General features: G+C 65.8%; 59 protein-coding genes, 2 tRNA genes and 1 pseudogene (1 of these 62 cut by a window edge). 33 read left to right on the top strand and 29 right to left on the bottom strand.

All coding sequences use genetic code 11. From position 1 onward, the window contains the following. Positions 1-588: the 3' portion of an alanine--tRNA ligase gene (alaS, locus tag AC58D2_RS17880; protein ID WP_497392438.1), read on the top strand. 2,058 nt of this gene lie to the left of the window's left edge; 588 of the gene's 2,646 nt are visible here — the last part of the coding sequence; the start codon falls outside the window, past its left edge; the stop codon is at positions 586-588. A 3-nt stretch (positions 589-591) separates the two neighbouring features. On the opposite strand, the gene bla is transcribed toward alaS, so the two are convergent. After that, positions 592-1,545, bottom strand: a complete 954-nt coding sequence (bla, locus tag AC58D2_RS17875; protein ID WP_497392437.1) for a class A beta-lactamase — start codon at positions 1,543-1,545, stop codon at positions 592-594. A gap of 108 nt (positions 1,546-1,653) precedes the next feature. On the opposite strand from bla, the gene AC58D2_RS17870 reads away from it, so the two are divergent. Next, positions 1,654-2,538 (top strand): LysR substrate-binding domain-containing protein, encoded by an 885-nt coding sequence (locus tag AC58D2_RS17870; RefSeq protein ID WP_497392436.1) that lies wholly within the window; start codon positions 1,654-1,656, stop codon positions 2,536-2,538. A 114-nt stretch (positions 2,539-2,652) separates the two neighbouring features. Here AC58D2_RS17870 and AC58D2_RS17865 read toward each other — a convergent pair whose 3' ends face one another. After that, positions 2,653-3,066 (bottom strand): holin family protein, encoded by a 414-nt coding sequence (locus AC58D2_RS17865; protein WP_497392435.1) that lies wholly within the window; start codon positions 3,064-3,066, stop codon positions 2,653-2,655. Between the two features lie 53 nt (positions 3,067-3,119). Next, a complete protein-coding gene (locus AC58D2_RS17860; protein WP_497392434.1) occupies positions 3,120-3,695 on the bottom strand; it encodes a glycoside hydrolase family 108 protein in 576 nt (191 codons plus the stop codon). Between the two features lie 70 nt (positions 3,696-3,765). Here AC58D2_RS17860 and AC58D2_RS17855 point away from each other — a divergent pair, with 70 nt between their 5' ends. After that, on the top strand, positions 3,766-4,743 hold the full coding sequence (locus AC58D2_RS17855; RefSeq protein ID WP_497392433.1) for an NADPH:quinone oxidoreductase family protein: 978 nt from the start codon (positions 3,766-3,768) through the stop codon (positions 4,741-4,743). A 410-nt stretch (positions 4,744-5,153) separates the two neighbouring features. Continuing rightward, complete coding sequence (locus tag AC58D2_RS17850; RefSeq protein ID WP_497392432.1) at positions 5,154-6,470, top strand: sugar MFS transporter; 1,317 nt, start codon at positions 5,154-5,156, stop codon at positions 6,468-6,470. Here AC58D2_RS17850 and AC58D2_RS17845 read toward each other — a convergent pair. The 7 genes from AC58D2_RS17845 to ectA form a co-directional block, all read right to left on the bottom strand. Beyond that, on the bottom strand, positions 6,453-7,799 hold the full coding sequence (locus AC58D2_RS17845) for an MFS transporter (protein WP_497392431.1): 1,347 nt from the start codon (positions 7,797-7,799) through the stop codon (positions 6,453-6,455). The two genes, AC58D2_RS17850 and AC58D2_RS17845, sit on opposite strands and share 18 nt — an antisense overlap. Next, positions 7,800-9,065, bottom strand: a complete 1,266-nt coding sequence (locus AC58D2_RS17840) for an MFS transporter (protein ID WP_497392430.1) — start codon at positions 9,063-9,065, stop codon at positions 7,800-7,802. Between the two features lie 20 nt (positions 9,066-9,085). Then, entirely contained in the window at positions 9,086-10,528 is a 1,443-nt protein-coding gene (locus AC58D2_RS17835; protein WP_497392429.1) for an aspartate kinase, read from the bottom strand. After that, complete coding sequence (gene thpD / locus AC58D2_RS17830) at positions 10,525-11,448, bottom strand: ectoine hydroxylase (RefSeq protein ID WP_497392428.1); 924 nt, start codon at positions 11,446-11,448, stop codon at positions 10,525-10,527. Before thpD ends, AC58D2_RS17835 begins: the two co-directional genes overlap by 4 nt. Positions 11,449-11,511: 63 nt before the next feature. After that, a complete protein-coding gene (locus AC58D2_RS17825; protein ID WP_497392427.1) occupies positions 11,512-11,913 on the bottom strand; it encodes an ectoine synthase in 402 nt (133 codons plus the stop codon). A 41-nt stretch (positions 11,914-11,954) separates the two neighbouring features. Beyond that, positions 11,955-13,262, bottom strand: a complete 1,308-nt coding sequence (gene ectB / locus AC58D2_RS17820; RefSeq protein WP_497392426.1) for a diaminobutyrate--2-oxoglutarate transaminase — start codon at positions 13,260-13,262, stop codon at positions 11,955-11,957. Positions 13,263-13,264: 2 nt separating this feature from the next. Next, positions 13,265-13,771 carry a diaminobutyrate acetyltransferase gene (gene ectA, locus AC58D2_RS17815; protein WP_497392514.1) on the bottom strand — a complete coding sequence of 169 codons (507 nt, stop codon included), beginning with the start codon at positions 13,769-13,771 and terminating at the stop codon, positions 13,265-13,267. A 267-nt stretch (positions 13,772-14,038) separates the two neighbouring features. On the opposite strand from ectA, the gene AC58D2_RS17810 reads away from it, so the two are divergent. Further along, positions 14,039-14,530: a MarR family winged helix-turn-helix transcriptional regulator gene (locus AC58D2_RS17810; RefSeq protein ID WP_497392425.1), complete on the top strand. Its 492-nt coding sequence runs from the start codon at positions 14,039-14,041 to the stop codon at positions 14,528-14,530. Here AC58D2_RS17810 and ybaK read toward each other — a convergent pair. Further along, the gene (ybaK, locus tag AC58D2_RS17805) at positions 14,527-15,000 is read right to left on the bottom strand and encodes a Cys-tRNA(Pro) deacylase (RefSeq protein WP_497392424.1); all 474 of its coding nucleotides are present in this window, start codon (positions 14,998-15,000) and stop codon (positions 14,527-14,529) included. The two genes, AC58D2_RS17810 and ybaK, sit on opposite strands and share 4 nt — an antisense overlap. 41 nt (positions 15,001-15,041) lie before the next feature. Beyond that, positions 15,042-15,118: transfer RNA gene (locus AC58D2_RS17800), tRNA-Pro, on the bottom strand. Positions 15,119-15,378: 260 nt separating this feature from the next. Here AC58D2_RS17800 and yajC point away from each other — a divergent pair. Genes yajC through secF form a run of 3 tightly spaced genes read left to right on the top strand, consistent with a single transcriptional unit; the run spans position 15,379 to position 18,373 of the window. Then, positions 15,379-15,708 (top strand): preprotein translocase subunit YajC, encoded by a 330-nt coding sequence (yajC, locus tag AC58D2_RS17795; RefSeq protein ID WP_497392423.1) that lies wholly within the window; start codon positions 15,379-15,381, stop codon positions 15,706-15,708. 50 nt (positions 15,709-15,758) lie between these two features. After that, positions 15,759-17,372 (top strand): protein translocase subunit SecD, encoded by a 1,614-nt coding sequence (gene secD, locus AC58D2_RS17790; protein WP_497392422.1) that lies wholly within the window; start codon positions 15,759-15,761, stop codon positions 17,370-17,372. Between the two features lie 17 nt (positions 17,373-17,389). Further along, on the top strand, positions 17,390-18,373 hold the full coding sequence (gene secF / locus AC58D2_RS17785; RefSeq protein ID WP_497392421.1) for a protein translocase subunit SecF: 984 nt from the start codon (positions 17,390-17,392) through the stop codon (positions 18,371-18,373). A gap of 543 nt (positions 18,374-18,916) precedes the next feature. On the opposite strand, the gene AC58D2_RS17780 is transcribed toward secF, so the two are convergent. Both AC58D2_RS17780 and AC58D2_RS17775 read right to left on the bottom strand, forming a co-directional pair. Beyond that, on the bottom strand, positions 18,917-20,083 hold the full coding sequence (locus AC58D2_RS17780) for a glycosyltransferase (protein WP_497392420.1): 1,167 nt from the start codon (positions 20,081-20,083) through the stop codon (positions 18,917-18,919). Positions 20,084-20,198: 115 nt separating this feature from the next. Beyond that, positions 20,199-20,759, bottom strand: coding sequence for a helix-turn-helix domain-containing protein (locus tag AC58D2_RS17775; protein WP_497392419.1), 561 nt, complete (start codon positions 20,757-20,759; stop codon positions 20,199-20,201). Between the two features lie 89 nt (positions 20,760-20,848). Between AC58D2_RS17775 and AC58D2_RS17770 the strand changes: the two genes are divergently transcribed. Continuing rightward, on the top strand, positions 20,849-21,331 hold the full coding sequence (locus tag AC58D2_RS17770) for a DUF6456 domain-containing protein (RefSeq protein WP_497392418.1): 483 nt from the start codon (positions 20,849-20,851) through the stop codon (positions 21,329-21,331). Here the strand turns inward: AC58D2_RS17770 and AC58D2_RS17765 are convergent, their stop codons facing one another. Together AC58D2_RS17765 and AC58D2_RS17760 are read right to left on the bottom strand one after the other, a co-directional pair. Next, entirely contained in the window at positions 21,332-21,829 is a 498-nt protein-coding gene (locus AC58D2_RS17765; RefSeq protein ID WP_497392417.1) for a DUF2569 family protein, read from the bottom strand. It abuts the gene before it with no gap. A gap of 53 nt (positions 21,830-21,882) precedes the next feature. Then, positions 21,883-23,664 carry an ABC-F family ATP-binding cassette domain-containing protein gene (locus tag AC58D2_RS17760; protein ID WP_497392416.1) on the bottom strand — a complete coding sequence of 594 codons (1,782 nt, stop codon included), beginning with the start codon at positions 23,662-23,664 and terminating at the stop codon, positions 21,883-21,885. Positions 23,665-23,798: 134 nt separating this feature from the next. Between AC58D2_RS17760 and AC58D2_RS17755 the strand changes: the two genes are divergently transcribed. Beyond that, complete coding sequence (locus tag AC58D2_RS17755; RefSeq protein ID WP_497392415.1) at positions 23,799-24,542, top strand: SIMPL domain-containing protein; 744 nt, start codon at positions 23,799-23,801, stop codon at positions 24,540-24,542. Positions 24,543-24,643: 101 nt separating this feature from the next. Here AC58D2_RS17755 and AC58D2_RS17750 read toward each other — a convergent pair whose 3' ends face one another. Continuing rightward, positions 24,644-25,300 (bottom strand): prolyl hydroxylase family protein, encoded by a 657-nt coding sequence (locus tag AC58D2_RS17750; protein ID WP_497392513.1) that lies wholly within the window; start codon positions 25,298-25,300, stop codon positions 24,644-24,646. A gap of 128 nt (positions 25,301-25,428) precedes the next feature. On the opposite strand from AC58D2_RS17750, the gene AC58D2_RS17745 reads away from it, so the two are divergent. The 3 genes from AC58D2_RS17745 (at position 25,429) to AC58D2_RS17735 (ending at position 27,262) form a co-directional block, all read left to right on the top strand. After that, positions 25,429-25,505, top strand: a tRNA-His gene (locus tag AC58D2_RS17745). 99 nt (positions 25,506-25,604) lie between these two features. Beyond that, the gene (locus AC58D2_RS17740) at positions 25,605-26,654 is read left to right on the top strand and encodes a Glu/Leu/Phe/Val family dehydrogenase (protein WP_497392414.1); all 1,050 of its coding nucleotides are present in this window, start codon (positions 25,605-25,607) and stop codon (positions 26,652-26,654) included. 254 nt (positions 26,655-26,908) lie between these two features. Beyond that, entirely contained in the window at positions 26,909-27,262 is a 354-nt protein-coding gene (locus AC58D2_RS17735) for a YbaN family protein (RefSeq protein WP_497392413.1), read from the top strand. A 37-nt stretch (positions 27,263-27,299) separates the two neighbouring features. Here AC58D2_RS17735 and AC58D2_RS17730 read toward each other — a convergent pair whose 3' ends face one another. Beyond that, a complete protein-coding gene (locus AC58D2_RS17730) occupies positions 27,300-29,867 on the bottom strand; it encodes a TonB-dependent receptor plug domain-containing protein (protein ID WP_497392412.1) in 2,568 nt (855 codons plus the stop codon). Positions 29,868-30,117: 250 nt separating this feature from the next. On the opposite strand from AC58D2_RS17730, the gene ccmC reads away from it, so the two are divergent. The 10 genes from ccmC (at position 30,118) to AC58D2_RS17680 (ending at position 38,524) form a co-directional block, all read left to right on the top strand. Next, positions 30,118-30,852, top strand: coding sequence for a heme ABC transporter permease CcmC (ccmC, locus tag AC58D2_RS17725; RefSeq protein WP_497392411.1), 735 nt, complete (start codon positions 30,118-30,120; stop codon positions 30,850-30,852). Between the two features lie 4 nt (positions 30,853-30,856). Then, positions 30,857-31,012: a hypothetical protein gene (locus AC58D2_RS17720; RefSeq protein WP_497392410.1), complete on the top strand. Its 156-nt coding sequence runs from the start codon at positions 30,857-30,859 to the stop codon at positions 31,010-31,012. Beyond that, positions 31,009-31,446, top strand: a complete 438-nt coding sequence (gene ccmE / locus AC58D2_RS17715; RefSeq protein ID WP_497392409.1) for a cytochrome c maturation protein CcmE — start codon at positions 31,009-31,011, stop codon at positions 31,444-31,446. Before AC58D2_RS17720 ends, ccmE begins: the two co-directional genes overlap by 4 nt. Before the next feature lie 40 nt (positions 31,447-31,486). Next, positions 31,487-33,451, top strand: coding sequence for a heme lyase CcmF/NrfE family subunit (locus tag AC58D2_RS17710; protein WP_497392408.1), 1,965 nt, complete (start codon positions 31,487-31,489; stop codon positions 33,449-33,451). Beyond that, positions 33,448-33,978: a DsbE family thiol:disulfide interchange protein gene (locus AC58D2_RS17705; protein ID WP_497392407.1), complete on the top strand. Its 531-nt coding sequence runs from the start codon at positions 33,448-33,450 to the stop codon at positions 33,976-33,978. Before AC58D2_RS17710 ends, AC58D2_RS17705 begins: the two co-directional genes overlap by 4 nt. Before the next feature lie 98 nt (positions 33,979-34,076). Then, on the top strand, positions 34,077-34,520 hold the full coding sequence (locus AC58D2_RS17700; RefSeq protein WP_497392406.1) for a cytochrome c-type biogenesis protein: 444 nt from the start codon (positions 34,077-34,079) through the stop codon (positions 34,518-34,520). Continuing rightward, on the top strand, positions 34,517-35,164 hold the full coding sequence (locus tag AC58D2_RS17695) for a tetratricopeptide repeat protein (protein ID WP_497392405.1): 648 nt from the start codon (positions 34,517-34,519) through the stop codon (positions 35,162-35,164). Before AC58D2_RS17700 ends, AC58D2_RS17695 begins: the two co-directional genes overlap by 4 nt. A 43-nt stretch (positions 35,165-35,207) precedes the next feature. Then, positions 35,208-37,166 (top strand): potassium transporter Kup, encoded by a 1,959-nt coding sequence (locus AC58D2_RS17690; RefSeq protein WP_497392404.1) that lies wholly within the window; start codon positions 35,208-35,210, stop codon positions 37,164-37,166. A gap of 102 nt (positions 37,167-37,268) precedes the next feature. Continuing rightward, complete coding sequence (locus tag AC58D2_RS17685) at positions 37,269-38,024, top strand: hypothetical protein (protein WP_497392403.1); 756 nt, start codon at positions 37,269-37,271, stop codon at positions 38,022-38,024. Further along, complete coding sequence (locus AC58D2_RS17680) at positions 38,024-38,524, top strand: AHH domain-containing protein (protein ID WP_497392402.1); 501 nt, start codon at positions 38,024-38,026, stop codon at positions 38,522-38,524. Before AC58D2_RS17685 ends, AC58D2_RS17680 begins: the two co-directional genes overlap by 1 nt. 17 nt (positions 38,525-38,541) lie before the next feature. On the opposite strand, the gene AC58D2_RS17675 is transcribed toward AC58D2_RS17680, so the two are convergent. The 4 genes from AC58D2_RS17675 to AC58D2_RS17660 form a co-directional block, all read right to left on the bottom strand. Continuing rightward, positions 38,542-39,513, bottom strand: coding sequence for an NAD(P)H-dependent flavin oxidoreductase (locus AC58D2_RS17675; protein ID WP_497392401.1), 972 nt, complete (start codon positions 39,511-39,513; stop codon positions 38,542-38,544). 718 nt (positions 39,514-40,231) lie between these two features. Further along, positions 40,232-40,651 (bottom strand): VOC family protein, encoded by a 420-nt coding sequence (locus AC58D2_RS17670; protein WP_497392400.1) that lies wholly within the window; start codon positions 40,649-40,651, stop codon positions 40,232-40,234. Between the two features lie 17 nt (positions 40,652-40,668). After that, complete coding sequence (locus AC58D2_RS17665) at positions 40,669-42,249, bottom strand: GNAT family N-acetyltransferase (RefSeq protein ID WP_497392399.1); 1,581 nt, start codon at positions 42,247-42,249, stop codon at positions 40,669-40,671. Positions 42,250-42,350: 101 nt separating this feature from the next. After that, positions 42,351-43,178: an alpha/beta fold hydrolase gene (locus AC58D2_RS17660; RefSeq protein WP_497392398.1), complete on the bottom strand. Its 828-nt coding sequence runs from the start codon at positions 43,176-43,178 to the stop codon at positions 42,351-42,353. Between the two features lie 125 nt (positions 43,179-43,303). Between AC58D2_RS17660 and AC58D2_RS17655 the strand changes: the two genes are divergently transcribed. Beyond that, positions 43,304-44,308: a GlxA family transcriptional regulator gene (locus tag AC58D2_RS17655; protein WP_497392397.1), complete on the top strand. Its 1,005-nt coding sequence runs from the start codon at positions 43,304-43,306 to the stop codon at positions 44,306-44,308. Between the two features lie 2 nt (positions 44,309-44,310). Here the strand turns inward: AC58D2_RS17655 and AC58D2_RS17650 are convergent, their stop codons facing one another. Next, complete coding sequence (locus AC58D2_RS17650; RefSeq protein ID WP_497392396.1) at positions 44,311-44,661, bottom strand: winged helix-turn-helix transcriptional regulator; 351 nt, start codon at positions 44,659-44,661, stop codon at positions 44,311-44,313. Positions 44,662-44,753: 92 nt separating this feature from the next. On the opposite strand from AC58D2_RS17650, the gene AC58D2_RS17645 reads away from it, so the two are divergent. The 7 genes and pseudogenes from AC58D2_RS17645 (at position 44,754) to AC58D2_RS17615 (ending at position 50,360) form a co-directional block, all read left to right on the top strand. Continuing rightward, positions 44,754-45,461: a glutathione S-transferase family protein gene (locus AC58D2_RS17645; RefSeq protein WP_497392395.1), complete on the top strand. Its 708-nt coding sequence runs from the start codon at positions 44,754-44,756 to the stop codon at positions 45,459-45,461. 99 nt (positions 45,462-45,560) lie between these two features. Continuing rightward, positions 45,561-45,923 (top strand): annotated as a pseudogene (locus AC58D2_RS17640) (YciI family protein); the annotation flags it as partial. Positions 45,924-46,031: 108 nt separating this feature from the next. Continuing rightward, positions 46,032-47,309: an RNA polymerase sigma factor gene (locus AC58D2_RS17635; RefSeq protein ID WP_497392394.1), complete on the top strand. Its 1,278-nt coding sequence runs from the start codon at positions 46,032-46,034 to the stop codon at positions 47,307-47,309. Continuing rightward, positions 47,300-47,956, top strand: a complete 657-nt coding sequence (locus AC58D2_RS17630; RefSeq protein WP_497392393.1) for a DUF6445 family protein — start codon at positions 47,300-47,302, stop codon at positions 47,954-47,956. The genes AC58D2_RS17635 and AC58D2_RS17630 overlap by 10 nt, the downstream gene beginning before the upstream one ends. Before the next feature lie 70 nt (positions 47,957-48,026). Beyond that, positions 48,027-49,289 (top strand): Ivy family c-type lysozyme inhibitor, encoded by a 1,263-nt coding sequence (locus AC58D2_RS17625; RefSeq protein WP_497392392.1) that lies wholly within the window; start codon positions 48,027-48,029, stop codon positions 49,287-49,289. A 118-nt stretch (positions 49,290-49,407) separates the two neighbouring features. Beyond that, the gene (locus tag AC58D2_RS17620) at positions 49,408-49,959 is read left to right on the top strand and encodes a hypothetical protein (protein WP_497392391.1); all 552 of its coding nucleotides are present in this window, start codon (positions 49,408-49,410) and stop codon (positions 49,957-49,959) included. Between the two features lie 83 nt (positions 49,960-50,042). After that, positions 50,043-50,360 carry a hypothetical protein gene (locus AC58D2_RS17615; protein WP_497392390.1) on the top strand — a complete coding sequence of 106 codons (318 nt, stop codon included), beginning with the start codon at positions 50,043-50,045 and terminating at the stop codon, positions 50,358-50,360. Here AC58D2_RS17615 and AC58D2_RS17610 read toward each other — a convergent pair. From AC58D2_RS17610 to AC58D2_RS17585, 6 genes are all read right to left on the bottom strand, one after another. Continuing rightward, positions 50,332-50,529, bottom strand: a complete 198-nt coding sequence (locus tag AC58D2_RS17610; protein WP_497392389.1) for a hypothetical protein — start codon at positions 50,527-50,529, stop codon at positions 50,332-50,334. The genes AC58D2_RS17615 and AC58D2_RS17610 overlap by 29 nt on opposite strands. 64 nt (positions 50,530-50,593) lie before the next feature. Further along, on the bottom strand, positions 50,594-50,770 hold the full coding sequence (locus AC58D2_RS17605) for a hypothetical protein (protein WP_497392388.1): 177 nt from the start codon (positions 50,768-50,770) through the stop codon (positions 50,594-50,596). Between the two features lie 19 nt (positions 50,771-50,789). Next, positions 50,790-50,942: a hypothetical protein gene (locus AC58D2_RS17600; RefSeq protein ID WP_497392387.1), complete on the bottom strand. Its 153-nt coding sequence runs from the start codon at positions 50,940-50,942 to the stop codon at positions 50,790-50,792. 47 nt (positions 50,943-50,989) lie between these two features. Beyond that, positions 50,990-51,244 (bottom strand): translation initiation factor IF-1, encoded by a 255-nt coding sequence (gene infA, locus AC58D2_RS17595; RefSeq protein WP_497392386.1) that lies wholly within the window; start codon positions 51,242-51,244, stop codon positions 50,990-50,992. Between the two features lie 3 nt (positions 51,245-51,247). Next, on the bottom strand, positions 51,248-51,454 hold the full coding sequence (locus tag AC58D2_RS17590) for a cold-shock protein (RefSeq protein WP_497392385.1): 207 nt from the start codon (positions 51,452-51,454) through the stop codon (positions 51,248-51,250). Positions 51,455-51,681: 227 nt separating this feature from the next. Continuing rightward, positions 51,682-51,864, bottom strand: a complete 183-nt coding sequence (locus AC58D2_RS17585; protein ID WP_497392384.1) for a hypothetical protein — start codon at positions 51,862-51,864, stop codon at positions 51,682-51,684. Positions 51,865-52,106: 242 nt separating this feature from the next. Between AC58D2_RS17585 and AC58D2_RS17580 the strand changes: the two genes are divergently transcribed. Continuing rightward, the gene (locus AC58D2_RS17580) at positions 52,107-53,414 is read left to right on the top strand and encodes a hypothetical protein (protein WP_497392383.1); all 1,308 of its coding nucleotides are present in this window, start codon (positions 52,107-52,109) and stop codon (positions 53,412-53,414) included. A gap of 46 nt (positions 53,415-53,460) precedes the next feature. After that, on the top strand, positions 53,461-53,796 hold the full coding sequence (locus AC58D2_RS17575; RefSeq protein ID WP_497392382.1) for a helix-turn-helix domain-containing protein: 336 nt from the start codon (positions 53,461-53,463) through the stop codon (positions 53,794-53,796). Positions 53,797-53,959: the final 163 nt, after the last annotated feature.

The following is a 53,959-nucleotide window of genomic DNA, read 5'->3' as shown; positions in this document are numbered from 1 at the left end:
AAGATCGTCAGCGAAAGCGCGGTCTCCTCGGGCGTGCGGCGTATCGAGGCGCTGACCGGCGAAGCGGCGCGCCAGTGGCTGCTCGGCCGCGACGAGGCATTGAAGGCGGCGGCGGCGGCACTCAAGACCTCGCCCGACGAGGTTCCGACGCGTGTCGCCGCGATGGCGGAGGCGCTGAAGAAGGCCGAGCGCGAACTTGCCGATGCGAAAAAGGCGCTGGCGATGGGCGGCGGCGCGGCGAGCGGCGGCCCTGCGGTCGAAGAGGTCGGGGGCACCAAGCTGCTCGCGCAAATCGTCGAGGGGCTCGATCCCAAGGGTCTGCGCGGTGCGGTCGACGATATGAAGAAGCAGATCGGCAGCGGCGTCGCGATGCTTGTGGCGGTCAACGACGGCCGCGCGTCGGTCGCGGTCGGTGTCGCGGGCGATGCGGCTGCCTCGCGGAGCGCAGTCGATCTGGTCAAGGTCGCGGTAGCGGCGCTTGGCGGACAGGGCGGCGGCGGCCGCCCCGACATGGCGCAGGGCGGCGGCCCCGACGGCGCGGCCGCCGATGCGGCGGTGGCAGCGGTCAAGGCGGCGCTTGCCGCCTGACCCTCAGCGCATCGCCGCCCATTCGACGGCGAGGCGCGCGACCGAGGCGAGGACGGCTTCGTCCTGCGGCCGCATCTCCCGCGTGGCGACCGGACCTTCATAATAGGCAGTGATGAGCAGCGGGGCACCCTGTGGCGGGACGGCGAGCGCGACGTCATTATATTTGTTCATCATCCCCTTTGGCGTCGCGGTCCCGGTCTTGTGGCCGAAACGCCAGCTTTCCGGAATGCCGGCGCGCAGGCGGCGGGTACCGGTGGTCGTGGCGACGCCCCAGTCGACGAGGCGGGTGCGCGATATCGGCGACAGCGCGTTTCCGAGCAGCACGGTGTCGAGCAGGCCTGCCATCGCCGCGGGGGTCGTCGTGTCGCGCTCTTCGTCCCGGCCGACATGGTTCAGTTCGGGTTCGGGACGGTCGAGGCGAGTGACGGGATCGCCCCAGGCGCGAAACTGCCGTGTCACCGCGTCGGGACCGCCGACGAGAGGCAGCAACAGATTGGCCGCGGCATTGTCGCTGGTGGTAATCGTCGCTTCGATCAGTTCCTCGACCGTCATCGCGCCTTCGCCGACCCTTTTGCTCGTGACGGGCGAATTGGGGATCAGGTCGTCTTTTCCATAAGCTACACGGCGGTCCAGCGTCAGCTTGCCGTCGTCGACGGCTTTCAGGACCACCGCCGACATTGGCCATTTGAAGGTCGAGCACATCGCGAAACGCTCGTCGACGCGATGGCCGGTCGTGCGCCCGCTTTCCGCATCGCGGAAACAGACGCCGAGGCGGCCACCGGCCTGCCGTTCGAGCGCGGCGAGTTTCGAGGCGATCGGGTCCGGCTTGTCCTCGGGCTTCCGTGCGGGCGTGCCGTCCGCTTCGGGCGTGCATCCCGACAGCAGGGTCCAGCCCGCCAGAGCGGCCGCGGGGGTGAGCGAAAGGATGCGGCGGCGCGAAAGAGCGGGAAGGGGCATATCGATATCCTCATGGAGCCAGAACGAGGCAGCGATATTTTCCGTATTTGGCACCGCAGCCAAGCGATGATAGTTCAGCAGCATCATTAGATTTTCTAAGGGGCTTGCATGGCGGTCACCGAAATCTCGCTGAACCTGCTTCGTGCATTCGATGCGGCGGCGCGCCAGGCGAGCTTTACCGAGGCGGCGAAGGAATTGTTCGTCACCCAGGCCGCGGTGAGCCACCAGATCAAGGCCCTCGAAGCGTGGCTCGGCAAGAGCCTGTTCCATCGCACCTCGCGCGGTCTGGTACTGACCGACGAAGGCTTGCTGCTTGCCCCCACCGTCGCCGACGCGCTCGCGCGGATCGAGGACGGCATCGACCGCGTCCGGCACGGCATCGCGCGCGAGGTGCTGACCGTGGGCGTCGTCGGCACCTTTGCGGTCGGCTTCCTGATGCGCCACCTGCCCGACTTCCGGCGGCGACACCCCCATGTCGAGCTGCGACTGCTGACCAACAACAACAAGCCCGATCCTTCGACCGACAGCCTCGACCTTTCGATCCGCTTCGGCGACGGCGCGTGGCGCAGCGTCGACGCGGTGCGCGTGATGGACGCGCCGATGACGCCGCTGTGCACCCCGCAAATCGCTGCGACGCTTCAGCATCCGGCCGATCTGGCGCGCTGGCCGCTGCTGCGGTCGTATCGCGCGCAGGACTGGCCGGCGTGGTTCGCGGCCGCGGATACGGCCCCCGTCGTCGCGCGCGGGGCGCAGTTCGACACGTCGACGATCATGGTGCAGGCGGCGCTGCTGGGCGAGGGGGTCGCGCTCGCGCCGTCCGCGATGTTCGAAACCGAGCTTGCGGGCGGGCGGCTGGCACAACCGTTCGACGCCGAGGTCGATGTCGGCGCCTATTGGCTGACACGCCCGCTGGCGCGCGCCGAGCGTGCGGCGGAGCGGGTGTTTGCCGAATGGCTGATCGAGCGGGTGAATGAGGTTACTCGCGCCACATGAGCGAGCGGTGTGTCCCCGCGGAGGCGGGGACCCATCTCCCGCCGGTTCAATCTCGCTCCAACCGGAGATGGGCTCCCGCCTTCGTGGGAGCACACATCATTTTGGGGTGACGACTCACCCCTCAACACCCTTGGCTTTCCCCCACGCCCGCGCGGCGGTATAGCCGAGATAGCCGGTGCCGAAGAGCGCATAGAGCGGCTCGGGTATGCCGGCGAGATAGGCGTTCATGCCGTCGGCGATGCCCTTTGCCATTTCGGGGCGCGCGGCGGCGATGAGGCCCATCGGGATCGCCCAGAGCAGCAGCACATACATGACGTAGAGAAAGCTCGGCCGCGCACGGCTCGTCCACGGATCGGCGCTGTTGGCTTCGGCGACGATCGCGGTCATGCGGGTGCGCATCGCCTCCATCTCCTGACTGCCTTCGAGCTTCAACAGCTCGAGCTTGGCGCGGTCGCGCGCTTCGGGGTCGGGGATGATCTTATCGATCAGCTTGGCGACGGGGCCGATCAGGCCTTCGATGATGCTCATTGATACGCTCCATGATGTCAAAGTTCAGGAAAGTTCAGCCCAATGGCGCGCCTTCACGCGTCGCTTTGTCCGATGCGGTTGGCGAGCCAGCCATAGAGAAAGGCCTCCTGGCTCGGGCGGCGTTCGGCGAGCGCGATGTAGCGTTCGCCCTGCAGTGCCTCCATCGCGCGCAGCAGCACCGTCTCGCCCGCCGCACCGCGCGCGCGCAGGAAGCCGTCGAGCGCCGACAGGGTGCGCGGGCCAATGGTCCGGTCGACCGCGATGTCGGGATAGTCGCGTGCGGCCCGGTTGAGCGCATTGAGCGCGCGCTGGAGGAAACCCGTCGCGGCGGCGGTGCCCATATTGACCCCCGTGTCGAACAGTTCGGCGGCGATCCGCGGTGCGCGCAACGCGACCTGATCGAACCGCGGATGCTGCCAATACAGGCGGCGGTAGATCGACGCGGCGGTTTCTCGCGGCAGCCTGGCCATCGCATCGGTATAGCCCTCGGCGCGCGCGACGGCTTCGGTAATGCCCCAGCAGGTCGCGCCGCCGCGGTCGGAGGGGTGGTTTACATATCGGCCCTCGCGGTCGATGACGGCATCGATAAGCGCGTCGGCATCGCAGGCCTGAAAATCGGGTTTTGGCATGATTCGCTCCTTTGGTGTTTGTGGAACATAAAAAGAACCATATAGGAACAATGTAGGAAAGGGGTTTTCGATGCGGGCTTTGCAGATATCCGAGCTGGCGCCCGATCACGGCGGCTGCGCGCTGGTCGAGCGGCCGGTTCCGGTCCCGGGTTCGGGAGAGGTGCGCGTTCGGGTGCGTGCGGCGGCGGTGAATTTCCCCGACCTGCTGATGACCAATGGCGGATATCAGCTCAAACCCGACTTGCCCTTTACCCCAGGGCTCGAGTTCGCGGGCGAGGTCGAGGCGCTGGGCGAGGGAGCCGAAGGCTGGGCGGTCGGCGATGCGGTGGTTGGTGGCAATCGCTTCGGGGCAATGGCCGAGGCGATCGTGGTGCCGGTGCGCGCGCTGCGCCGCAAGCCCGATCGGCTGACGTGGGAAGCCGCCGCGGCCTATGGCGTCGCCTATCTGACCGCCTATGTCGCCCTGGTGCGCTGCGGCCGGGTCGAAGCGGACGACTGGGTGCTGGTGCACGGCGCGGCGGGCGGCGTCGGGCTGGCGACGGTCGATCTGGCGAAGGCGCTCGGTGCGCGGGTCATTGCGGTGGCGAGCCGCGCGGCAAAGCGCCAGGCGCTCGCCGATCTCTACGCGCCCGACGCGGTGATCGCGGCCGAGCCGGGCTTTCGCGAGACGGTGAAGGCGTTGACGGGCGGCAAGGGCGCCGACGTCGTCTTCGATCCGGTCGGGGGCGATGTTTTCGACGAATCGACCCGCTGCATCGCATTCGGCGGGCGGCTGCTGGTCGTCGGCTTCGCGTCGGGGCGCATTCCGGAGGTGTCGGCCAACATCCCGCTGATCAAGGGCTTTTCGGTGGTCGGAGTCCGCGCTGGCGAATATGGCCGTCGCTTTCCCGAGCGCGGTGTCGAGAATCTGGCGGTCATCGACGCGCTGGCGGCCGCCGGGCGCATTCGGCCGCACGTCCACGCGGTGCTCGATCTGGCCGACTGGCGGACCGGGTTCGCGATGCTCGAACGGCGCGAGGCGGTGGGGAAGGTGGTTTTGCGGCCCTAGAATTTTTCCGACGTCGATTGAGGCAGGCTTGAGCCCGTCCTGAAGGGGAGGGGTTCGGAAGGACGCAACGGACCGGGGGCGTGTTTGCGACTTGGCCGGAACGGGAACGGCGGCCATCGACCGAAAGCGACCCTTCCTCTTCTCGTCACCCCGGACTTGATCCGGGGTCCATGACTTCGGCGCTGCTATGGATCCCGGATCAAGTCCGGGATGACGAAGGAGGTTGAGCGAATGGCAGCTCCCCACCCCCAAGCGGTCATTTCGCAAAAGGCCCTGATCTTCTCTTTGGGAACGTTCCCTTGCATAGCTATGCGGGCCGGGATAGCGGATGGTCAGCGGCGAGCGCTCTCGCTAGCGTCGGCGAGATAAGGGGAGGGCCACCCTCCCGTATAGGATGGGGAGACGATTTCATGGCCCTTGCGCCCAACGCCAGCAGCAGCAGCGACCCGAACCCCGTCGAAAGCGAAGGGTCGCATGTCGACGCCCCCGAGCTGCGGTTGTTCGTGCTGGGCCTGTTCTTCATCTTCGGCGGCATCACCTCGCTCAACGACGTGATCATCCCCAAGCTGAAGGAACTGTTCACGCTGAGCTTCTTCGAGGCGTCGCTGGTACAGGTGTGGTTTTTCGTCGCCTATGCGATCGTCGGCATTCCCGGCGCGCGCCTGGTCAAGCGGATCGGCTATATGCGCGGCGCGGTGGCGGGGCTGGCGACGATGATCGTCGGCTGTTTCCTGTTCATTCCGGCGAGCCAGACCGCGGTGTTCGGCCTGTTCCTCTTTGCCTATTTCGTTCTCGCGAGCGGCGTCGTGCTGGTGCAGGTGGTCGCCAATCCCCTGATCAGCCTGCTCGGTCCGGCAAAGACCGCGCACAGCCGGCTGACCTTTGCCCAGGCGTTCAATTCGCTGGGGACGACGATCTTTCCCTATTTCGGTGCGATCCTGATTCTCGGCGGGCTGGCGAAGGTCAGCGCCGACCAGCTTTCGGGGATCGAACTCGACGCCTATCGTACCGCCGAAAGCCAGGCGATCGTGCACGGCTATCTGGGCATCGCAGCCGCACTCGCGGTGGTTGCGGCGGCGGTATGGCTGTTCCGCAATCGCCTGAAGGGGGAAAAGCACGAGGCCTCGACGCTGGCCGACGGCCTAGCGCTGCTGAAGCGCCGGCGTTTCGGGTTCGGGGCGCTTTGCATCTTCCTCTATGTCGGCGCCGAGGTCGCGATCGGCAGCTTCCTCGTCAATTATCTGGCGCAACCGCACGTCCTGAACCTGACGGATGCAGAGGCGGGCAAGCTGCTGTCCTTTTACTGGGGCGGGGCGCTCGTCGGCCGATTTATCGGATCGGGCCTGCTGCGGGTGATCAATCCGGGGCTGCTGCTCGCGATGGTCGCATGCGGGGCGCTGGCGCTGATCGGCGTTTCGGTAAGCAGCAGCGGTACGGTTTCGGGCTATGCACTTATCGCCGTCGGGCTGATGAACTCGATCATGTTCCCGACGATCTTCAGCCTCGCATGCGAAAAGCTCGGCGCGCGGGCGGCCGACGGGTCGGGGATCATCAATGTCGCCATCGCCGGCGGCGCGGTGATCCCGGCGCTCTATGGCGCGCTGGCCGACCATGTCGGGCTGGGCACCGCGCTGGCGCTGCCCGCGCTCTGCTATGCCGTCATCGCGTCGTACGGCCTCTATGCGAGGCGTCCCGCCGAGGCGCCGGCGTCAGTCGTCGCCGTCTGATACAAAGGGATTGCCCCGCAGCGACCGGCCGGCGGTTTCGGGCATATATTTGAGTGCGACGAGCCCGACGAGGCACGAGAAGATCATATAGTAAGCGGGCATCAGCTGGTCCCCGGTCCAGCTGATCAGCCCGCTGCCGATCGCGGGCGCGGTGCCGCCAAAAATCGATGTCGAGACATTATAGGCGATGGCAAAGCCCGCGAAGCGCACCGAGGTGGGAAAGAGCGCGGGGAAGGTGGCCGATATCGTCGCAAGCTGCGGCACATAGAGCAGCCCGAGAAGGATGAAGCCGACGATCGCACCGGTCAGCCCGGTTCCCATCAGCATATAGAGCGGGACGACGAAGACGAGCAGGCCGAGGAGCGAGAAGCGCCACATCGCGCGGCGTCCGATGCGGTCGGACAGCGCGCCGGCGAAGGGCAGGAACAGCATCATGAACAGCATGCCGATGATCGGCACGATCAGCGCCTCGTCGGTGGTGAGGCCGATGCGGCGCTGGAGATAGGTCGGCATGTAGCTGAGCAGCGTATAGTTGACGACATTCAGCGCGACGACCAGCCCGCCGACGACCAGCAGCGGACGCCAGTGATCGCGCACCAGGGTACCGAGCCCGGGCGCCTGGCGCCCTTCCTCGACCACGCATTCCTCCAGAAAGACCGGCGTGTCCTCCATCTTCGAGCGGAGGTAGGTGCCCACGAGCCCCATCGGTGCGGCGACCATGAAGGGGATGCGCCAGCCCCAGTCGTGCATCGCGGTATCGCCCAGCGTCAGCGAAAAGATCAGCATCAGCGAGGCGCCGAGCGAGAAGCCCGCGAGCGTGCCGAATTCGAGGAAGCTGCCAAAGAAGCCGCGCCGGTCGTCGGGGGCATATTCGGCCATGAAGGTCGCCGCGCCGCCATATTCGCCGCCGGTCGAGAAGCCCTGCACCATGCGCAGGACGATGAGCAGCGTGGGCGCCCAGAAGCCGATATGGTCGTAATCGGGAATCAGCCCGACCCCGAAGGTCGCGCCCGCCATCATCAGGATGGTGAGTGCGAGCACCGACTTGCGGCCGATGCGGTCGCCGAGCGGCCCCCAGAACAGGCCGCCGAGGGGGCGGACGAGGAACGAAATGGCAAAGGTCGCGAGCGCGAACAGCACCGCTTCGTCGGTGTCGCCGGGAAAGAGCGCGGCGGAGATATAGGTGACGCCATAGGCATAGATGCCATAGTCGAACCATTCGGTCGCATTGCCGAGCGCCGACGCCGTAATGGCGCGGCGCAGCGTCGCGGGATCGGTCTTTTCGCCGGTCGGGGCCGGGCCGGCCGGGGCCATCGTGTCGCTTGTCATCTAGGTCACCTGTTGCTGGGGCGCGGCCCCCTTGGCCGCATCGTCATCGTCGGAAAGGGCGGGGTCGAGCAGCGCCGCGGTCGGAGTCGTGCGTGGCAGGATCTGGAAGTCCTGCTGCGCCTCGGTCGGCACCGCGTCGGTCACCGCGAGGCGCCACAGCCCGAAACCCGTCATCGCCAGGGCGCAGAGCGCAATGAAAAGGAAAAGGCCGCCGGCCCCTGCGAAGGTCATCGCCGCGGCGCCGGCGATCGGTCCGGCGGCGGCGCCCGCCGAATAGAGAAGGACGAGCTGCCCGCTCGCGGTCACGCGCTCCGACGGCAGGAGCCGATCGTTGGCATGGGCGACGCTCAACGGATATAGTGCGAAGCTGAGGCCGCCGAACGCGAAGCCGAGCGCGAGCAGCAAGACACCCGATGGCTGGAGGCCGAGGCCGAGACTGACGGCAAGGGTCGCCACGAACCCGCCGACGATCACGCGGCGACGATCATAGCGATCCGAAAGACGTCCGAGCGGCCATTGCAGCGCAACCCCGCCGAGGATGACGACCATCATGAAGGTCGCGGTATCGGCAAGGCTGAGCCCGAGCCGGCGCGCATAGATGGCGGCGAGGCCATAGAAGGCACCAAGCAGCAGCCCGGTGATCCCCGCGCCGACCACCCCGAGCGGCGAGGCTTCGAACAACCGGCGGAGCGGCAGCGAGGCGGCCTCTTCGAGCGCCGGGGCGTGGCTGCGCGTCAGGCACACGGGGATGATGGCAAGCGAGATCAGGATCGACGCGAGCTCGAAGGGAATTTGCGGCGCCGTGTTGCCCGAACGGAGCAAGAGCTGGCCAAGCGCCTGGCCCGAATAGAGCGACACCATGTAGAAGGCGAGGATCGTGCCGCGCGTTTCAGGCTCGGCGCGGTCGTTGAGCCAGCTTTCGACGCAGATGAAGACACCCGCCACGCAGACCCCGTCGACGAAGCGAAGCGCGCCCCACAACACGGGCTGCTGGAACAGCGCATAAGTGAGGGTGCTGGCCGAAAGCAACGCGACGAACGCGGCATAGGCCCGAATATGCCCGACCCGGCGGACGATGCTCCCGGCGCGCAGCGCGCCAAGGACGAGCCCGCCGAAATAGGCGGTTGCCACGAGGCCGATGATCATCGTCCCGCTGCCCGCGCGTTCGAGCCGCAGCCCGATCAGCGTCGACAGGAAGCCGCTGCCCGCCATCATCACGAAGATGGCGGTCAGCAGGCTTCGGACCGGCAGGATCGATGCGAGCATGGAGGGGCCGGGCAACCGCCTTACGCGGCGCGCCGGTTCTCCACCGCGGCCCCGTCTTCCTCGACCAGCGTCTTGTGCAGGACGGCCACCGCCTTGTCGAAATCGCGCGGTTCGATGAGGAATTGCACGTCGACGTTGCGGATCTGGTGCTGCATCGCGACCAGCGACACGCCAGCGTCGTCGAGCGCGCGCAGCGCGTCGGGCACGAGCCCCGGGCGCGAGATGTCGCTGCCGATCACCGATACCATCGCCACCGGCTGCTTGGTGATTTCGGCATCGGGATATTTGTCCTGCAACTCGACGAGCGCCTTGTTCACCGCCGCGGCACTGGCCGACAGATAATGGGTGATCGTATTGGCGTTCGAGGATTTGCTGACGATCCACAGCTTGTGCCGCGTCAGCGCATCGAGGATCGCGGCGTCATAGCCCTTTACCCCCACCATGTCCTGTTCGAAGAATTGCAGCGCCTGCATCTGCTGAATGCCGGTGACGATCTCGACCCTTGGAACGTCCGAGACATAATCGCCGGTCACGAGCGTGCCCTCGTCCTCGCGGTCGAAGGTGTTGCGCACGCGCAGCGGAATGCCCGACTGGCGAAGGCCGCGTCCGGCACCGGGGTGAATCGCCTCCATGCCAAGGTTGGCGAGCTGGTCGGCGACATCGTAGTTGGTGCGGCCGATCTTGCGCGCCTTGTCCTCGCCGACCAGCTTTGGATCGGCGCTCGAAAGGTGGAATTCCTTGTGGATGATCGCCTCGCGCGCGCGGGTCAGGACCGCGAGCCGCGAGAAGGTCATCTCCGTATAGCCGCGCGCATACCGGCGTACCATGCCCCCTTCGCAGCCGGCATAGCCGGTGACGACGGGAAGGGTGGTGGCAAGGTCGATCGACGCGAAAGCTTCTTTGATGCGTTCATCGAGGCTTCGCAGATCGTCCTCGTTCCAGAGTGTCAAATCGACGAACCGGGCATTGACGTCGCGGTCGCGGAGCAGGAGAGCGGTGCTGTGCGCGCTATGCGCTTCGCCGATCCCTGCGAGCAGCTCACGCACCGTCACCAGCTGTTCCTTCAGGCTGAAGCGCCCGTGGCTGCGCAATCGCGCGAGGTCGTCGAGACACGCGGTTACCGCGTCGATGCGGGCATCGACGAAGCGATCGGCCTCGTCCCGGCTTTCGGGCCTCACGAACATCCCGGCATTGCGTTCGCGCATGGCTGTACGAACCTTGTCCATCGCTTCGCGCCAGGCATCGGCATCGTCGTCGTCGACAAAATGTCCGTAAACGCCGGGTTCGCCCGTCTTCTTGTTTTCAAGCAGCAGGTTCGTCATTCCGGCATAGGCCGAGACGACGAAGATGCGGTTATAGAGGTCCTGGCCCGACCGTCCCGCGATCAGGACATTGTCGAACAGGGTGGAGGTGGCGGCCATCGAAGTGCCGCCGATCTTTTCGACGCTGTGCGTTCCGGTCATGCGGCAAGCTCCTGTTGGGTCAGCGGTCCGTTTGCGACAGTCAGCGGCACCGGGGCGCCGCGATGAGCCAGAAAGCGCGGACGTGGCCTCTCGACGCCGAACGGCGCCTGAAGCTGGTTGCTGACGGCGTTATAAACGAAAAAGGCGTTCGAGCGCGGGAAGGGCGTAATGTTGCCGTTCGACCCGTGCATCAGGTTGCAGTCGAAGATGATGACCGTTCCGGGTTTCCCGGTGAGTGCGGCAATGCCTTGTTCATGGGCGATTTCGGCCAGGCTGTCCTCGTCCGGGACGCCATATTCCTGTTTCTTCAACGAGCTGAGATAATGATTTTCAGGCGTTTCGCCGACACAGCTGAGGAAGCTGCGATGCGAGCCCGGGAGCACCATCAGCGGACCATTATTGGGTCCGTTTTCGGCGAGCAGGATCGACATCGACAGCGCGCGCATTCGCGGCATGCCGTCTTCGACGTGCCAGGTTTCGAAATCGCTGTGCCAATAGAATTCCTTGCCCTTGAAGCCGGGCTTGTAGTTCAGGCGCGACTGGTGGACGTAGACATCGTCGCCGAGCAGGAAGCGCGCGACGTTCGACAGGCGCGCGTCGGCGGCAAGGCGCGCCATCACGTCGCTCTGGCGATGAAGTTCGAAGATCGAGCGGATTTCCTTGCTCTGCGGTTCGGCGATGATCGTTTCGGCATCGAGCGCGTCGGGATCGCCGAGCAGCGTCCCCGCCGCACCCTGGAGATAGGCGACTTCGGCGTCGGAAAAGATATCGTCGAGCACGAGATAACCGTCGCGATCGAATTGGTCGGTCTGTTCGCGGCTGATCGGCGCGTCGGCCGTCCATTCGTTATGGACGACCGGATCGAGCCTGGGCAGCATCTCGGGCATCGCCGAGCGCCTTGATGGATAGAGGTCTTTCATGAGACGTCCCCCTGCTATTGTGTCTGTGGGTCGGTCGATGGCTCGCTGAGCGCGAGGGAGTGGTCAGTCGGCGGCGACCATGTCGGCCTCGGCCGGGTAGGCGCCGTTTTCGTCATGCACTTCCTTGCCCGTGACCGGCGGGTTGAAAACACACGCGGTCAATATGTCGGTTTCGGGGCGCACGATGTGGCGATCATTGTCGTTGAGCGCATACATCACGCCGGGCTGAAGCTTGTGGATTTCGCCGGTGGCGAGATCTTCGATCGTGCCCGTGCCCTTGAGGACGAGGACCGCCTCCAGATGGTTCTGATAGTGCATTTTCAGTTCCTGTCCGGCGAACATCGTCGTGACGTGGAACGAGAAGCCCATATTGTCGTCCTTGAGCAGCAGGCGGGCGCTGGCCCAGCCGTCCGAACGGACGTTGCGGTCGCTCTTGCGGATTTCACCAAGATTGCGGATGAACATGCGGATTATCTCCTGAATTGATGTGTCTGGTTGACGGTCGGTTATTCGGCGGCGACGGCGAGGTCCTGGGCCATCGCTTCGCGCAGCCTGGCTTCGAGGATGTCGAGCCCTTCGGCGAGCAGCGCGTCGTCGATGACGAGCGGAGCGAGCACCTTGATGACTTCGCCGTGGGCGCCGCTCGTTTCGATGATCAGCCCCTGTTCGAAGCAGGCCGCGGTCACGGCGTCCGCGATTTCGCCCGAGCCGACGTTGATGCCGCGCATCATCCCGCGCCCGCGGGTTTCGAAGCCATGCTCCTTTGCCATCGCGCCGAGGCGTTGTTCGAGAAGCTGGCCGCGACGCGCGATATCGTCCTGAAATGCCGTGTCGCTCCAGAAATGGCGCAGCGCAGCGGTCGCCGTGACGAACGCATGGTTGTTGCCGCGGAAGGTGCCGTTATGCTCGCCCGGCGACCATCGATCGAGTTCGGGACGGAACAGGGTCAGGGCGAACGGCAGGCCCATCCCTGAAAGCGACTTGGCCTGCGTGACGATGTCGGGCGTGAAGCCCATGCCTTCGAAGCTGAAGAAATTGCCGGTCCGCCCGCATCCCGCCTGGATGTCGTCGACGATCAGCAACGCGCCATGCTCTTTCGCCAGCACGGCGATCTTGCGGAGCCATTCGGGCGATGCGGCATTGAGCCCGCCTTCGCCCTGAACCGTCTCGACGAGGATCGCGGCCGGCGCGTCGAGGCCGCTCGACGGGTCGGTAAGGCGCTGTTCGAGCAGTTCCGCGGTATCGACGTCGGGCCCGTAATAGCCATCATAAGGTTCGTGGCTGACGTGGCTCAGGGGCACACCGGCACCTCCGCGCTTCGCGGCGTTGCCGGTGCAGGCGAGGGCGCCGAGCGTCATGCCGTGGAAGCCGTTGGTGAAAGCGATGACCGTTTCGCGGCCGGTGATCTTGCGCGCGAGCTTGATTGCCGCCTCGACCGCATTGGTCCCGGTCGGGCCGGTAAACATGGCGCGATAATCGAGCCCGCGCGGCTTCAGGATCAGCTCTTCATAGGTGGTCAGGAAACGCTCCTTCGCATCGGTGTGAAGATCGAGCCCGTGGGTGATGCCGTCGGCCGAGATATAATCGATCAACGCCTGCTTCAGGATCGGGTGATTGTGGCCGTAGTTGAGCGTCGAGCAACCCGACAGGAAGTCGAGATAGCGACCGCCCTGATTGTCGTGCATCCACACGCCTTCGGCCTTGTCGAACTGGCGCGGCATGGCGCGGGCATAGCTGCGGACGGCGCTTTCGCGACGCTCATAGATGCTGCGGTCCGGAATCTGGCCGGACGGTTTGGGGGTGGTGATAGTCATGTCTATTGTCCCTGTATTTCCTGCGGTTTCTTATGTTTTAGCGGCCCGATGCGGGCCTGGTATTCGGTGTCGTGGGCGCCGGCGAAATGGGCTTCGCGCTCGAAGAGGGCGCTGCGTTCCAGGCTGGTGTCCCAATCGCGGGCGAGGCCCTTGAAGAGCGCCCATGAGGCTTGATTGTCGTCGGTGACGGTCGTGATCAGATGGGTCACGCCGTCCTGCTCCGGCCGGTCGATCAGGTGATTGATCATCCGGCCCGCCAGCTTTCGACCGCGTGCCGCCGTCGATACCGCGACCTGCCAGACGAAGAATTCGTCGGGGGCCGACGGCGGGCGATGACCCGATACCCAGCCTACGACCTGGCCATCCTTTTCGGCGACCACGCAATGATCCGCGAAATGGGTGCACTGAACGAGGTTGCAGTAGGCCGAATTGCGATCGAGGGGCGGGCAGGCCGCGATCAGCGCGGTGACTGCGGGGCCGTCGGTGGCCTGCGGCTTGCGCAGGACAATGCCGTCCGTGCTTTCGGCGGAAGGGTGATCGCTGGCATCTGGCAAGGACGTATCGTCTTTTTGCCGGTCAAAGATTGTTCATCTCCTGAAATATCTATCTCGCTATACCCGTTTGCCGGGTCTTTTGAAAGCGCGCGATACATAGCGATTGTTCCCTCGCGATCAACCCCGCTGGGCAAAACTGTTTCAATATATGAAATAAAAATTGCCCGTGTGCGACGTGATATTGCCGTTGGCGTCGCAGCAACGCGCGGCTAAGCAAGCGAAATGGACAGCGATATTCCCAACGCGACCCTGCGCGCGCTGCGCCGCATCCTGCGCGCGACCGAGTCGGGTAGCCGCAAGCTGGCGGCGATGACGGGCCTCACCCCGTCGCAGCTTCTGGTGCTCAACGAAATGGGCGGCGGCGACCCCGTGACCCCGGGCCAGGTCGCGCAACGTCTGCAGTTCAGCCATGCGACGATCACGGCGATCGTCGACCGACTGGTGGCGGGCGGGCTTGCGACGCGGGCGCGGAGCGAAAAGGACAAGCGCCAGTTCCTGCTGTCGGCGACCCCGGCGGGACGCGCGGCGCTCGCCGAGGCGCCCGACCTGTTGCAAATGACCTTTGCCGAGCGCTTTTCGGTGCTGCCGGCATGGGAACAGGCGATGATCCTCGCGGCGGTCGAGAAACTCGCGTTCGTCCTGGACGCGCAGGACATCGATGCCGCGCCGCTGCTCGACACCGGCGCGATCGACCGGGCCGAGCGCAAGGGCTAGGCGGCGACGGGCGCGATCAAGGCGCCGAGGAGCGCCGCGGCCTCGCGCGGGTCGAGCCGGACCTGCAAGCCGCGCTGTCCGCCATTGATATACACGCGCGCGTGCGCGAGGGCGGGTTCGTCGATCGCGACCGGAAGGCGGCGCGCCTGTCCGAAGGGGCTGACGCCGCCGACTTTGTAACCCGAGATGCGCTCTGCTTGCGCTACGGGCATCATCGCCGCCGCTTTGCCGCCGAACGCGGCGGCGACCCGCTTCATCGACAGCTCGCGATCGGATGCGAGAATCGCGCAGGCGGGTTTGTCGTCGACAAGCAGCATCAAGGTCTTGAGGACGCGCGAGGGGTCCTCGCCCAGCGCTTCGGCGGCCTGGAGCCCGACGCGCGCCGAGCCCGGATCATAGTCGTAAACGTGGATGGTGAAAGCGATGCCCGCCTGTTCGAGCGCCCTTGTGGCGCGTGTCGCTCGCGACATGGCGACCTCCGCGGAAAATTTCGATGCTGCGAAGATGAAATTGGTCGGGACGAGAGGATTCGAACCTCCGACCCCCACACCCCCAGTGTGATGCGCTACCAGGCTGCGCTACGTCCCGACCGGCCCCGTGGGGCAGGCGAGGCCCCTAGCGCGCCTTGACGGGCGATGCAAGCGCGGCGAGCGCCCGTCGGTCGCAATCGCACGCGGGTGGCTTGAAGCGGCCGCGAAAAGCCCCATCTGCGCCAAGCCTGCCGAGGGGGATGGGCCGCAGCCATTGGTTGCGCGCCGCGCCCCTGCGTGATAGGCGCCGCGCCATCATTTCGCGCGCCGGTTTCCGGGACGGAAAGGCGGCGCTTTCGAACGGAAAGTCTTTCATTCATGTCGACGTCATTGCTTCTGACCCAGGCGGCCGGATCGGGGGGCGGGGCAGCCGGTTTCCTGATGCTGGTTCCCTATGTGCTCATCTTCGGCGTGTTCTGGTACTTCATGATCCGCCCGCAGCAGGTGCGGATGAAGGAGCATCGCGCCAAGGTCGCGGCGGTCAAGCCGCGCGACCAGGTGGTTACCGGCGGCGGGATCGTCGGCAAGGTCACACGCGTCGACGACGATTTTGTCGATGTCGAAATCGCGCAAGGGGTGAAGATCAAGGTCGTCAAGTCGACCCTGTCGGACGTCCTGCAGCCCGGCGGCAAGCCCGCCAACGACTGACGCGGCGCGGCCCCGCGACAGGGGCCGGCCATCGCTAACGGAATCCCACCATGCTCGATTTCCCGCGCTGGAAAACCATCGGCATCAGCATCATCCTGCTGTTCGGCATCGTCTTTGCCATACCAAGTTTTCTCCCCGAAAAGGCGTTCGAAAGCCTGCCGTCCTTTGCGCAGACGAAGGTCAATCTGGGCCTCGACCTTGCCGGCGGCAGCCACTTGCTGCTCGAGGCCGACCTCGCCGACCTTCGCAAGACGCAGCTGACCAACATGGAAAAGACCGTGCGCACGGCGATGCGCGGCGAGCGCGGACCCGATGACGATATTGCGATCGGCGAATTGCGGACCGCCAGCGGGTCGATCAGCTTCCTCGTGCGCGATCAGACCCAGCTCGACGAAGCGCGCGAGCGGCTGTTCCGCGAAACGCAGGGCGCGGGGCTGAGCGGGCAGCGCGACTGGGATATCGAAGTCGTCGACACGACGCGCATCGTGCTGACCCCGACGCAGGCGGGGCTCGATCAGGCCGTCGACCGCGCGATGGACACCGCGCGCGACATCATCGACCGCCGCGTCAATTCGCTCGGCACGCGCGAGCCGACGATCATCCGCCAGGGTGACGATCGTATCGTGGTCCAGGTACCGGGCCTTCAGGATCCGCAGCAGTTGAAGGATTTGATCGGCAAGACCGCGCGGCTGGAATTCCGCATGGTCGATGCCAATGCCGACCCCAATGAAGCCGCGCAGGGCCGCGCTCCGGTCGGCAGCGAAATCGTCCCCTATGCCCCCGGTGAGGGCTATGGCGCGCCGTTCGAGGTGCTGAGCCGCCAGGTGATGATCAGCGGCGAGCAGTTGATCGATGCGCAGCAAAGCTTTGACCCGCAGACCAACCAGCCGGTGGTGTCGATCCGCTTCGATTCGGGCGGTTCGGCGACCTTTGCGCGCGTGACGTCGCAGAGTGTCGGCAAACGCTTTGCAATGGTGCTGGACGGCCAGGTGCTTTCGGCGCCGTCGATCAACGAACCGATCCTGGGCGGTAGCGCACAGATTTCGGGCAATTTTACCGTCGCCAGCGCGAACGCGCTCGCGATCTCGCTACGCTCGGGCGCGCTGCCGGTGAAGATGGCGGTGGTCGAGGAGCGCACCGTCACGCCCGAACTGGGTGCCGATTCGATCCGCAAGGGCGCGATCGCCGGGATTGTCGCGACGGTCGCGGTACTGGCATTCATGATCGTCGTTTATGGCCGGTTCGGGGTTTATGCGAACGTTGCGCTGATGTTCAACATCGCCCTGATTATCGCGATCATGGGCATGTTCAATGCGACGCTGACGCTGCCCGGCATCGCCGGTTTCGTATTGACGATCGGCGCGGCGGTCGACGCCAACGTGCTGATCAACGAACGCATACGCGAGGAATTGAAGCGTGGACGACGCGTGTTCCAGGCGGTCGAGATCGGTTACAAGGAAGCAAGCCGCGCGATTTTCGACGCGAACATCACCAACGTGATCGCTGCGGCGCTGATGTTCTGGTTCGGCTCTGGCCCGATCAAGGGCTTCGCCGTGGTGCTGACCATCGGCATCGTCACCAGCGTCTTCACCGCCGTCACCGTGACGCGCCTGTTCGCGGCCCGCTGGTTGCACAGGTCGCGCCCGGCCGCGCTCAACATTTAAGGGAAGGGACCGAAACCATGCGTCTGCTGAAACTCGTCCCCGACGACACGAATATCCAGTTCCTGAAATGGCGGAACATCGCGATGGCGATCAGCGTGCTGATGATCATCGCGTCGATCGCGCTGGTCGCGGTGCGCGGACTGAACCTGGGCGTGGATTTCGTCGGCGGCCAGTCGGTGCGCGTCGAATTCACCGGCGCCATGCCGAAGATCGACGAGATTCGCGAGAAGGTCGGCGACATCGGCCTTGGCGAAGCGACGATCCAGCAATTCGGATCGGACAAGGCGGTTTCGATCCGCACCGCGCTGCCCGAAGGCGACAAGGCCGCCGCGGATCGCGCGGGCAAGATTCTTGTCGACGGCATCCACAAGGCGTTCCCGACCGCGAAGACCGGATCGGTCGAGACGGTTTCGGGCAAGGTGTCCGACGAATTGCTGCGCACCGGCGCGTTGAGCCTTGCGCTCGCGATGGTCGCGATTTCGATCTATATCTGGATCCGCTTCGAATGGCAGTTCGGCGTCGGCGCGCTGTTCGCCTTATTTCACGACGTTGCGTTGACCTTTGGCTTTTTCGCGCTGACCCAGTTGCAGTTCGACCTCAACATCGTCGCCGCGCTGCTGACGATCATCGGCTATTCGCTCAACGATACGATCGTGGTCTATGATCGCATCCGCGAAAATCTGAAGAAATATCGCAAGATGCAGATCGTTCCGCTGCTCGACCTCAGCGTCAACGAAACGCTGGCGCGCACGGTGATGACCAGCTTCACGATGCTCATCGCCCTCGCGGTGCTGCTGTGGGTCGGGCCCGACGTGATCTTCGGCTTCACCGCGGCGATGTTGCTGGGCATATTCGTCGGCACCTATTCGTCGATCTATATGTCGGCGCCGATCCTCGTGTGGCTGAAGGTCGGCCCCGACAGCTTCGTCCCGCGCACGAGCGCGGCGACCGAGGGCGCCGAGCGGATTGCGAGCAAGGGCGACGACGGCGCGGTGGTCTGAACACAAGAGGATTGGAACGGCGGTTTCGGGGTGGGGAGCGGACGTTTGAATAAGTTCAGGCCCTCCCCTTCAGGGGAGGGCAGCGAGACTTACGAACTTGTTCGTTAGTCGCAGCGGGTGGGGGCCATCGGCCTCGCGTAAGGCCGATGGCCCCCACCCCAACCCCTCCCCTGAAGGGGAGGGGCTTATGTCCACCTCCGGTCGCTTGCTGTCGTTGCAGCCGAAGTGGCAGTGAATGGTCGGAACGGGGTGGGAAGCGGACATTTCCTCCCTTTTGTCATTCCCGCGAAAGCGGGAACCCAGGGATGGATCAGCCTATGCAGGCTCTGGATCCCCGCGTTCGCGGGGATGACAATGTCGAAGACGTGGATTGTCGACTTCCGGTCGTTCACTGATATTCGTCATCCCGGACCCTTCGACAAGCTCAGGACAGGCTTGATCCGGGATCCATAGCAGCGCCGAAGTCATGGACCCCGGATCAAGTCCGGGGTGACGAGAAGAGGAAGGGTCGCTTTCGGTCGGAAGCAGACCTTCCTTTGCCGCCTAACGTCCCGCGCAGCGCCGCAAATGATCGGCGAGTTCGCGGCCGTTGCGGTCCCAGTTGAAGCGGCCGGCAAGGCTTGCGGCGACCGCCGCGGGTAGCGGTGGGGCCGCGAGGATGTCCGATATGGCGGCCGCGATCGCTTCGGGATCGCGCGGCACGATACGGCCGGCGGCCGGCGACGTGACGAGCTCGGCGGCGCCGCCGGCGCCGCTGATGACGATCGGCGTTCCGCAGGCTATCGCTTCCACCCACGCATTTGCGAGCCCCTCGCTCGCCGATGGCATCACGACGACATCGGCGGCGCGGTAGAGCATCGGCAGATTGGCGTTGGCGACCGGACCCATCAGGTGGACGCGATCGGCGACCCCCAGCCGAGTGGCCAGCGCACGATAGCGTCCTTCTTCCTCCCCCGCGCCCGCAAGATGGTAGTGAACGCCGGGCAGGGCGGTCAGCGCTTCGATCACCAGGGCTTGCCCCTTGCGCGGAATCAGCGCGCCGACGGTCAGGATGGTGGGTGCGTCGGCGATCCCGAGCATCGCGCGCGCCTCGGCGCGGTCTCCCGGCGAGAAGCGGTCGGTATCGATGCCGGTATAATGGACGGCGATCCCGGACGGGTCGATCCCGAGCGTCGCCATGTCGCTGCGCATTGCATCCGACACGGCAAGCAGGCCCGTAGCGGCGGCGGCGGCGCGGAGGAGTTGGGGTTTGCTGGCCGGATCGTGTCCGAAATGACTGATGTCGGCTCCGCGCGCCTTGATCGAAAACGGAAGGGCCAATCGTTCGGCAACGCGCATCGCCGCGGGGCCGTCGGGATAGAAGAATTGGGCGTCGACGACATCGGGCCGGACCTCGCCCGCGATGGGCAGCACGGCGCGGGCGATCGCGGCGGGATTAAGGCGCGCTCCGATTTTCGGGACGAGCGTGAAGCGGGGCCGGTGCACCGTCAGGCCGTTCCACACGTCCTGCCGGGGCAGATGGCGCAGCGCCGCGTAGCGCGGATGTAGCGACAGCGGCCAGGGCGGGAGGCCGACCGGTGCGACGATGGTCAGATCGATCGCCGGTTGTGCGGCGAGCGCGCGCAGGCTGCGCTCGACGAACAAGCCGAAGTTGGGGCGTTCCGTGTCGGGGAAGAGCGTCGCGATCGACAAGACGCGGAGCGGCGTCATCGGCTATCCCTCGTCCGGTCATATGGAGCTTGTCGAACCACCGTTCTTCCTGTGCAACCTGGTAAAAAAAGGGAGCCCTCGAGTCTTCGACGCGTTCAAGACCGCAAGCAAAATTCTATAGCGAGCGGATCAGTCGCACCGCGACCGCGGCCCACGGCGGATTGGCTACGACCTGCTGTCTTTGGCCGGTGCCGAGCGGCAGTAGGTGGAGCTTTTCGCCGTCGACGTTGAGCAGCCGGGCAAAGAAAAATCGTCCGGCGGGCCGTGGAACAAGCAGGTCGCGGTTGAGCGCCTGGCCCCAGTCGCCCTCGATCCGGCGGCACCAGATTTCGTCGCCGGCGCGATAGTCGCCGATCGACGAGGTGACGCGCATCGCCACCATATCCTCGCTCGGCCTTGCTGTAAGCGCCTGTTCGGTACGCGTAGGGGCCTGGGCGCCATCGGCGCCGAGTAGCGCGGTGATCGTGAGCTGCGTATCCTGGGGCAGCTGGACGAGCTCGGCGGCATCGACGCCGAGTGCTTTCGCGATACGGTTCATCCAGCCGAGCGACAGCGTGCGCGTACCGGTTTCCAGACGACCGATCGTCTGGGCGGTCGTCGGCGGATCGCAGCGCTGCGCGACCTCGTCGAGCGTCAGGCCCTTTGCACGGCGGACCGCGCGGATGCTGTTGATCATAGCTCGTCCTCGATAACCAATTTGGTTTCTTCTTTCCTACATGATGATCCAATGTCAAGGCTGATTCGTCGAGTAGCAGGAGATCGCCGATGACCGTACGCCGCCTTGAAACCCGCCTCCACCCCGACGACCGGGTCGACCCCGGCAAGGTGGGACCGCAGGTGATGCGGCATGTGACGGTCAATACCGCCGAAAGCCCGCTGGCGTGGCTCGCGGCGCGCGGGCATTTGACCGAAGCCCAACTCGGCGCGGGCGAGCGGCTGCGCGCCGATTACGAGCGCGCGGGGCTGGCCGCGCGGGTCACGATGCGGTGGGATGCGGCGCCACCGGGCAAGAGCCGCGGCGGCGCGCGCGCAGCGGATGCGTCGCTCGCGCGCATTGACGCGCACCGGCGTTTCCATGCCGCCCTCGACGCGGCGGGACCGGGGCTGGCCGACATCTGCTGGCGGGTGATCTGTGCGGGCGAAGGGGTAGGGGGAGCGGAGAAGGCGCTTGGCTGGCCGGCGCGTTCGGGGAAACTGGTGCTGACGCTGGCGCTGGATCGGCTGGCGCGCTTTTATGGGACGGGGTGATCAGCCGAAAATGCGCTGCGTGTCCGACAAATCGCGGATATATGTGTTCGCCACACGTTTTGAACGAAGCAAATATGCGGTCCACAGCGTCGCGGATATCGACGATTGCCCTATTCCGAGAGCTACGTCGGGAAGGGCGCCTCCTGCCAGTTTCGGAAACAATATTGCTGACATTGCCAGATCAGACAGGCCGGGCAGAACAGCCATCCCCCACAGGCCGGCAATGCAGATCTTTACCGAAGACCATCGATGGACGTTTGCGAGCCTGATTGCCACCGCGATACTCACCAGAGCAGACAGGGCGCAGACGACCCAGTTGAAGGTAAGATAGGTTTCGGAACCCGACCCCAATAGGTCCGCGACCTCCATAATTTCCTTGTTGCTGACGGTTGCCATCAAAATGATGCGAAGCGGCGTGACGAGGCCGAGTATTACGATAAGGAACGCCAACCATCCACCGATTCCCTGCAACTCGGTCGAATCTGCTTTATCCACCACGATTGCCCCCGTTTTTGCCAGAGTGCTTTAGGTCGGTGCGTAGCGCAAGTCGATCAGCCCAGACTTTCCACCTCTTCCGCCAGCGCCAGCCAGCGATCCTCGGCCGCTGCCTTTTCCTGACGCAGCGTTTCGAGCGCTTCGGTCAGCGCGGTGAAGCGCGCATGGTCGCGGGTGAACAGGCTGCCGTCGAATAGCTCGGTCTCGATGTCGGCCATCTCGGCGTCGATCGCCTCGATGCGGCCGGGGAGAAGGTCGTAGTCGCGCTGGTCCTTGTAGGAGAGCTTCTTGCGCGGCTGCGGCGGAGGCGGCGGCGTTGCGGCGTCGCTTTCGGCTTTCGCCTTTGCCGCCGCGGGTTTGTTGCGCTTCGCCTCCCAGTCGGCATAGCCGCCGGCGACGACATCGACCTTGCCCGACCCGTCGAGGCCGAGCGTCACCGTCACCGTGCGGTCGAGGAAGTCGCGGTCGTGGCTGACGAGCAGCACCGTGCCGTCATAGTCGGCGATGACTTCCTGCAAGAGATCGAGCGTTTCGAGGTCGAGGTCGTTGGTCGGCTCGTCGAGGACGAGCAGGTTCGATTCGCGGGCGAATTCGCGGGCGAGGAGCAGGCGCGAGCGTTCGCCGCCCGACAGCGCGCCGACGCTTGCCTCGACGACGCCGGGGTCGAAGAGGAAGTCCTTCAGATGGCCCTGGATATGCTTCTTGACCCCGCGCACCTCGACCCAGTCGCCGCCGTCGGCGAGGATGTCGCGCACGCGCTTTTCGGGCGACAACAGGCTGCGCTGCTGGTCGATGACGATGCCGTCGAGCGTCGGGGCGAGCGTGACCTTGCCCTCGTCGGGCTCGATCTCGCCGGTCAGGAGCTTGAGGAGCGTCGATTTGCCCGCGCCGTTCGCGCCGACGATGCCGATGCGGTCGCCGCGCTGGATGCGGAAGTCGAAATCGCGGATAATCGTCCGGTCGCCGAAGCGTTTGGAAATATGATCGGCGACGATCACCGATTTCGAGCGCACATCGTCGTTGGCGAGGCCGAGCTTGGCGACGCCGGGGCCGCCGATCATCGCCGCGCGCTGCGCCCGCATCTCGACCAGCTTTTCGAGCCGCCCCTGGTTGCGGCGGCGGCGTGCGGTGACCCCGCGCTGAAGCCAGTGCGCCTCGAGCTTCAGCTTGGCGTCGAGCTTTTCGGCGGCGCGCGCTTCCTCGGCATAGATCGCTTCGGTCCAGGCGTCGAAGCCGCCGAAGCCGATTTCCTTGCGCCGAATGTTGCCGCGGTCGAGCCACAGCGTCTGGCGTGTGAGGCGCGTCAGGAAGGTGCGGTCGTGGCTGATCGCGACAAAGGCGCCGGTGAAGCGTGACAGCCAGCCTTCGAGCCAGTCGATTGCGGCGAGGTCGAGGTGGTTCGTCGGCTCGTCGAGAAGCAGCACGTCGGGGTTCTGCGCCAGCGCGCGGGCAATCGCGGCGCGGCGACGTTCGCCCCCCGACGCGCTCGCCGCCTCGCGGCCCATGTCGATACCAAGCTGGTCGGCGATTGCCGCGACCTCGTGGCTCTCGGGCGGATGGACGCCCCCGACGGCATAGTCCATCAGCGTCGCATAACCCGTGAAATCGGGTTCCTGTTCGAGCAGGACGACATGGGTTCCGGGGACGATGGTGCGCTTGCCCTCGTCGGGGTCGATACGATCGGCGAGCAGCTTGAGCAGCGTCGTCTTGCCCGCGCCATTACGGCCGATCAGCGCGAGCCGGTCGCGCGCGCCGATATAGATGTCGAGCCCGCGGAACAGCCAGCCGCTGCCCTGGACGAGGCCTAGGCCTTCATAGGATAAGATCGGTGCCGCCATGATGAACGGCTCGCTACCGGCGCGTTCAGCGCGATGCAAGCGGCGTTCGGGCAAAGGGCGGAACGGGTCCGCTCCGTCGGCGTTACGGGGACGGGCAGACAACGTGTCGGATCCCCGGCTGACAGGAGATAATCATGAAAACGCAGATGTTCACCGCCATGGCGACCGGACTGGCGCTGATCGCAGCGACGCCCGCCATTGCGCAGCAGGGAGGAACGACGGTGACGACGGCGACGACGCAGGGGCCGATATTGAGCTTTTCGGTGAGCGAAGAGGTTCGTGCGCGGCCCGATCAGGCGACCGTGGGCGCCGGCGTGCAGACGACTGCGCCGACCGCGGTCGAAGCGATGCGCGCCAACGCCGCGGCGATGGACAAGCTGGTCGCGGCGGCGAAGAAGCAGGGCATCAAGGCCGACGACATCCAGACGAGCGGCATCAACCTGTCGCCGCAATATGACTACAGCAACCGCACCGACGGCCAGCCGCCGCGCTTTCTGGGCTATCAGGTGACGAACAGCGTCCGCGCGACGACCGGCGATATCGCAGGGCTGGGCCCGCTGCTCGACGCGTTGGTCGCGGCGGGCGGGACCAATATCGACGGACCGTGGTTCGCGATGAAGGACCCCGACGCGATGCTCGTCGGCGCGCGCGGCGCGGCGATCAAGTCGGCCGAGGCGAAGGCGCAGGATTATGCGAAGCTGGCTGGCTATCGCGGGGTCGAACTGGTGTCGATCAGCGAAGGCGGCAGCTATAACGGTCCGCAGCCGCCGATGCCGCGCGTACAGATGATGGCGGCCGAGGCGAAGTCGACGCCGGTCGAGCCGGGGCAGGTCGGCAATACGCTGACGCTGAATTTCCAGTACCGGCTGGTGCGGTAGGACGTCGGTTCGGCCCCCCGCCGTTCGTCCTGAGGAGCCATTGAGCTTGGGCTTTGACAAGCTCAGCCCCTCCTCAGGACGAGCGGGGCATTAGTATCTGTTCAGCCCAACTCTCCCTCGGCCCACGGCCAGGGGCGTTCGCGGAACCATTTGGTGATGATATATTTGCGTCCCTTGCGCACCTTCATCCCGTGGTGGAGCGTGTCGGGGTTGGGTTCGCCGTCCGGGCGGACATTGTTCCATGCGAGCAGCTTGCCCGCCTCTGGCTGGTGCATCTTTCCCGTCGCCAGGAATCGCGTGGCGCCGCCAGCGCCCGGCTCGTTCAGGTAGATCATCAGCGTCCAGCTGCGCTGGCCCGGCACCGCGCAATATGTGTCCCAGTCGGCCCCGTGGGGGTCGAAATAGTCGGTGTGCGCCTTGAACTCCTGCCCGACGTCGTAGCGTTGGCCCTGCAAGGGCTCGCCGAAAGGCAGGGGGATGCCGGTGAGGTCGTGGAGTCGCTGGTTCACCGCGTGGACGAACGGGTCGCGATGGTCGAGGTCGCAGGTCGTGCTGGTCCGGAAGGTGGTGTCGCCGTTGGGATCGGCGATCGTCGACGGGTGGACGTCGCGGTCGATCCGTTCGATCAGACCGGCGCAGGTTTCGGCGTCGATAAAGCGCGGCAGCATGAATTGCTGGAGCTTCGGCGACGGCGCGCGGCGGATGCCGGGAACGGCGGCGAGCCGCTCGGCGGTGCGGTCGGCGTGCGACGTCGCCATATCGACAAAGCTGGGTGCGGCCATGGCGCCTCTTTACGGCGCGTCGGGCGCGCGAACAATGCTTGACGAAAGCGGGTGCGCCGCCTATCGCCCGCCCGCTGTCGACGGCGCGTCCGTCCGGCCCTGTGGCGATCGTAGCTCAGTTGGTTAGAGCACCGGTTTGTGGTACCGGGGGTCGCGGGTTCAAGTCCCGTCGATCGCCCCATTTTCTGTATCGTTGCGCATATCGCGGCTTTGGGCGTGACTCGGGCCTCGTGTTGCATTATTACGCCTTCGCGTAATTTTTTAACGTGAGGGTTAAGCCATGTCCGCAGTCTGGGATTTCGCCGATTTCGACGATCACGAGCATGTCCACATGTTCCGCGATCGCGCGAGCGGGTTGACCGCGGTGATCGCGGTGCATTCGACGCACCTCGGCCCCGGCGCGGGCGGGGTGCGGTACTGGCATTATCCGCAGCGCGCGGCGGCGATCACCGACGCGCTGCGCCTGTCGCGCGGCATGAGCTATAAAAATGCGATGGCCGGGCTGCCGATGGGCGGCGGCAAGGGCGTGATCCTGGCCGACGAGGGGCAGGCGAAGACCTCCGAACTGCTCGCGGCGTTCGGCCGCGCGGTCGAATCGCTCGGCGGCGCCTATGTCACCGCCGAGGATGTCGGGATGAGCGACGCCGATATGGTCGCGATCGCGAAGGAAACGAGCCACGTCAGCGGCCTGCCGGTCGCGAGCGGCGAGGCGGGCGGGGATCCCGGTCCGCTGACCGCGCTCGGCGTCTATCTGGGCGTCAAGGCGGCGATCGCCGAAGGGCTCAAGACCGACAGCGCAAAGGATGTCCGCATCGCGATCCAGGGCGTCGGCAGCGTCGGCGGCGGACTCGCGCGGCGGCTCGCGGCCGAGGGCGCCAAGTTGACGCTGGCCGACGTCAATATCGCCAAAGCCAAGGCGCTTGCCGAGGAGCTTGGCGCCGACCTGGCCGATTCGGCGGCGATCATGGAGATCGAAGCCGACGTGCTGAGCCCCAACGCGCTCGGTGCGATCCTGACCGAACGCAGCATCGAGGCGCTGAAGGTTCCTATCGTCGCGGGCGGGGCGAACAACCAGCTCGCCACCGCGGCCGACGGCCAGCGCGTCCACGACCGCGGCATCGTCTATGCGCCTGACTATGTGATCAACGCTGGCGGCATCATCAACGTCGCGCTCGAATATCTGGGGCAGGGCAGCCGCGAGGAAGTCGAGAGCCGCATCGGCCAGATCCCCGGCCGCCTGACCGAAATCTGGGCCGAGAGCCGCGCCAGCGGGACGCCGGCGTCGATGGTCGCCGACCGAATGGCGCAAAAGCTGATCGGGCGGGGGTGATCGCTATCGAATGCGTCGCCCCCGCGAAGGCGGGGGCCGCTGGGCTCCCTTGGCGCCACGCCGAAAGCGGCCCCCGCCCCTTCGACTGCCTTGCAGGCGCTCAGGACAGGCTTCGCGGGGGCGACGGCTTTTGATGTAATTCAAGGCCGCGATGCCCACCCCGCTGCGCGTAGCGAGCAAGCTCGCAACGCTCGCTGCCCCTCCCCTGAAGGGGAGGGGTTTTGTTGTTCGATATTTCCGCTAAGCCCGCATCGATGAAGCGGCATTTCTTCCTTGTCAGCGGGTGGGCTTCGCTCGGCCTTGGGGCGATCGGCGCGTTCCTGCCGCTGTTGCCGACGGTGCCTTTCGTGATCCTGGCCGCCTTTTGCTTTGCGCGCTCGTCGCCGTGGCTCGAGGCGTGGCTCGTCACCCATCCGCAATTCGGGCATCATATCGTCGCGTGGCGCGAGAAGGGCGCGATCAGCCGCAAGGGCAAGGTCGCCGCGAGCGTCGCCTTTGCTATCAGCATCGTCCTCGCCGCGATCTTTTCGCCGTGGCCGTGGGTGATGGCGCCCGTGATCGCGGCGGTGGTGACGGGAAGCTGGATATGGACGAGGCCGGAAGCATAGCCCCCGGCCTCGCCGATTTTTTCGGACCTCCGGTCGTTCAGAAGTCGACCGAGACGCGCCCGTAGACGAAGCGGCCGTTGAAGCCGAAGGGCGAGAAGGACGAATAGGGCAGGAAGCTGTTGAGCAGCCCGTAGTTATAGCCGTCGACCGTGCCATAGGGCGTGCGGTCTGGGTATTCGTCGAGCAGGTTGTTCGCGCCAACCGCGACCTGGACTGCGTCGATCGGCCGGAAACGCAGTTCGAGGTCGACGACCCATTTCGGCGTCAGCGTGAGGTCGCCCGGCGCCTCGCCCTTGCCGACGGTGATGTCGCTGACATTGCCGACGGGCAGGAAGACCGAACCATAGCGGTTGCCGCGCAGCGTCATCCCGACCGGCCCCGATTCCCAGTCGAGCCCGACGTTGAGCTTGTTCGACGGCTGGCCATCGGTCAGGCGGAAGCTTTCCGACCGCGCGAACAGCCGGTCGGCGGTGAAGCCGCTGAACGTGCGCCGGTCGGTGATCTTGGTATCGTTGAGGTTGTAGCCCGCGCTGAGCGTTACCTTGCCGATCCCCATGTCGGGCAGGCGGTAGCTGGCGACGACGTCGAGACCCTGGGTACGGGTGTCGATGCCGTTGATGAAGAAGCGCGCCGAGGTGCCGTTGACGCCCGCCGCCTGCAGGATCGCGACGACATCGGCGCCCTGAAGGTTCTCGGTCAGCGTGATGCGGTCGTTGATCTTGATATTGTAATAGTCGACGGTGACGTTGAGGCCCGGCACCATCGTGAAGACGACGCCGCCGCCGATGTTGACCGATTTTTCGGGTTTGAGCGGCTGTGCGCCGAGTGCGACCGCGATCGGCGATCCGACCGGGAAGGTCCCGATCTCGATCAGTCCGACTCCCGCCACATTGTTGGTCGACGTGGTCGAGAAATATTGCTGTGCCATGCCCGGCGCGCGGAAGCCGGTCGAGATCGAGCCGCGGAAGGCGAGGCCGTCGATCGGCTCGAAGCGGGCGGCGAGCTTGCCGTTCACCGTATCGCCGAAATCGGAGAAATGTTCGTAGCGGCCGGCGGCCTGAATATTGAACATGTCGCCGATGTCGGTGTCGAGTTCGACATAGCCCGCAAAGCTGTCGCGCGATGCGTCGACCGCGGTCGAGGGTGCGAAGCCGGGGAAGACCTGTGCGCCCGGCGCCGCGCCGTTCGAGAAGGTATAGGGGCCGGCGATGTAGCTCGCCTCTTCGCCCGGAACGATCTTGTAATTCTCGTTCCGCCATTCGCCGCCCAAGGCGAGCGTCGCATCGCCGAACCCGATATCGAGATCGCGCGTCACGTCGAGATTGACCGAGGTCTGGCCCGACCGGAGCCCGCCGGCATCGAATTTGCGGGGGCTGGCGAGGCCGCCCAGCGAGGCATTGAAGCTGTCTTCGACCCCGTAATCGAGGCGGTTGCTGCCATAGTTGATCGACAGGTCGAGGTTCCATGCCCCGGCCTGGCCGCGCAGCCCGCCGACGATACCGATGTCGTGGATCGTGCTGGTGATCAGAGGCAGGAAGCCGTCGGGGTAATAGGGCTGGCCGCCATTGGCCCAGTCGGCGTTGCGCGAGTCGAGCGCGCGGCGATAATAGCCCGCGCCATTGCCGTCGCGCACGCCATAGCTGCCGAAGCTGTACAGCTGCCAGTCGGCGCCGACGTCCATGCCGGCGTTGAAGAAGAAGTTCATGTCCTTCGATTCGCCGTCGCCATAGCGATGTTCGTAGCGGTTGAAGGTCGTTTCGCGCGGATCGCCCGCCGCGGCATAGTTGCGGCGCAGGTCGGGACCCGAACGGTTCGTCGGCGATCGGTCCTTATATTCGGCGGTTAAGTTCAGATAGCCGTTGCCCGCGACGGGCAGGCCGATGTTGGTCGCCATCGTCAGCGTCCCGCCGTCGCGGCGCTTGCGATCCTTGCCGGTGAAGGCGATCACCGGATTTTCGTTGGGATCGTCGGTCAGCGTCGGCGAGACGCTGGCGACCTGATCGACGCCTTCCATCGTCGTGATATATTTACCGTAGCTGATCTGTGCGCGGCCACCGACGCTCTTTTTGAGCTGGATATTGATCACGCCCGCGATCGCGTCGGACCCATATTGCGAGGCGGCGCCGTCGCGCAGCACCTCGATCCGTTCGATCGCGATCGGCGGGATCGTGTTCATGTCGACACCCGCCGACCCGCGGCCCACCGAGCCGTTGAGGTTAAGCAGCGACGAGAGATGCCGGCGCTTGCCGTTGACGAGGACGAGCACCTGATCCGGCGCCAGGCCGCGCAGCGTCGCAGGGCGCAGCGAGTCGGTGCCGTCGGTCAGCGACGGCTGGGGAAAGTTGAACGAGGGGACGAGCTGGTTGAGCAGCCGGTTGGTTTCGGTCGTGCCGCTGTTCTGGAGCGAGTCGGCCGAGATGACGTCGATCGGCACCGTGCTGTCGGCGACGGTCCGGTCGGTCCGGCGCGTTCCGGTGACGATGATCGTCGCGCTTTCGGCATCGTCGGTGCCCGGGGCGTCCTGAGCGAAGGCGGGCAGGCTCCACCCACCCCCGGCGACGGCGGCAGTCAGAGCGAGGATCGATGTGTGAGTGGCTTTGCGCATATTGGTTCCCTGTTGTTGTTGCAGCCCGCGTACAGACTTCCCCCCGGTCGGAAATCGCGCCACCCCAATTCGACGAGCGGGCGACGATTTATTACATTTTTGTGCAAGCTGTGATTATTACGCCACAGTGCGATCCCGCAGTGCGACATGAAATTTCAAACTATCAAAGGTATCGATACCATTGTTACGCGACATCGCCGCGCGCAATTGGCTGGACCACCGCCCTTCGCTCGCCTAAAGCCGGCGCGCGATGCACGCCTATGCGAATCCGACCCGTTTCCTGGCCCTTGCCCGTCCGTTGACGCCCTGGCTGCTCGGTCTGGGCCTTGCGCTGCTGTTCGGCGGGGCGTGGGCTGGCCTGACGATGGTGCCCGGCGATTACAAGCAGGGCGAAACCGCGCGCATCCTGTATGTCCATGTGCCGGCGGCGTGGCTGGGTATGGGCGGCTGGAGCGCGCTGGCGGTCACCGGCCTGGTCCAACTGGTCTGGCGCCACCCGCTCGCCGGGATCGCCGCGCGCGCGATCGCGGTGCCCGGGATGCTGTTTACCGCGCTGTGCCTGGCGACGGGTTCGATCTGGGGCAAGCCGACGTGGGGGACCTGGTGGGAATGGGACGGGCGGATGACGTCGATGCTGGTCCTGCTGTTCCTCTATGCCGGCTTTCTGGCGCTGACGACGGGCGACGAAGGACAGGGGCGCGGCGGGTCGCTGTCGCGCGGCGCCGCCATCTATGCGCTCGTCGGCGCGATCAACATTCCGATCATCAACCGCAGCGTCGTGTGGTGGAACAGCCTGCACCAGGGGCCGAGCATCACGCTGCGCGGGTCGAGCATCGACGGATCGATGCTGTGGCCGCTCGGGCTGACGGTGCTGGGCTTCTCGCTGCTGTTCGGCGCGATCGTGTTGATGCGGATGCGGCGGATCATCGCCGACAACCGCGTCGCGGCGCGGCTGCGGCGGTTGGCCGACGACGAGGGGGCGTGAGGCGGTGACGGGGGTGATCAGCGGGGGCGGCCAATGGGCCTATGTCGCGGCTGCCTATGCGCTGAGCGCGCTTTTGACCGGCGCGGTGCTGTGGCATAGCTGGCAGGCGATGCGCAAAGCCGAAAGGCGCAGCGACGCGTTGCGCAGGAATCGCGAATGAAGGCGAAACATCAACGGCTGATCCTCGCGCTCGTCGCGCTCGCCGGGGTGGCGGGCGCGGGGGTGCTTGGAGCGAGCGCGCTGCGCGACGAGGCGGCCTATTTCCGCACCCCCGAAGAGGTCGCGGGCGGCCACGCGAAGGTCGGCGAGCCGATGCGGCTCGGCGGCATGGTCGCCGCGGGCAGCCTGAAACGGCTGGGCGACGGGGTGACGATCCGCTTCGTCGCGACCGACGGCAAGGCGTCGGTGCCGGTGCAGTTCACCGGCATCGTCCCCGACCTGTTCGCCGAAAAGGCGGGCATGGTCGCCGACGGCCGGATGCGCGCCGACGGCGTGTTCGTTGCCGACCGCATCCTTGCCAAGCATGACGAGCGCTATATGCCGCCGCAGATGGGCGACATGCCGAAGGATATGACGGGGGCCGCGGGGGAATGAGGGTTTTGCGTTCCCGGTTCGTGGCGGACGAGGTAGCGCAATGATCGCCGAACTCGGCCTCGCGCTGCTGTGGATGGCGGCGGCGCTGGCGTGCCTGTCGCTGGTCGCGGGCATCCTGTTCGTGCGCAGCGGCAGGGGCGAGCTTGCGGCGCTGGTGCGACCCGCGAGCGTCGCGCAGGGGGCGCTGACCGCGGCGTCGTTCGCCTTGCTGATCGCGCTGTTCGCGCGGTCCGACATGTCGGTCGAACTCGTCGCGCGCAACAGCCACAGCCTGAAGCCGATGCTGTTCAAGGTCGCGGGCGCGTGGGGCAATCACGAAGGATCGATGCTGCTGTGGCTGACGATCCTGGGCCTGTCGGGGGGGCTCGTCGCGCTGTTCGAAAAAAGGCTGCGCGAGGATACGCTGATCGCGACGCTCGCGGCGCAGGCGGCGCTGAGCCTCGGCTTCTTTGCCTTCCTGCTGTTTTCGTCGAACCCGTTCAACCGGCTGCCCATCGCGCCGCCCGACGGGCAGGGGCTCAATCCCTTGTTGCAGGACCCGGGTTTGGCGTTCCACCCGCCGACGCTTTACGTCGGTTATGTCGGATTGTCGGTCGCGTTCAGTTTCGCGGTCGGGGCGCTGGTGACGCGCGAGATCGGTCCGGCGTTCGCGCGTGCGATGCGGCCGTGGGTGCTCGGGAGCTGGATTTTCCTGACGCTGGGCATCACCGCCGGCAGTTACTGGGCCTATTACGAGCTTGGCTGGGGCGGCTGGTGGTTCTGGGACCCGGTCGAGAATGTGTCTCTGGTGCCGTGGCTCGCGGGAGCGGCGCTGCTCCATTCGGTCGCGGTGACCGCGACGCGCAACGCGCTGCGCGTCTGGACGGTGATGCTCGCGGTGATCGGCTTTTCGATGTCGATGGTCGGCACCTTCATCGTGCGTTCGGGGCTGCTGACCAGCGTTCACAGCTTTGCCGTCGATCCCGAGCGCGGCACTTTTCTGCTCGTGCTGATGGCGATCTATATCGGCGGGGCGCTGATGCTGTTCGCGCTGCGCGCCGGGACGGTCGCCGAGGGCAAGACATTCGCGCTGTTGAGCCGCGAGGGCGCGCTCGTGATCAACAATTTGCTGCTGACGACGATCCTCGCGCTCGTGCTGCTCGGCACGCTCTATCCGATCGTGGCCGAGGCGATGGGCGAAAAGATTTCGGTCGGGCCGCCCTATTACAACAAGGTCGCGGGGCCGCTCGCGCTGATCCTGTGTCTGGTGATGGTCGCGGGGCCGCTGCTGCGCTGGCGCCGCGACGACGGGCGCACGCTCTGGTCGCGGCTGCCGCTGGCGCTGTTCGCCGGGGCGGCGGTGCTGTTCGGCCTCATCCTGTTCGGTGGATCGGTCGGCGTGCTGCCGCTGCTCGGGATGACGGTCGCCGCGATCGTCGCGGTCGCGAGCCTGGCGCCGCTGTGGAAGCGTAACCTCCGCCGCACGCCGCTGCCGGTCTGGGGCATGGTCGTCGCACATTTCGGGGTCGCGGTCGCGCTCGCCGGGATGGCGGCCGAGAGCGCCTTCATCAAGGAACGGCTCGTCGCCGCGGCGCCGGGCGAGACGGTGAGGGTCGCCGATTTTTCGGTGGCGTTCGAAGGCGTCGAGCCGATCGCCGGGCCGAACTATACCGCGGTCAGGGGGACGCTGGTCGCATCGACGCCGGCGGGCGACCGGTTCGTGCTGCATCCGGCGGCGCGGACTTTCCCGGGGCTGATGGGCGGAGCGCCGACCGAGACGAACGAGGCGGCGCTGCTGACGCGGCCGGGCGGGCAGCTTTACGCGGTGCTCGGGCAGCCGGTGACCGGCGCCGACGGGGCGCAGCGCTATCAACTGCGCCTGTGGTGGAAGCCGCTGGTGTGGTGGATATGGCTCGGCGGCGCGCTGATCGCGATCGGCGCGGCGATGGCAATGCTGGGGCGCGCGCAATTGCTCGCGATCTGGCGGGCCCGACGCGCGCGCAAGCTAGGGGAGCGTTTCGCATGAGGTCGCGCTGGGTCCTCTTCGTACCGCTCGCGATCATGGCGCTGCTGTTCGGGGCGTTCGTCTATCGGCTGACGGTGCCCGCCGAGACGCTGATCGAATCGCAATGGATCGACAAGCCGATGCCGCTGTTCGACCTGCCGCCCGCGACCGAAGGCGTCGCGGGGCTGAAGAGCAGCGATCTTGCCGACGGCAAGCCGCGGCTGGTCAACGTCTTTGCAAGCTGGTGCATCCCGTGCCGCGCCGAGGCGCCGCAGCTCGAGGCGCTGCACGCCGCAGGGGTGCCGATCGACGGGATCGCGATCCGCGACCGGCCCGAGGACGTCGCCGCCTTTTTGCAGGAGAATGGCAATCCCTTCGACCGCATCGGATCGGACGTGCAGAGCAGCGTGCAGATCGCGCTCGGATCCTCGGGCGTCCCCGAAACCTTTCTGGTCGACGGCAAGGGAGTCATCCGCGAGCAGATTCAGGGCGTGATTTTGCAGGACGATGTGCCGCGCATCATGGCGAAGCTGGAGGCGATGAAGTGAGCGCATTTGGGCATCGCCGTACCCCTGCGAAAGCAGGGGTCCATCTTCCGCCCTTGCGTGACGATGCGTCCGGCGGCGTTGTAGCGAGAGGGTCGGAGATGCACCCCTGCCTTCGCAGGGGTGCATTGGCTTTCTGGTTCGCCGTTCTTTTCCTCGGCATCGCGTTCCCTGCGGCCGCGCAGGATCGGCTGCCGCCGGCGCCCTATGCCTATCAGCAGCTCGCCGACCCCGCGAAGGAGGCCGAGGCCAAGGCGTTGATGGAGACGCTGCGCTGTCTGGTGTGCCAGGGACAATCGATCGCCGACAGCGACGCGCCGCTCGCCGGCGATATGCGGCACGAGGTTCGCACCAAGATCGCGGCGGGCGAGAGCCCCGATGCGATCCGCAAATGGCTGGTCGCGCGCTATGGCAATTGGGTGAGCTATGACCCGCCCTTCGACGGCGCGACGGCGCTGCTATGGCTGGCGCCGCTGCTGTTCCTCGCGATCGGATTGTGGCTCGCCTTTGGGCGGCTGCGCGGCGGCGAAGGCGAGGAGCCATGATCTGGGCGTGGATATTGCTCGCCGCGGCGCTGACCGCCCTCAGCCTGGTCTGGCTGGGCAAGCTGCCGGCGGCATCGCGCCCGCTCGCGGCGGCGGCGATCATGCTCGGGCTCGCGGGCTATGCCTTGCAGGGGAGCCCGTCGCTGCCCGGCAAGCCGGTCGTGCGGTCCGACCCCGAAAGCTTTGGCGACGCGTTGACCGACACGCGGCAGGGGATGGCCGACCGCTTTGGCCCGGCCGCGAAATGGCTCGCCATGTCGGACGGTTTCGCGCGCACGGGGAAGACCCAGCTTGCAGCCCAGACGCTCGAAAAGGGGCTGGAGAGCAATCCGGACAATGTCGACCTGTGGGTCGCGCTTGGCAATGCGCTTGTCGCGCATGGCGGCGGCGTGATGTCGCCGGCCGCCGCGCTGGCCTTCGACGAAGCGGCGAAGCGCGATCCCTCGCACCCCGCGCCGCCGTTTTTTGCAGGGCTCGCGATGGCGCAGAGCGGCGATTTGCAGGGCGCCGATCGCGTGTGGAGCGACCTTCTCGCGCGCAGCCCCGACGACGCGCCGTGGCGCCCGGACCTGGAGATGCGGCTCGACCAGTTGCATCGGGCGATGGGGCCGGGCCTGCCCGCCGACGCATCGGCGGGGCCATGATCGCCCCTGTTGTATTTCCTCCGGCTCGTCTAAAGGGCGCGCCATGACTGCTGAGTCGCAACAGGCGGCGGCCGGCGCGGATAGCGCCGCGCTTGCCGCCCATTCGGGCCATCACGGCCACGGCCATCACGGCGATGGCAAGCTGAAGCTTGCGGTCGGCGCGGTTGGCGTGGTCTTCGGCGATATCGGGACGAGCCCGCTCTACGCCTTTCGCGAAACCTTTGCCGGGCATCATTCGATCGATCCCGACCGCCTGCACATCTATGGCGTGCTGAGCCTGGTCTTCTGGTCGATGATGCTGGTCGTCACGTTCAAATATGTGCTGACGATCATGAAGGCCGACAACAAGGGCGAGGGGGGCAGCCTCGCGTTGCTCGCGCTGATCAGCCGCTCGTCGGGCGAGGCGCGCTGGACATGGCCGATCATCCTGCTCGGCGTGTTCGCGACCGCGCTGTTCTATGGCGACAGCATGATCACCCCGGCGATGTCGGTGCTGTCGGCGACCGAGGGCCTGAACTACGTCAATCCGGGATTCCAGCCGTATATCGTGCCGATCGCGCTGGCGATCCTGATCGGGCTGTTCGCGCTGCAATCGCGCGGGACGGCGAAGGTCGGGGCGCTGTTCGGCCCGATCATGCTCGGCTATTTCCTGATGCTCGCGGTGCTGGGCGTGATGCATATCGTCGATCATCCGTCGATCATCATCCAGACGCTCAACCCGCTCAACGCGCTACGTTTCTTCTACCTCGACGGCTTTACCGCCTTCATCGCGCTCGGCGCGGTCGTTCTGGCGGTAACGGGCGCCGAGGCGCTCTATGCCGACATGGGGCATTTCGGCCGCGCGCCGATCGGAATGAGCTGGCTGTGCTTCGTGCTGCCCGCGCTGATGCTGAACTATATGGGGCAGGGCGCGATGGTGCTCGAGGCCGACATGGGCACGCGGCTGGGCCTGATCCAGGATCCCTTTTTCCTGATGATGCCCGACGCCTGGCGCGTGCCGGTGGTGATCCTGGCGCTGTTCGCGACGATCATCGCGAGCCAGGCGGTGATCTCTGGCGCCTTCTCGCTGACCCAGCAGGCGATCCAGCTCGGTTTCATCCCGCGCCTGCGCGTCGAACACACCAGCGCGTCGGCGGCGGGGCAGATCTATATCCCGGTCGTCAACTGGTTCCTGATGACGATGGTGATCATCCTGGTCCTGTTCTTCGGATCGTCGAGCAACCTCGCCGCGGCCTATGGCATCGCGGTGACGGGGGCGATGTTCATCGACACCTGCCTGATGTGCGTCGTGCTGTTCGCGCTGTGGAAATGGCCGGCGTGGAAGGCGGTGCCGTTGCTTGCGCTGTTCTTCGTCGTCGACATCGCCTATTTCGGCGCGAACCTGATCAAGGTGCCCGACGGCGGCTGGGTGCCGCTGGCGATCGGATTGACGATCTTTACCATGCTGACCACCTGGTCGCGCGGCCGCAAGCTGATGCAGCAGGAAATGGCGGACGGCGCGATGCCGATCCCGGTGTTCGTCAAATCGGCGGCGAACAGCGCCACCCGCGTGCCGGGCACCGCGGTGTTCATGACCTCTTCGTCGGACGGTGTGCCGCACGCGTTGCTTCATAATCTGAAGCACAACAAGGTGCTGCACGAGCGGATCATCCTGTTGACGATCAAGATCGCCGACGTGCCGTTCGTCCGCGAAGAGAAATTGTGCCAGCTCAAGGACCTGGGCAAGGGATTCCACCGGATGGTCCTGCACTATGGTTTCATGCAGCCGGTCGACGTGCCGGAGGCGCTGAAGCGCGTCACCGGATGCGGGGGCGAGTTCAAGATGCTGGAGACGAGTTTCTTTCTGTCACGCCAGACGCTGATCGCCGCCAAGTCGCCGGGAATGCCGATCTGGCGCGAAAAGCTGTTCGCGTGGATGCTGCGCAATTCGGAAAGCGCGATGGAATATTTCCGGCTGCCGACGAATCGGGTGGTCGAGCTGGGCAGCCAGGTGGCGATCTGACGCGCGGCGGCACCGATGCCTGCCAGACCGGACCAATAAGGGTTTGATCCCCCGCGGCGATCTTGCGATGCAGGGCCCATCCTGTGCGCGGGAGAAGTGCCGGTGTCCGATATGTCCCACGCCCTGATCGTCGCCTCTGCGCTGCCGCTTCCCTCGCAGGAGGCGCTGGTCGCTGCGCTGCGGCGGATGGGGCTCGATCCCCGCGAGGCGGATAGCGGCGGCGGGCCGTCGGCGCGGGTGCGCTTCGGTGCCGTCACGGCGCTGCTCCGCCGGGCCGGCCCCGACGAACTGATCCAGGCCGATCCGGGCTACCCCGCGACGAGCTCGCTCGCCACGACCCTGCCCGCGGCGTGGCGCGACGCGGGGACATGCTGGAACCTGGCGTTCGAGGGCGATCTCGCCCGGGACGGCGCGACGCTGGACGATGCGTTCAAGATGATCGTGCTGCTGATCGACCTGTTCGATGCGAGCCATTTCTTCTGGTCGGCGGCGCGGCTGTGGTCCGACGCCCCACAGCTGCGCGCGTCGATCGCCGAGATGCAGGCGAGCGGGATGCCGCCGGTACTGCATCTCGTCGCCTTTCGCCGCAGGGGCGAGGAGGCCGGCGAGCGCATGCGAACGCGCGGGCTTTCGCTGTTCACGGGGCAGGAGCTGGAGGCGGCGGTTCCGGCGGGCTGGACGGTCGCCGACATGGTGAAACGGCTCGCGCGGCTTGCGATCGACGCGATGCTGAACGGCCCGGTGGTCCGCGAGCAGGCCGCGCCGGGGCTGCATGCGGGTGAGCGGGTGCGGCTGATGCCCCCGGATCCCGAAGACCGGGCGGCGATCGTCAAGGTCGCGTTCGACCGAGGGGGGTGATGGCGTCGGTGCGCCGGCCGACCCGCTATCGACGGCGCTGGCGGGGCGCGGCGCCAGTCGCACCGGGGTTCCAGCGGCATCATCTGATCCCGATCGCGCTCCTTGCCCGGCCGCAGATGGCCGCGATGTTCGAGATGCTGGCCAGCGGCGGCTTTGCGCTGCACCGTTTCGACCTCAATGGCGTCGTGCTGCCGGCGAGCGAGCGGACGGCGCTCCGGTCGGGACATGCGCTGCATCGCGGCCCGCATCCCGGCTATAGCGATGTCGTCGCCGCGCGGGTCGAGTGTATCCGCGCGCATTTCGCGGGCGAGGCGCCTTCGGTCCAGTGCCGCGCCACCACGACCGCGATCATGCGCCTGCGGCTGTTGCAGGATACGATGCGCCGCGCGCTGACCGACCGCCACGGGCTTGGCTTCTGGCTCAATCGCCGCGACCCGATGCGGCTGTTCGCCGACCGACCCTATCTCGACGATGCGATCGACCGGCTGTACGGCGATTAGGGTCGGGACCCGAGGCGTCAGCCGATATATTTATCCTGAAGTTCGCGCCAGGCGTCGCGATATTGGGCGGAGAGCTGATCGACGAAATCGGCGACGGGGCGCACGGCTTCGACCGAGCCGATACCCTGGCCCGAGCCCCAGATGTCTTTCCACGCCTTTGCCTTCGTATTGCCGCCCGAGCCGAAATTCATCGTCTTGAGGTCGCCCTGCGGCAGATTGTCGGGGTCGAGCCCGGCGTTGACGATCGACCCGCGCAGATAATTGCCGTGGACCCCGGTGAAGAGGTCCGAATAGACGATGTCGGCGGCGCGGCCCTCGACGATGCCGTTCTTGTAGCCTTCGTCGGCATTGGCCTCGGCACAGGCGATGAAGGCGCTGCCGATATAGGCGAGGTCGGCGCCGCACGCCTGGGCGGCGAGGATCGAGCGGCCGTGCGCGATCGCGCCCGACAGCGCGACGGGGCCGTCGAACCAGCTGCGGATTTCCTGCACCAGCGCGAAGGGCGACTGCACCCCGGCATGGCCGCCCGCGCCCGCGGCGACGGGGATCAGGCCGTCGGCGCCCTTTTCGACCGCCTTGCGCGCGAAACGGTCGTTGATGACGTCGTGGAGGGTGATGCCGCCCCAGCCGTGCACCGCCTGATTGAGCTCCTCGCGCGCGCCGAGCGAGGTGATGGTGATCGGCACCTTCCACTTCTCGCACGTCGCGATGTCGGCCTCGAGCCGGTCGTTCGAGCGGTGGACGATCTGGTTGACCGCAAAGGGCGCCGAAAGGCGGTCGGGATTGTCGCGGTCCCACGCCGCGAGTTCCTCGGTAATGCGGTGCAGCCATTCGTCGAGCAGCGACTGCGGCCGCGCGTTGAGCGCCGGAAAGCTGCCGACGATCCCCGCCTTGCACTGGGCGATGACGAGGTCGGGGCCGGAAACGATGAAGAGCGGCGAGCCGATGACGGGCAGGCGCAGGCGGTCGAAGACGGGGGGAAGGGCCATGTGTCACTCTCCGGTTGCTGTTTGGACCTGACCTTAACGTAAACGGAAAGCGGTGCAAGGGGGATGGTGTATGGGGGGTGCCGGCGGCTTTTGGGGTGGCCCGTTGCCCTTGCCGCGTTCGGTTATTGCGGGCCGCGGAGGCGTCGTTTCAAAGTTCAGCAAAGTTCAGCCTTGTGAGGCCGCGTTCGGCGAACCCGCCGCGCCGGCGTCCGTTCGCATGCGGAAACCGTGACCGTTTTTTTCTACCTATCGAAAGAGCCGGGACGAAGGCTGGCACAGTCGGATAATGTAGGACAGCGGTTTTTTGCGGCGGATGTCGGATTTGGGGTGGGACGCGGACTGTCCCCTATCCGTCATCCCGGCGCAGGCCGGGATCTCAAGCTAGCGGATTTCGGCACCGGCGAGATCCCGGCCTTCGCCGGGATGACGATGAGGTAAAGGTCCACCTCCGGTCGCTTGCTGTCGTTGCAGCCGAAGTGGCAGCGAATGGCTGGCACGGGGTGGGGAGCGGACGATCCTCCCCGCTTGCGGGGAGGTGGCAGCGCGGAGCGCTGACGGAGGGGGCTGGCGTCCTTCCGCGGCGCGTCAGGCCAAAAGCCCCCTCCACCACCGCCTTCGGCGGCGGTCCCCCTCCCCGCAAGCGGGGAGGATTTCGATGTCCGCAAGCGGTCGCAAGCCGCCATCGTCTTCCCATATGCCAGCCCCGCCGACGTCGCAGCTAGCCGCCGCTCGCCGGGCCTTTGAGTTCGACGATATTGCCCTCGGGATCGCTGATGTAGATCGACGGCCCTTCACCCTCGGCGCCGTAGCGCTGGCCGGCTTGTTCGACCGCGACGTCGTGGTGCGCGAGGTGGGTGCGGATCGCGGGCTCGTCGAACGGTTCGATCGCGAGCGCGAAATGATCGACGTTGCGGCCTTCGCGTCCCGGCGGTGCGCCGCCCATCGCGCCGAGCTTTCCGTCGACGGGTACGATGTCGATCAGCGCGCTGCCGGCGCGGAGCTGGTGGAGGCCGATTTCGGGTTGCGCGCGCTCGTCGGTGCAGCCGAGCACCTGTTTGTAGAATTCCAGCATCCGGTCGAGGTCGACGACGCGCAGGACGATATGGTCGAGACCGCGCAGCGTGAAGGGCGGTGTCATGTCCCTGGTTCTCCTGTTTACCGCGAGCCGATGCCCGGCGCCGCGGGGTCCTTCCAGTCGACGCGGTAGAGGTCGAAGCGGCGGTCGCGCAGATTCTGCACCGCGCCGCTCTGGCGGCTGGTGAGGAGGTCGGCGAGGCTCAAATCGGCGATCGCGATCGTCTCGGTATTCGGGGCGGTGTCGGCGGCGACGCCGTCGCGCGCGAAGGCGAAGTCCGACGGGGTCAGGATCGCGCTTTCGGCATAGTGGATGTCCATATTCTCGACGTTCGGCAGATTGCCGACGACGCCCGAGGTGATGACATAGCATTGATTCTCGACCGCGCGCGCGTGGCAGCAATAGCGGACGCGGAGGTATCCGCGGCGCTCGTCGGTGCAAAAGGGGACGAAGAGCATCATCGCGCCCTGATTGACGAGGTGGCGCGCGAGTTCGGGAAATTCGCTGTCGTAACAGATCATCACTCCGATCGGGCCGCAGTCGGTGTTGATCGCGTCGGCGCCGTAGCCGCCCTTGATGTTCCACCAGCGGCGCTCGGACGGGGTCGGGTGCAGCTTTTCCTGCCGGTGCACCGATCCGTCGCGCAGGAAGACATAGGCGATGTTGCGGATGTCGCCGCCCTCGACCCGCGTCGGGTGCGACCCGCCGACGATGTTGATATTATAGCTGACCGCGAGCTTTTCCATGAACTCGATATAGCGATCGGTATAGTCGGCTATCTTCTGAATCGCCTTTTCCGGCGCCGGCTTGTCCTTTTCGATCGACAGCAGCTCAAGCGTGTAAAGTTCCGGAAAGACGACGAAATCGGCGGCGTAGTCGGCGGCGACGTCGACGAAATATTCGACCTGTTCCTCGAACTGCTCGATGCGGTCGATGCCGCGCATCTGGAACTGGACCGTCGCGACGCGCACCGACGCGGGCAAGCGGTCGGGCGCCGAGCCGCGCGCCTTGCCGGTCGCTTCCTCGCGCGGCGGGGCGAGCGGGTTTTCCCAGACCATCAGCACGGCGTGCCCGCCGCTTTCGCGGTCGCTGGGCAGATAATCGTGGAGGACGCCCTTGACCTGATAGCCCTGGTTGACCTGAAAATTGATGACCGGATCGCGAAACTGCTTGTCGAGCACGGCGTCGAGATAGGCTTCGGGTTCGGGGAATTTACGGCGGCGGCGCGCATAGCCGGGCATGCGGCCGCCGAAGGCGATCCCCTGTAGCTCGAGCGCCTGGCAGAGCTCCTGCCGCTTGCGATAGAAACGCTGGCCGATGCGCAGCCGCCGGTAATCGGGATCGACACACACCTCCATGCCATAGAGGATGTCGCCATCGGGGTCGTGGCTGGTGCCGAAGCCGCCGCCGCTGATCGCGGTCCAGCGATGATCCCGCATCGCGACGGATTCCGGAACGATCAGCGTCGCGCAAAAGCCGACGACCTGTCCTTCATATTCGGCGAGGAACTGGCCTTCGGGGAAATTGTTGATCTGGCCGCGAATCTGCGCCGCGGTATAGGCTTCGGCGCGGCCGTAGACCTTTGCGGTCAGGCGCGCGATCGCAGCGGCGTCGCGGGTTTCGGAATTGCGGATGACGAGCTTGGGGCGGGTGGAGTCCATGACGCCCGATATAGGGGCCGGGGCGCGTCCGTCCAATCGAATGCGGCAAGGGGGGGGCGGCCCGACAGCCGCCCCTCCCGTCCCGATGTCTCGAGATGCGATCAGCTTTCGATAAAGTCGAGGAGGTCGCCGTTGAACCGGTCCTGCTCGACCGCGGTGAGGCCGTGGCTGCCGCCTTCATAGACTTTCAGCACGGCGTTCTTGACGATCTTGACGGTCGCGTGGGCCGAGGCGCCGATCGGGACGATCTGGTCGTCGCCGCCGTGCAGGACGAGCGTCGGGACGTCGAACCTCTTGAGGTCCTCGCTGAAATCGCTCTCCGAAAAGGCGCGGATGCTGTCGAGTTCGCCCTTGAGGCCGCCCATCATGCCCTGGCGGACGAAATCGTCGCGCAGCGCCTCCGACACCGTCGCCCCGTCGCGGTTGAAGCCATAGAAGGGGATGGTGAGATCCTTGAAGAATTGGGCGCGGTTGTCGAAGGTGCCCTTGCGGATGTCGTCGAACACCTCGATCGGCAGGCCGCCGGGATTGGCTTCGGTCTTGAGCATCAGCGGCGGCACCGCGCCGATCAGCGCGGCTTTCGCGACGCGGCTCGTCCCGTGCCGGCCGATATAGCGGGTGACTTCGCCGCCCCCGGTCGAATGGCCGACGAGGATCGCGTCCTTGAGGTCCAGCTGCTCGATCAGTTCGGCGAGGTCATCGGCATATTGGTCCATGCTGTTGTTCTCCCAGACCTGATCCGAGCGGCCGTGGCTGCGGCGGTCGTGGGCAATGGTGCGAAAGCCTTTGCCGGCGAAAAAGACCATCTGCGGGTCCCAGGCGTCGGCGCTGAGCGGCCAGCCGTGCGAAAAGACGATCGGCTGTCCGTCCTTCGGACCCCAGTCCTTGTAGAAGATGCGGGTGCCGTCCTTGGTCGTGATCGTGGTCATGATGCGGTTCCTTTCGGTGCGGGCGGGCGGGGACGTCCGCCGATGGGATGGAGATAAGCGAGGCCGGGCTTGCGCGCGATTGGCGGAAACGACATTATGCGGGCCAAATACGACAAGGAGCGAGCATGGACCGCGACGATGACGGATCGAAGGCACCCGGCGCCGAAGTCGGCATCCTGCTCTATCCCGACTGCCAACTCGGTTCGGTGCACGGCCTGACCGAATTGTTCGCGACGGCGAGCCGATTTGCGCGGTACCACGGACGCACGCCGCTGCGGGTGAGCCACTGGCGGTTGTGCGCCGACGGCGCCTTCCAGCGCGTCTTCGACAGCCACGCCGAAAAAGACGCAGCAACCATGCCGGCGGTACTGATCGTTCCCGGCAGCCTCGATCATCCGCTGACCGCCGAAGAAGCCGCGCCCTATGCGCGCTGGCTGCTCGGCCACCATGCGCAAGGGGCGGTACTCGCGTCGAACTGCGCAGGGTCGTTCGCGCTCGCGGCGGCGGGCCTGCTCAGCGGCCGGCCGGCGACGACCCACTGGGCGTTCGAGGAGCAGTTTCGCGGCCGCTTTCCCGAGGTCGAGCTGGAAATTGACCGGATGGTGGTCGACGACGGCGATATCGTGACCGCGGGCGGGATGCTCGCGTGGACCGACCTGGGCCTGCGGATCGTCGAACGCTTGCTGGGGCCGACGGTGATGATCGAGACGAGCCGGTTCCTGCTGATCGAGCCCGGCGGGCGCGAGCAGCGCAACTATGCGAGCTTCGCGCCGAATATGACGCACGGCGACGCGCCGGTGCTCAGGGTCCAGCACTGGCTGCAGGCGCGCACCGGCGGGCATGTGTCGGTGCGCGACATGGCGGACGAAGCGGGGCTGGAGGAGCGCACCTTTCAGCGCCGCTTCAAGGCGGCGACGGGGATGACGCCGCTCGAATATTGGCAGCAGCTGCGGATCGGCAAGGCGCGCGAATTGCTGGAATTCACGCGCGAGGCGATCGACCGGATCGCCTGGCGGGTCGGCTATGAGGACGCCGCCGCCTTTCGCAAGCTGTTCCACCGCATCACCGGGCTGTCGCCGGGGGAATATCGCCAGCGCTTTGCAGCAAACGCGCGGGGGCGGGGAGGCTGAGGCTATTCCGCTTCGAGTGCCTTGCTCCATTCGGCGCGCGCCCATTGGCCGAGCGGCGCGATCAGATCGAACAGCGCGCGCCCGTGCGCGGTCACGCGATAGCATCCTGCGTCGCTTTCGATCAGCTTCGCCAGTTTGAGTTCCTTGATCCGCGTATTGAGGACGCCGGGCGAAATGCTCTCGCATTGCGCCTGCAGCGCATTGAAGGCGAGCGGCCCGCGTTCGGCAAGCACCCAGAGGATTCCGAGTGCCCAGCGGCGCCCCAGCAGGTCGAGGAGTGCCATCACCGGCGCACCCGAGCGCGACCCGCGTACCGGCCGCCCTGGGCGCGGAATTGCCATATCGTCGGTCATCGCCGTCCCTTTCTGCGCAGCCCGTCGCACGCCGATTGCCGGGCCAATGGATCGCTATTAAATTAATAGCGACTCGAGAGGAGCCCGTCACCATGTCGCAGATCATATTTTATTCGGGAACGCGCAATGCTTCGAGCTGGGCCATGCGCGCCTGGCTCGCGCTGCGCGCGGCCGAGGTCGAATTCGAAGAGGTGATCGTCGATATCCGCAGACCGCAGCGTTTTGCCGGGCTCGCGCAGGTGGGGCAATTCTCTCCTTCGGCGACGGTTCCCGCGCTGACGATCGACGGACGGGCGATCTTCGATTCGATCGCGATCATGGAATATGCGAACGACGTTGCGGGCGGCGCGCTGCTTCCGGCCGATCGGCTCGACCGGGCCGAGGCGCGATCGTGGATCGGATGGCAACATGCCGGCCTGTCGCGGATTTGCGGCCGGATTTCGTTCGAGAGCGCCTTCTATCCCTATAAGCGCACGCTGAGCGAGGCTGAGCAGGACGAGGCGGCGCGCTTGTTCGCGGCGCTGGAGCCGCTGCTCGGCCGGTCGGACGGGCCCTATGTGTTCGGCGCGGTTTCACTCGCCGATTTCATGCTCGCGCCGACCGTGATCCGGCTGGCGCGGCATCGCGCGGATTGCACCGCCTTCCCGCGAACCGCGGCGTGGCTGGCGGCCGTGATCGCGCACCCGCTCGTCGCCGAATGGCTCGCCGAGGCCGACGCCGCGCCGCATATCTGGTTCGACGATTATCTGCTTCCCGGCGAAGCGCCGGCGCTTTACGCCGACGCGGTCGAGGCGCGATAGGGCTGCGTGAATTTTTTTGGAAGGGCTGTCGATTTGGCGCGGGCCGGTTCGTCGTGTGGGTACGCGGCCGCTTTTGGCCCGCCAATGAGGAGATGACAGATGCGCGTAATGGTGTTCGTGAAAGCGACCGAAGACAGCGAACAGGGCATGACGCCCTCGCCCGAACTCGACAAGATGTTCCTCGACATGGGCAAGTTCAACGAGGAACTGGTCAATGCTGGCGTGATGGTCGCTGGCGACGGCCTGAAACCCTCTTCGGCCGGCAAGCGCGTCGCGTTCGACGGGGCGAGCCGGACGGTGATCGATGGTCCGTTCGCCGAGACGCGCGAACTGGTCGCCGGCTATTGGCTGTGGGACGTCAAGGATATGGACGAGGCGGTCGCCTGGGTGAAGCGGTGCCCCAATCCGATGTTCGGCCCCAGCGAGATCGAGATTCGCCCGCTCTACGAGATGGAGGATCTGGCCGAGGTCATCCCGGCCGAAGCGGCCGCGATCCACGACGGCGTCGGCGAGAAGCTGGCGAAGAGCTGACCCCTTGCCGGTCCCGCCATGCGCCTCTAACCCGGGCGCATGGCGGCCGACCCCACCCATAGGGCCATCGAGGCGACCTTTCGGATCGAACGGGCGCGGCTCATTGCGACACTGGCGAGGATGACGCGCGACGTCGATCGCGCCGAAGAGCTGGCGCAGGACGCGCTGATGCTCGCGCTTGGCGAATGGCCGAAGGCGGGGGTGCCCGCCAATCCGGGCGCCTGGCTGACCGCGGCGGCGAAGCGGCGCGCGATCGACGGCTTTCGCCGCAGCGCGATGCAGGAGCGCAAACATGCCGAGATGGCCCGCGAGGCGGACTGCGAGCGCGACATGAGCATCGAGGAACTCGAAGCGCGGCTCGACGACGATGTGGGCGACGAACTGCTGGGGCTGATCTTTGCAGCATGCCATCCGGTGCTGTCGCCCGAGGCGCGTGCAGCACTGACCCTGCGGCTCGTCGGCGGGCTGACGACGCCGGAGATCGCGCGCGCCTTCCTGTCGAACGAGGCGGCGATCGCGGCGCGGATCACGCGGGCCAAGAAGGCGATTGCGAAGGCGGGGGTGGCGTTCGAAGTGCCGCGCGGCCGCGAACGCGCGCCGCGGCTCGCGTCGGTGCTCGAGGTCGTCTATCTGATTTTCAACGAAGGCTATGCGGCGACAAGCGGGCCCGACCTGGTGCGCCCGCCGCTTTGCGCCGAGGCGCGTCGGCTCGGGCGCATCCTCGCGGGGCTGATGCCGGAAGAGCCGGAGGTGCTGGGGCTGCTCGCGCTGATGGAGATTCAGGCGTCGCGGCTTGCGGCGCGTGCCGGTCCCGGCGGCGCCTTCGTGCCGCTGCCCGAACAGGACCGGGCGCGCTGGGACCAGCTGCTCATCCGGCGCGGTCTGACGGCGCTGGAGCGGGTCGAGGCGCTGGGCGCCGCCGACGGGCCCTATGCGCTGCAGGCGGCACTCGCGGCATGCCATGCGCGGGCCAGGCGGGCCGAGGATACCGATTGGGAACGGATCGCGGCGCTGTACGACCGGCTGGGGCGGGTGATGCCGTCGCCGGTAGTCGAACTGAACCGGGCGGTCGCGTACAGCATGGCGTTCGGTCCCGAGGCGGGGCTGGCGCTGGTAGACGCGATCGCCGACGAGGCCCTCCTTCGACACTATGCCCCGCTTCCGGCCGCTCGCGGCGATTTCCTGCTCCGCGCCGGGCGCCGCGACGAAGCGAAAGCGTCGTTCGAGGCCGCGGCGGCGCTGACCGCGAACGAGCGCGAGCGCGATTACCTGCTGGACCGTGCGGCGGCCTGTGGCGGTGAGGCGGAATGCCGCTGAAGGTCGAGACGATCGGCGCGGAGGCGCAGCCGCTGTGCGTCCTCGACGATTTCGCGCCGCGCCCCGATGCGCTGCGCGACGCCGCGGCGGTGGCGGATTTCGAGCCGGCGCCGCACCATTATCCCGGCATTCGTGCCGCGTTGCCGCGATCCTATCTCGATGATCAGCTACCGATCATTGCCGCGGCGGTGCGGGCGGTTTTCGGGGGGAGCGGCGCGGTGCGCCTGATCGACGCGAGCTTTTCGATCGTCACCACGCCGCCCGACGCGCTGAACAAGGCGCAGCGGCTGCCGCATTGCGATGCCTTCACCCCCGATCGCATCGCGCTGGTGCATTATCTGTCGCCGGGCGGCGGTGACGGCACGGCCTTTTTCCGGCACCGGGCGACCGATTTCGAGACGGTGACCGAGGCGCGGCGCGCCGCCTATTTAGCGGCGCTCGACGCCGAGCCGGAGCCCGATGCGGCCTATATCGCCGCCGATACCGAGGCGTTCGAAGTCGTGCACAGCGTCGAAGCGCGCTACAACCGGGCGTTGCTCTATCGAAGCTGGAACCTGCATAGCGGGGCGATTGCGCCCGGTGCCCGGCTCTCCGCCGACCCACTCGCCGGGCGACTGACCATCACCGCCTTTCTGTCGATGCGCTGAGCCAGCCTTTCCCTTTATCGCATTTCGTGCCAGCTTGGCGTCAGGGTCGGCGATAGCGAGGGAGTCGGCGATGCGGATTGCGGGGATTTTCGGAGCGGTTGCGGCGAGTGCCCTCGTCCCGGCTGCGGTGCTGGCGGTTCCGATGACGAGCCTGAAAGGGGTGGGGCTGGAGGCCGATTACGGCACCTATGCCCCGGGCGGCGATTGCAGCCGCGAACCGCGGATCACGATCGGCGACGCCGGCTTTGCTTTTACCGCCAACGGCCGAACCGTGGCGGGCAAGCCGGCCGAGATGGCATCCAATTTTTTCGGCAACAGTTATCAGGGAATCAGCCGGGTCTATTTCCCCTTTATCAAGTCGGCGGACGATTACGGGATGGTCCAGTTGACCATCAGCCCCGACGAGAAGCGCGGGACGCTGCTCGTCGAGGCCTATGTGCCCAAGGGCCAGCGGATCGACCCGTTCGAAGGCGCGTTCGTGCGGGCGGCGCCCTATATCCGGTGCAAAGGCACCGAGGTTGCGGTGCCCGCCGCGCCGCCCCCGGCCCCGGAGACGCCCGCCGTTCCGCTCGACTGGAACAATCTTGCGACACTCGAAGGCGAGTATCAGGGCGGCTTCGACGCGTTCGGCGCCGGGCCGGTCGCCGCGACGCTGCGCAGCCTGATGGGGCCGAAGCTGGGCACGCTGGAGGCCAATCTTCAGGTCGCCGGGCCGCTGAACCGTGAGGGCGGCATCTATTATTTTTCCGGAAACGCCCCGCACCGGGGCGGCGAGGATCAGGCCTATGTGCTGATCGACCCGCGGCGGCGCGCGGTACAGGTCGGGCTGTGGGACCGCGGCAGCCTGAAAGTCTATCTGGCGGGCAGCAAGACGCGCCTGCCGCTGCCCCGCGACATCGCGGCGATGATGGCGAACAGCCCACCCGAGGGGGCGGTCGCCGCGCCGGGTAAGCCGTGGGAGGTCGTCCCCGCCGAGGGTCGGGCCCCGCTCGCCTATGTCGACGCCGCCGCCTCGCCGCGCATCCGGTCCTTCAGCATCTTTTGCGACGCCGGACGGCCCGCGATCGCGATGCTGACGGTCAAGCCGATCACCGAGCGGCCGGTGACGCTGACCTGGAATTTCAACGGTCGCACCACGAATCTGGCGATGATCCAGAGCAACCGCGAGGCGACGTTCTGGCAGAGCGGACTGTCGGGGTCGCCGTTGATTTCGCAGATTGAGCAGGGGCGCGATCCCGCCTATCTGCGCATCAACGGCGTGCTGGAAGGGCAGGCGTCGTTGACCGGGGCGAGCGCCGCGCTGCGCGTCGCGTTGAAGGGCTGCGGCCGCTAGACCCCCGGAACGGCTCCACCCGTCGCGGGCGATGCACGGCCCGGCAGCGGGGGATTGGAAAGCGCCGCCGCGCTGTGAGACGGGGCGGGTTTCCATCCCGTTCCCGCAGGAGATTTCCATGCCAAAGCCGCTCGGCTTGCTCGCTTCGCTGTGCCTCGCCGCCGCCGGTACCCTTGCCGCCGCCCCCGCTGCGCTGGCGCAGGATGCCGCCGCACCGACGCTGACCCCCGGCGCGAAAGTCTATGACAATGCCGGCGAAGAGATCGGCACGATCGCCAAGGTGGCGGGCGACAAGGTCGCGGTATCGATCGACGGCAACGGGCTGGTGGTGCCCAAGGATGCGTTCGCGCAGGGCGACAAGGGCCCGGCGCTGAAAGCGCCGAAGGCGAAGATCCTGACGGTGCTGCACGAGGCGGAAAAGGATGCCGCGGCGGTCGAAGGCGCGCTGAAACCCGGCGTCGAGGTGCGCAGCGCCGACGGCAAGGACGTGCTCGCGACGGTCAAGGAGGTGCGGCCGCAGGGCGCGCTGCTCGCGACCGAGGCGGGCATCATCACGATGCCGCGCGCCGCCTTTTTCGTGTCGGACAAGGGGCTGGCGATGAAGGTCACCAAGCAGCAGTTCGCCGAAGGGATCAAGGCGGCGAAGGCGCAGCAGAAAAAGGGGAGCTGACCCGCCGCGTTGCCGCCTGTTAACGCCGCGGGGTGCAGGGTTGTCCCGGTCCCGGCGGACCGGCGATTCGAGGGAGAAGGACGATGCGGCATGGCGGACACATGATCCTGTTGGCGGCGGTGCTGGCGGCTGGCCTGGTGGCCCCCGCAGCGGCCGAAACGCCCTATGAACGCGCCCAGCGCAACTATGCCGCGCTGATGCGCGGCGAAAAATCGGTGCGCGACCTGAGCCCCGCCGAGCGCCGCGAACTCGCCGCGCTGGAAATCCTGTCGCGGCGGCGCGCGGCCCCCGAACCGGGCACCGCGCGCCAGCGCTGCATCGACGAAGAGGTCGAGCGGGCGGGCGGCGATCCCAGCGACCTGGAAATGCGCGTCATCGACCTGAAGTGCAGCCAGCGTTGAGGGGCTGGACGAAATAGGCGTCCATGCCGCGCCGGGTGCGATAGGCCTCGATGCGGTCGGCGCAGCGGCGCGAGAGCGTCGGGTCGCGCGGTTCGAGCCCGCGGCGCCGCGCGCGCGCGGCCTTCATCAACGCGATCTGGTGGTCGCGGAAGAGCTGGTTCATGTCCATCGCTGGTGTCTCCTTTCGAGCCGATCGGCCCGGTTGGTGGCGCTTGCAGGCGAGGGGCAGAGCGTCAGCCTTTTTCCCTTTCGGCGCGGGCGGTCTCGGCACGGATGACCTTGTCGGCCATCGCGCGCCACGCCGCCGCCGCACGCAAATTGCGGTCGCGCACCTGTTCCAGCGGGCTCTTCGCCGCCTCGGCCTGGCAATGCTCGGCCTGGGTCAGATAGAAGTCGCTGGTGGCGGACACGCTGCTGCTCCCCGTTCGATCAGTCGACCATGTCGGCGATGAGCCGCTTGAGTTCGCGGCGCGACAGCGTCGGCGAGCGGCGCCGCGGCGCGGCAGGCGCGATCGCCTTGCCGGCCAGCGACAGCGCCGCGAGGCGCGGGAAAATCGGGGTATGTGCAATTGTCGTAGTCATCATCTTTATCTTTTTGTCTTTGCTTGTTTTTATAAATCGGGCGGCGATCATCGCCGCCGCGGTTGCCCGTTGACGGGCGCGTTGCCGCGTTCGCGATAGACGACGCGGCCCTTGGTCAGGTCATAGGGCGTCATTTCGACGCGAACCGCGTCGCCGACGACCGACCGGATGCGAAAGCGTCGCATCCGGCCGGCGGTATAGGCGATGATGCGGTGACCATTTTCGAGCACGACGCCGAAACGGGCGTCGGGCAGGATTTCATCGATCACACCATCGAGGGTGAGAATATCTTCCTTGGCCAAATATCAGGCCGACTGGAGATTGACCGCGGACGTCTTGCCGCGCTGGTCGGTCTCCAGATCATAGCTGATCCGCTGGTCCTTGTTCAGCGTCGCCATTCCGGAGCGCTCGACCGCGGTGATGTGGACGAACGCGTCGCCCGAGCCATCTTCATTCGAGATGAAGCCATAGCCCTTGTCGGTGTTGAAGAATTTTACGGTGCCGGTCGGCATGGGGGTGTTTCCTTTCACGAAAACGAAATTCCATCGGCAAAAGCACCGACGGAGCTGGTAGCGTGTGAAGGGAAGTATCCGCCACGGAGGCATCTATTTTCCGTCGCAGGCGACGTTAGCGCAGACTATATGGAATATTTTCGGGCAAAAGTCAATCATTGCGGGGGTTTCCGAGTAATTGGAGCGGTGTAGGGCATAGTATTTCCGGTGATTTTACCGCGTCGCGGTCAATTATTGGGCGGCGGCGAGCGGATGCAGATCGCGGGGTCGAGCAGCCTATTGGCAAGCCGCGCCCGCGCGATCATCACCGCCGCCGCGCAGCCGATCCGAAACGCCGCCCCCTCGGGTCGCTGCTTCAACTGATAGACGGCGGACGGCGACATGCCGACCTTCGCCGCCGAAATCTTCACCGACTAGTTGGTAGCGAACGCCTCCAGAAATTCGCGCTGGAGATGGGGTGTCCAGTGGCAGCTGGCGGGGACGGGGAAATGCGCGGGATCGTAACGGGAGTCGTCCATCGATTCGTCCTTTCAGCTGGATGAAACCGATACAATGAACCATATGGGTTAATTGTAGGAAAGGGTCTTATGCTGAAGCGCGGCCAATATTGAACTGAGATGCCTATCAACTTGACAATCGAAATGTCAAGTATATGGTCAAGCATCTCCTCAAGGGGAATGCCATGTCAAATGTTGTTCAGCTTCCTAGGCCGATCCGGCTTCGCCCGTCGCCAGCACGGTTGGGTCATTATCTTCGTGTCGGTAGGAACGACCACGTGGTGGTCGCTGATTTGCTTGCTAGTGGTGAGCGGTCTTACCTAGGTGTGGTAATCGACGCGCAACATGCGCATCGGCACAGGGAATTAATCGCCACAGCAGGGCAGCGAGGGTTAGATGTAATTCTGGATACCAAATCGCAGCCTGCCGCTTTCGTTGGAGGGTTCAGTCGCGGCCTAGGGGATTTGCCTTGGGGGCTTGGTAGGCAAGCCGTTCTTGCGGATTATTCAGGCCAAGAAGGGATGCGTCGCGCGGATGAGATAGCTCAGTTCGTTGATGAGCATCGGCTTTCGGCCGTTATCGCTCCGACGCATCTTATTTCGAGTATCAACGATCCATGGTTTGATACCGATCGTCGTGTGGCTACTCGGCTGCGGGAACTGCTCCCTGGCGGGACGGCGTTGATATATTCTTTGGCTATTCCGATGCAGCTATTGCGGAATGCTCCCGAACGCGATGCTTTGATCGCTGGTCTCCGTGATGTTGAAATGGACGCTCTTTGGTTGAAGATTGAGAACTTTGGAGCGGATGCAACTGGCGAAAAAGTTAGAGCTTATATTGAAGCTGCCGAATCGTTTCACCAAATTGGCGCTCCTTTGATTGCTGACCATGCAGCAGGCATGCCTTCACTCGCGACGCTCGCGTTTGGGGCAGTTGGGGGCATCGCTCACGGCGTCATGATGTTTGAAGGCTTTAAAGCTTCGAGCTGGCGTAATCCTCGGAGAGGAAGTCCCCGTCTTCTAGCGCCGCGTGTATATTTGCAGGGCTTGGACATGCTCGTAAGTCGCGAACAGGCGTCTGCCTTTTTGGATCACTCCACTCGCGTTCGAGGGCAGCATGCTTGCAGGGATCCGCGTTGCTGCCCTCGGGGACATCGCGACATGATCGAGCATCCGGCGAGGCATTATTGCTACACACATGCGCGGCAGGTAGAGGCGCTGAGTGCCATCCCGGCCGCCCGAAGAATCAGTGAATTTATGGATACATTGGTTCGTCCGCAGTCTGATGCGCTTGCGGCCGCCGCATCGCTCAGACTTGGGGACGAGAAACTCGTCGAGACCCTGCAAAAGAGGCACAGGAACATGGGGCGTATGCGTGGCGTTCTCGCTCATATGGCAGAGACATATGAACCGACGTCAATTGCGCAAAGCCCATTGTCTCGTGAGCAACGGGAAGAAGAATGAGCAAGGGATTAGAATGCGGGGAAGATTTGAAAAGTAGGAATAGGTTATGACAGCCGTTGCAAGAAAGCTAGATTCTCTTCGAGAGAAAGGTGGCATGCGACATGTAGATGTCGCAAATTTACTTGGAACGCGCCCGGAAACGGTTTCGCGCTGGAACCAAGGGAAAGCGTATCCGCATGCCGGCACGGAGAAGGAGCTTCTTGAGTTAGAATATATCGTAGATCAGCTAAGCGATTTTTATGAGCCTAGCGAAGCTCGGCAGTTTATATTCTCACGTCAGCGTTTACTCGGTGGAATTTCGCCCGCAGAACTTATAAAGAACGGAAAGATTGATGATGTAATCTCTCTCGTCGGTCAGATGCGAGATGGAGTATATTTCTAAAGTGCATTCTCTTCCGCATGATCCAGACCTTGTCGACAAACTAGGCTTCGTGGACAAAGCTTGACTGTGGACTCGGACCTTGATTCAAGGCTGGCTTTTGGAGGCTGCCTTGGGCGAGCGGATTGGCGTTACAGACGAAGAATGGGAAGTGATCGGGCCGCTA

It is taken from the genome of Sphingopyxis sp. CR5 (genome assembly GCF_059693785.1).
The sequence above is the reverse complement of the archived record's forward strand: the minus strand, read 5'-3'. Positions and strand labels throughout refer to the sequence as shown.

Excerpts from the sequence above, each read along its gene's own strand:
- bla (WP_497392437.1), bottom strand. The coding sequence starts at position 1,545 with ATGCCCCTTCCCGCTCTTTCGCGCCGCCGCATCCTTTCGCTCACCCCC.
- AC58D2_RS17870 (WP_497392436.1), top strand. The coding sequence starts at position 1,654 with ATGGCGGTCACCGAAATCTCGCTGAACCTGCTTCGTGCATTCGATGCG.
- AC58D2_RS17865 (WP_497392435.1), bottom strand. The coding sequence starts at position 3,066 with ATGAGCATCATCGAAGGCCTGATCGGCCCCGTCGCCAAGCTGATCGAT.
- AC58D2_RS17860 (WP_497392434.1), bottom strand. The coding sequence starts at position 3,695 with ATGCCAAAACCCGATTTTCAGGCCTGCGATGCCGACGCGCTTATCGAT.
- AC58D2_RS17855 (WP_497392433.1), top strand. The coding sequence starts at position 3,766 with ATGCGGGCTTTGCAGATATCCGAGCTGGCGCCCGATCACGGCGGCTGC.
- AC58D2_RS17850 (WP_497392432.1), top strand. The coding sequence starts at position 5,154 with ATGGCCCTTGCGCCCAACGCCAGCAGCAGCAGCGACCCGAACCCCGTC.
- AC58D2_RS17845 (WP_497392431.1), bottom strand. The coding sequence starts at position 7,799 with ATGACAAGCGACACGATGGCCCCGGCCGGCCCGGCCCCGACCGGCGAA.
- AC58D2_RS17840 (WP_497392430.1), bottom strand. The coding sequence starts at position 9,065 with ATGCTCGCATCGATCCTGCCGGTCCGAAGCCTGCTGACCGCCATCTTC.
- AC58D2_RS17835 (WP_497392429.1), bottom strand. The coding sequence starts at position 10,528 with ATGACCGGAACGCACAGCGTCGAAAAGATCGGCGGCACTTCGATGGCC.
- thpD (WP_497392428.1), bottom strand. The coding sequence starts at position 11,448 with ATGAAAGACCTCTATCCATCAAGGCGCTCGGCGATGCCCGAGATGCTG.
- AC58D2_RS17825 (WP_497392427.1), bottom strand. The coding sequence starts at position 11,913 with ATGTTCATCCGCAATCTTGGTGAAATCCGCAAGAGCGACCGCAACGTC.
- ectB (WP_497392426.1), bottom strand. The coding sequence starts at position 13,262 with ATGACTATCACCACCCCCAAACCGTCCGGCCAGATTCCGGACCGCAGC.
- AC58D2_RS17810 (WP_497392425.1), top strand. The coding sequence starts at position 14,039 with ATGGACAGCGATATTCCCAACGCGACCCTGCGCGCGCTGCGCCGCATC.
- ybaK (WP_497392424.1), bottom strand. The coding sequence starts at position 15,000 with ATGTCGCGAGCGACACGCGCCACAAGGGCGCTCGAACAGGCGGGCATC.
- yajC (WP_497392423.1), top strand. The coding sequence starts at position 15,379 with ATGTCGACGTCATTGCTTCTGACCCAGGCGGCCGGATCGGGGGGCGGG.
- secD (WP_497392422.1), top strand. The coding sequence starts at position 15,759 with ATGCTCGATTTCCCGCGCTGGAAAACCATCGGCATCAGCATCATCCTG.
- secF (WP_497392421.1), top strand. The coding sequence starts at position 17,390 with ATGCGTCTGCTGAAACTCGTCCCCGACGACACGAATATCCAGTTCCTG.
- AC58D2_RS17780 (WP_497392420.1), bottom strand. The coding sequence starts at position 20,083 with ATGACGCCGCTCCGCGTCTTGTCGATCGCGACGCTCTTCCCCGACACG.
- AC58D2_RS17775 (WP_497392419.1), bottom strand. The coding sequence starts at position 20,759 with ATGATCAACAGCATCCGCGCGGTCCGCCGTGCAAAGGGCCTGACGCTC.
- AC58D2_RS17770 (WP_497392418.1), top strand. The coding sequence starts at position 20,849 with ATGACCGTACGCCGCCTTGAAACCCGCCTCCACCCCGACGACCGGGTC.
- AC58D2_RS17760 (WP_497392416.1), bottom strand. The coding sequence starts at position 23,664 with ATGGCGGCACCGATCTTATCCTATGAAGGCCTAGGCCTCGTCCAGGGC.
- AC58D2_RS17755 (WP_497392415.1), top strand. The coding sequence starts at position 23,799 with ATGAAAACGCAGATGTTCACCGCCATGGCGACCGGACTGGCGCTGATC.
- AC58D2_RS17750 (WP_497392513.1), bottom strand. The coding sequence starts at position 25,300 with ATGGCGACGTCGCACGCCGACCGCACCGCCGAGCGGCTCGCCGCCGTT.
- AC58D2_RS17740 (WP_497392414.1), top strand. The coding sequence starts at position 25,605 with ATGTCCGCAGTCTGGGATTTCGCCGATTTCGACGATCACGAGCATGTC.
- AC58D2_RS17735 (WP_497392413.1), top strand. The coding sequence starts at position 26,909 with ATGAAGCGGCATTTCTTCCTTGTCAGCGGGTGGGCTTCGCTCGGCCTT.
- AC58D2_RS17730 (WP_497392412.1), bottom strand. The coding sequence starts at position 29,867 with ATGCGCAAAGCCACTCACACATCGATCCTCGCTCTGACTGCCGCCGTC.
- ccmC (WP_497392411.1), top strand. The coding sequence starts at position 30,118 with ATGCACGCCTATGCGAATCCGACCCGTTTCCTGGCCCTTGCCCGTCCG.
- ccmE (WP_497392409.1), top strand. The coding sequence starts at position 31,009 with ATGAAGGCGAAACATCAACGGCTGATCCTCGCGCTCGTCGCGCTCGCC.
- AC58D2_RS17710 (WP_497392408.1), top strand. The coding sequence starts at position 31,487 with ATGATCGCCGAACTCGGCCTCGCGCTGCTGTGGATGGCGGCGGCGCTG.
- AC58D2_RS17705 (WP_497392407.1), top strand. The coding sequence starts at position 33,448 with ATGAGGTCGCGCTGGGTCCTCTTCGTACCGCTCGCGATCATGGCGCTG.
- AC58D2_RS17700 (WP_497392406.1), top strand. The coding sequence starts at position 34,077 with ATGCACCCCTGCCTTCGCAGGGGTGCATTGGCTTTCTGGTTCGCCGTT.
- AC58D2_RS17695 (WP_497392405.1), top strand. The coding sequence starts at position 34,517 with ATGATCTGGGCGTGGATATTGCTCGCCGCGGCGCTGACCGCCCTCAGC.
- AC58D2_RS17690 (WP_497392404.1), top strand. The coding sequence starts at position 35,208 with ATGACTGCTGAGTCGCAACAGGCGGCGGCCGGCGCGGATAGCGCCGCG.
- AC58D2_RS17680 (WP_497392402.1), top strand. The coding sequence starts at position 38,024 with ATGGCGTCGGTGCGCCGGCCGACCCGCTATCGACGGCGCTGGCGGGGC.
- AC58D2_RS17675 (WP_497392401.1), bottom strand. The coding sequence starts at position 39,513 with ATGGCCCTTCCCCCCGTCTTCGACCGCCTGCGCCTGCCCGTCATCGGC.
- AC58D2_RS17670 (WP_497392400.1), bottom strand. The coding sequence starts at position 40,651 with ATGACACCGCCCTTCACGCTGCGCGGTCTCGACCATATCGTCCTGCGC.
- AC58D2_RS17665 (WP_497392399.1), bottom strand. The coding sequence starts at position 42,249 with ATGGACTCCACCCGCCCCAAGCTCGTCATCCGCAATTCCGAAACCCGC.
- AC58D2_RS17660 (WP_497392398.1), bottom strand. The coding sequence starts at position 43,178 with ATGACCACGATCACGACCAAGGACGGCACCCGCATCTTCTACAAGGAC.
- AC58D2_RS17655 (WP_497392397.1), top strand. The coding sequence starts at position 43,304 with ATGGACCGCGACGATGACGGATCGAAGGCACCCGGCGCCGAAGTCGGC.
- AC58D2_RS17650 (WP_497392396.1), bottom strand. The coding sequence starts at position 44,661 with ATGACCGACGATATGGCAATTCCGCGCCCAGGGCGGCCGGTACGCGGG.
- AC58D2_RS17645 (WP_497392395.1), top strand. The coding sequence starts at position 44,754 with ATGTCGCAGATCATATTTTATTCGGGAACGCGCAATGCTTCGAGCTGG.
- AC58D2_RS17635 (WP_497392394.1), top strand. The coding sequence starts at position 46,032 with ATGGCGGCCGACCCCACCCATAGGGCCATCGAGGCGACCTTTCGGATC.
- AC58D2_RS17630 (WP_497392393.1), top strand. The coding sequence starts at position 47,300 with ATGCCGCTGAAGGTCGAGACGATCGGCGCGGAGGCGCAGCCGCTGTGC.
- AC58D2_RS17625 (WP_497392392.1), top strand. The coding sequence starts at position 48,027 with ATGCGGATTGCGGGGATTTTCGGAGCGGTTGCGGCGAGTGCCCTCGTC.
- AC58D2_RS17620 (WP_497392391.1), top strand. The coding sequence starts at position 49,408 with ATGCCAAAGCCGCTCGGCTTGCTCGCTTCGCTGTGCCTCGCCGCCGCC.
- AC58D2_RS17615 (WP_497392390.1), top strand. The coding sequence starts at position 50,043 with ATGCGGCATGGCGGACACATGATCCTGTTGGCGGCGGTGCTGGCGGCT.
- AC58D2_RS17610 (WP_497392389.1), bottom strand. The coding sequence starts at position 50,529 with ATGGACATGAACCAGCTCTTCCGCGACCACCAGATCGCGTTGATGAAG.
- AC58D2_RS17600 (WP_497392387.1), bottom strand. The coding sequence starts at position 50,942 with ATGACTACGACAATTGCACATACCCCGATTTTCCCGCGCCTCGCGGCG.
- AC58D2_RS17590 (WP_497392385.1), bottom strand. The coding sequence starts at position 51,454 with ATGCCGACCGGCACCGTAAAATTCTTCAACACCGACAAGGGCTATGGC.
- AC58D2_RS17580 (WP_497392383.1), top strand. The coding sequence starts at position 52,107 with ATGGTCAAGCATCTCCTCAAGGGGAATGCCATGTCAAATGTTGTTCAG.
- AC58D2_RS17575 (WP_497392382.1), top strand. The coding sequence starts at position 53,461 with ATGACAGCCGTTGCAAGAAAGCTAGATTCTCTTCGAGAGAAAGGTGGC.